Below are 53,715 nucleotides of genomic sequence, written 5' to 3'. Positions count from 1 at the left end.
GCCTACACGGCGGCAAAGACGAGTTCGTCGCATCCCGAGACCTTCGGCAAGGGCGAACCGGCGGGCGTCATTGCTTCCGAGACGAGCAACAACGCGCTGACCGGCGGGGCGCTGGTCCCGCTGTTGTCGCTCGGTATACCGGGCGATTCGACCACCGCGCTGCTGATCGGCGCCTTCGCCCTTCAAGGCATCCAGGTCGGGCCGCTGTTCATCGGGCAGCATCCGGACACGTGGAACTCTATGATCGTCGCGATGCTGCTCGCCAACCTGGTCACCTTCGCGATGATGTATTACGCGATCCGGTGGTTCTCGATGGCGGTGGCGATCCCGAAGGCGATCCTCTATCCCGTCATCCTGATGATGTGCGTTATCGGTGCCTACACGATCAACTACGGCATCATGTTCGACGTCTGGACCCTGCTGTTCTTCGGGGTGGCGGGCTGGGTCGGCGTCAAGCTGGGGCTTGAGGTGGCGCCGTTCATCATCGGCTTCATCCTCGGGCCTTCGGCCGAAATCTACTTCGTCAAGAGCCTGGAGTCGTTCGGTGATCTGACGATCTTCTTCACGAAGAGCTGGATCGCCCTGTTCCTGTGGGGGTTGATCGCGGCATCGATCGCGGTTTCCGTCGTCATCGGCCGTCGGCGGCGCGCAGAGGCGCTGGCCGGCGGGTGAAGCTTGCGTTGGAGGCGACGGAAGAAATAAATCAAGCATGACCGCAGAAGAGATGCCGAGTCGCGCAAGGCGCAAACGCCCGTCGGGAGCGGTGACCATGCAGACCGTGGGGCGCATGGCAGGCGTCTCGCAGGTGACGGTCTCGCGCGCGCTTTCGGAACCTTCGAGGGTTTCCCCAGAAACATTGAAGCGCATCCACGAGGCGATCCGCGTCACCGGCTTCGTGCCCAACGCGCTCGCCGGAGCACTGGCTTCTCAGAAGAGCATGCTGGTCTCGGCACTCGTGCCGTCGATCACGAACATCGTCTACGCCTCGATGATCGCCACGTTCAACGCGCGCATGCGCGCAAGAGGATACCAGATCCTTCTGTCGGAGACTGGCTTCGATGCAGGTGACGAGGAGGTGCTGATCGCCACCCATCTTTCACGCCGGCCCGACGCCGTGCTCCTGACAGGCATCCATCACTCGACACAGGCCCGGCGGATGCTGCTTGCGGCAGGGATTCCGGTTGTTGAAGTCTGGGACATCAGCACGACGCCGATAGACATCTGTGTCGGCTTCTCCCATGTCGATGCCGGTCGCGCGGCGGCCGACTTCGCGATCGACTCGGGATATCGGCGCGCCGCATGCGTGTCGGCCGGAGACGAGCGCGCCCGTCGGCGCCAGCAGGCATTTTCGGAGCGCTTCGAGCAGCGCAGCGGTCACGCGGTTTTCGCTGCCGCCTTCAATGAACCGGCGAGCCTGGCAAACGGCCGGTCCGGACTTTCGCGGCTGCTGGAGGAGCAAGGCTTCGAGGGCGGCGTGGTGTTCTGCAGTTCCGATCTGCTTGCGCACGGGGTTCTGATCGAGGCGCATGCGCGAAGCCTCTCGGTGCCGGGAGACATCGCGGTGATCGGCTTCGGGGACCAGGATTATGCCGCCCATGTGGACCCTGACCTGACCACCGTACGCGTCGACCGCGAAGCCTTGGGAGCCGCCGCCGCCGAGGCCATCCTGTCCCGCTTCCGCGGCGAGGAACAGCCTGAGAATGTCATCAACATCGGATTCAAGATCATCCGGCGAAAATCCGCCTGAGTGCGCGCCGATTGGGTCTGTTACGTTCGGTAGGACGCGAATACCTGGCGCAGCCGAAGCGACGAGGGCTTGCAACCAACAATATTTGCGTTTGGTGGAACACCGCGCGCCGGCTTGCCTAGCCGATGTCGTCGCGAATGCAGGCCTTCAGATGGCCATCGGACGTTGCCCGCAGCGGTGGGACAATGCCAGCACAAGCGTCCAGGGCAACCGGGCAACGGGTTCGGAAAACACACCCGGTTGGCGGATTTGCGGGGCTTGGAATGTCGCCGTTCAGCACCTGCCGGCCCTGCTTGGCCAGTGGGTCGAGCGACGGAATGGCCGAAAGCAGCGCGCGGGTATAGGGATGCTGCGGCCGGGCATAGAGCGCGGCCGCCGGTGCAACTTCCATGATGCGGCCGAGATAGAGAACGATCACCGTGTCGCAGATATATTCGACGACGGCCAGGTCGTGCGAAATGAACAGCATGGTCAGACCGAGCCGGACCTGCAGGTCGCGCAGAAGATTTATGATTTGCGCCTGAATGGAGACATCGAGGGCAGAGACCGGCTCGTCGGCGACGATGAATTCGGGTTCGAGTGTAAGCGCCCGGGCGATGCCGATGCGCTGACGCTGCCCGCCCGAAAATTCGTGGGCGTAGCGGTCATAGGCATCGACTGGCAACTCGACCGCAGCAAGTGCTTTCTCCGCCCTCGCCCGCCGCTCGCGCCTGTTGCCGATGCCCTGAATATCCAGGCCTTCGGTCAGGATCTGCCCGATGGTCATGCGCGGCGACAGGCTGGCGAACGGATCCTGGAAAATATACTGCATCTTTCGGCGCTGGCGAGCCAGCGGCCCGGCGCTCAGCTTGGTGATATCGATGCCGTCAAAGCTTATTTCGCCGGATGTCGGCTCGATGAGACGCAGCACCGATCGGCCGATCGTGGTCTTGCCCGATCCGGATTCACCGACGAGGCCGACCACCTGGCCGCGCGCAATATCGAAGGAAATATCTTCCAGCGCCCTAACGACGGGACCGCGCGAGAACGCCGTCGGCGCAAAATGCTTGGTCAGATTCCTGACCGAAAGGAAGGGGGCATTCATCGTCAGAGATCCTTCCAACGCCAACAACGGCTATGCTGGGTCGACGTCGCCGCGAACAATGGCGGCACCGCGGCGCGGCAGGCGTCGACAGCCATGGCGCAACGCGGCGCGAAGGAGCAGCCCTTAGGCAGCAAGGCCAGCGACGGAACATTGCCGGCGATGGTCGGAAGCGGCGTTCCTGCTGCCTTCAGCGAGGTGGCCTGGCCAAGCCGTGGCACCGAACGCATCAGCCCCGCGGTGTAGGGATGACGCGGACGGGTGAACACCTCGCTCACCGGACCCGATTCCACGATGCGCCCGGCATACATCACCGCGACCCGGTCGGCGATCTCGGCAACGACGCCCAGATTGTGCGTGACGAACAGAATGCCCATGCCGCGCTGCGCCTGCAGCTCGGCCAGCAGGTCGAGAATCTGCGCCTGGATGGTGACGTCGAGCGCGGTAGTCGGCTCGTCGGCGATCAGCAAGGTCGGATTGCAGGATAGGGCCATGGCGATGGTGGCGCGCTGGCGCATCCCTCCCGACAGCTCATGCGGGTATTGCCGCGCCCGCCGATCGGGATCGGGAATGCCGACCTGAGCCAGCAGCCGCACGGCGTCGGCGGCCGCATCGCGATGCGACTTGCCAAGATGGATGCGGATCGGCTCGGCGATCTGTTCGCCGATCGTGTAGACCGGATTGAGGCTGGTCATCGGCTCTTGGAACACCATGCCGATGTCGTTGCCGCGCACCTTGCGCAGCGACTCAGGATCGAGGCCGGTCAGCTCGGTGACCGTGCCATCCCTGCGCCGCAGCGCGATCGATCCCTCGGCGATGTGTCCGATCTTCTTCGGCAGCAGGCCGATGATCGACAGGCTGGTGACGGACTTGCCCGATCCGGACTCGCCGACGAGGGCGACCGTTTCACCCGATCCGATCGTCAGATCGAGGTCCTGCACGGCGGCAATGTCGCGTCCCGCGATACGGAACACCGCCCGCAGACCGGAAATCGAGAGAATCGGAGCGTCCACGGTCAGCGCAGCAACCCGACGTCGCGAAGGATGATTTCGACCTTTGCGGTTTCCTCGTCGTTCAAGCTGCGTTGCGGCCGCGCCATGGTGTTGGAGGCGATGATGCCGAGGCTCTTCATCGCGGTCTTGAAAGCGCCAACGCCGGCCGAGCCGGCGCTTGTCCTGCCGAGCGAGATCCAGACGATCTCGAACAGCTTCAAAAGCCGCTCCTGTTCCACGCGGGCTTCGGCGTGCTGACCCGTCTGCATCAGGGTCCACAGCTTGACGTAGCCGTGCGGGTCGACATTGGCGAGGCCCGGCACGACACCATGCGCGCCCATGGCTAGCACGCTGTCGACCAGGATCTCGGATCCGGTCATGCCGAAGAAATTCGGATCGTCGGCCATATCCTTGAGCACATAACGCAGGTTGCCGTCATCGCCGCTGGAATCCTTGATGCCGGCGATAGCGCCCTCGCTAGCAAGGGCAACGGTGGTCTTACGCTCCAGCTTGACATGGACGCAGACCGGAATGTCGTAGGCGATGATGGGAATGTCGACCGCGTCCTTGATATAGCGGAAGTGGTCGCCGATCTCGGGCTGGCTGGTGCGGGCATAAAACGGCGCGGTGACGACGACCGCGTCGGCACCGGCCAATCTGGCTATCTTGGCATGGTTGATGACACGATCGGTTGTCGGGTCGATGACCCCGGCGAAGATCGGAACGCGGCCGTTGTTGACCTTGACCGCGTGCTCGATGATGGCCCTGCGGCCGGGCTCGTCATGGAAGACCACCTCGCTGGTCGAGCCGAGCACGAAGAGCCCGTGTACCCCGCCGTCGAGCAGGTTCTCAATCGTCCGCGTGAACGACGGAAAGTCGACGCTGAAATCGGCATTGAGCGGGGTGACGACAGGTGGCACGACACCGGTAAACAGGGGCATTTTGAAAAACCTTTGGGTCAGTTGAGATCGGAACGAGGGTCGAATGCATCGCGCAGGCCATCGCCGATGAAGTTGATGGCCAGGACGGTGAGCACAAGCACGGCGCCGGGAAACATCCATTGCCAGGGATATTGTTCGAGCACCACGGTGGAGCGGGCGAGATTGAGCATGTTGCCCCAGCTGGCTTCGGGCGGCGCGATGCCGAGGCCGAGAAAGGAGAGACCGGCTTCGAGCAGAATGGCGTTGGCGATCTGCAGCGTGGCGTAGACGACAAGAATATCGATGCAGTTGGGCAGGCCGTGACGGAACAGGAGATGCGGCAGCCCCGCCCCCATGCCGCGGGCGGCGACGACGAAGTCACGCTCGCGCAGCTCGAGCAGCCGGGCGCGCACCATGCGCGACAGCACCGGCCAGGAGAGCAGCGAGATCACCAGGATGGTCGGCGCAATGCCAGTGCCGGCTATCGAAGCGAGCACGAGCAGGAAGATCACCGGCGGCAGCGTCATTGCGAGGTCGACGAAGCGCATCACCGTGCCGTCGACAAGACGCCCGCCGAAGCTGGCGACGGCGCCGACGAGGAAGCCGATGACGATCGAGATGGCGACGGAGCAGACGGCGACCAGCAGCGAGATCCGGCCGCCTTGCATCAGCCGGGCCATGACGTCGCGGCCGACGCCGTCGCTGCCTAGCCAATGAATGGCGGACGGTCCCTTGTTGATCGCCCTGAGATCGATGGCATTGGGGCTGAACGGCCACCATAAATGATAGGTCGAAACCGCCAGCAGGATGGGGACGACGATAAGCAGACCGGCGCGGGCCGCACGATTCTCAAAGAAACGGTCAAGCGCGCGGCGGAGCGGTCCTTTGGTTTGCGGCACGGCTGTCGGGTCGACTGTCGGATCTGGCGCAGTGATTGTCATCACGACACCTGAATGCGCGGGTCGACGACGGCATAGACGATGTCGGTCAGGAGATTGACCAGAATGACGCAGATGCCGATTACCAGAGTGGCGCCCATGATCACCGGGTAATCCCTCGTGCCTACCGCGTTGACCAGCAGCAGCCCCATACCCGGCCAGTTGAACACGCTTTCGAGGAAGATGGCGCCGCCGATCGCGATGCCGACCGTCGAGCCGATCAGGGTGATAACAGGCAAAAGCGCATTGCGCGTCGCGTGCTTGATGATCACCCAGAATTCGCGCACTCCCTTGGCACGCGCGGTTCGCACATAATCCTGGTTGAGCACTTCCAGCAGCGACGCGCGCATGTAGCGCATGATCAGCGCGGCGTGTCCGATGGACAGCAGGCAGGCGGGCAGGACGAGGTGCGCGAGCACATCCGATACGGAAAAGGGTGCGCCGGCGGTCTGCATGCCGCCTGATGGCGCCCAGCGCAGCAGCACCGAGAAAAAGTACAGCCCGAGAAGTGCCGTCAGAAAAGCCGGGCTGGAGATGCCGACGAAAGCAACCACCGACAGGATGATGTCGGGCAGCGCGTTACGGCGGACGGCGGAGAAAATGCCGGCGGAAATGCCGAGCACGATGGCGATGGCCAGGCCCGTACCCATCAACAGCGCGGTTGGGCCGATGCGCCCTATGACCAGCGGCAGCACGGCAACGCCGCTGCGTTGGATCGAATAGCCGAAGTCGCCGCTGAGTGCTGCGCGAAGCCAGGCGAGGTATTGCACGGGAAGCGGCTGGTCGAGCCCAAGTCGGTCGCGCAGGACTTCGAGGTCGGAAGCAGACATCGGGCTGGACGGGTTGATATATGCGTCGATCGGATCGCCGGGCGCCAGCCGCAGCAGAATGAAGATGAGGATGCTTAAGGCGACCAGCATCAACAGTCCTGTAGCGCTGCGGCGGGCAATGAAACTCAGCATTGGCTGTCCGTAATGATGGTGAGCGGAGCCGGCATCATGCCGGCGCCTTGCACGGCGGGCTGGGAGTGGCCTGCCAAGCGTTGTTACTCGATGTCCCAGCGCTCCGGGTGAGCCGCATAAGGACCGCCGGCCGGCGCCGGCGTCCAGACGAAGTCGCGCAGCTTGTTGGAGGCGACGCCATAGCGGTTGGCCACCCATAATGTCGCCCAGGGCAGATCCTTGTTCATCACCTTGCAGACTTCCTGCCAGGATTTATCGATCTTGGCCGGATCGGTCTGGCCGAGCGCAGCGTCCAATGCAGCGCTCAGATCGTCGAACTCGATGCGCATGGTGTTGAAGCCTGCCGGCGGAATCTGGGATTTGTTGAGACCAGGGCTGATGCCAGCCGGATTCGGACCGTTCTGCAGGCCGGCATAGACCATCGCAAATGCGTTCCAGTCCGGCGTGCCTTCCTTGTAGACGATGCCGTTATAGGTCGGCGTATCGACGACACGCGGCACCACATTGATCCCGACCTCGGCCAGCATCGACTGGATGGCGGCCATCACATTGGCCGCTTGCGGCGAGCCGTAATAGGTCAGCAAGGTGATGGGTTTGTCGCCGTTGATCTTTTCCCAGCCCGCCTCGGCAAGCAGAGCCTTGGCCTTTGCCGGATCGTACGCATAGGGTTCGAGGCCTTCGGGGAGCAGATGCGGCGCGACGTAGCCGCAGTTGGCCGGTTTGGCCGCGCCGCCATAGAGGCTCTCGATGATGGCATTGCGATCGATCGCGTGCATGATCGCCTGGCGGACGCGAACATCCCTAAAGAGCTCGACCTTCTGGTTGAGGCCGATGTAGTTGACCACATAAGAAGCGCCCTCGATCACCTTGAAATTGCTGTCGCTCTTGAAGGATACCGCGTCGTCGGGCTCGACATAGGTGAACTGGATTTCGCCGGCGCGCAGCGCGGCAACGGCCGCCGCCGGGCTCTCGAAATACCGGTTGATGAGCACATCGACCTTCGGCTTGCCGCTGCGATAGTCGTCATCCGCGGCCAGCTCGACATATTGATCGCTGACATAGCGATTGAATTTGAAGGGGCCGGTGCCGACCGGCGTGGTGGACCACCAGGTGCTTGTGGCCAGCGTTTCTGGCGGCATCCCGGCCAGAGCATGCTCCGGCAGGATCATCACCTGCGAGAGAATGGACAGGAAGGAGCCGTTGGGCTTCGACAATTTGACGACCACGGTGCGATCGTCCGGCGCGTCGACCGACGCGATGTCGCCGAGACGCGCGGCAAACAAGCTGCCGGAGGCTTTGTTCCTGGCGAGTTCAAGCGTAAACTTGACATCCTTGGATGTGAACGGCTTGCCGTCGTGCCAGGTCTCTTGGACAAGGTTGAACGTATAGGTCAGTTGGTCGTCGCCGACCGTGTAGTCCTTGGCCAGATCGCCTTCGAGTTCGGTCAGTTCGGCGTTGTAGATCACCAGCGGTTCAAAATAGGTGCTGAGCCAGGTAAAGCCGCCGGTCGCAGCCAGCGGGTTGAAATTCTTGGGAAAGCCGCCGGGGCCGACGTCGAAGCCCCCGGTTATGGTCTTGGCGCCCTGTGCCTGGACGCTGGTGGCCAGGCCGCCGAGCAGCAGTCCGGTGATGGCCAGATGACGAGCGATAGTCTTGATGCGCATGGTTTCCTCCCTTGGCATTTGTCAGGTAGTTCGGCGTTGGGTCAGGTGGTTCGGTTTTTGGCGATGACTTGCTGAATCCCCCTGTAGTGGTCGTCGAGGCGCTGACGCGCCCGGTCGACATCCTTGGCGGCGACGGCCTCGACGATCTCGTGATGGTCGCGCCATGTCGCCAGCGGTGTCGGATTGTCGAGGCTGGTGAAATTCGAGGCCTTGTTGAACGCCACCCAAAAAATGTCGATCAGCGCGCTCAGCATGTGATTGTTCTGGCAGCGGAACAGCAGCTGGTGGAATTGCTGGTCCTCTTCGGCAAAGCTCTCCTGGCGCTCGGCGCGCCGCCGCATGCTTTCGGTCAGCTGGCGCAGCGCGGTGATGTCTTCGGCGCTGATCATCTCGATGGTCTTGGCGATGAGGCCGGTTTCAAGGACGCGGCGGATCTCGCGCAGCTCCTCCACGTCGCGCAACGAATCCTGCAGGCCATATGCCAAATTATCCAGCAAAGGCTTGAACGAGAATTCCTTGACGAACACGCCGATGCCGCGACGCGTCTCCAAAATACCGATCGACTCCAGCGCTTTGATCGCTTCCCGCACCGAGTTGCGGCCGACGCCGAGCCGCTGCGCCAGGAAGGTCTCCGGAGGCAAGGGATCGCCTGCCTTGAGCTTGTTGCTCTGGATATAGTTCCTGAGGCTCTCCTGCACGCTGACGTGAAGCAGCGGCGGTCGGGTCAGCGGTTCGATCGACTCCGACATGGATTTGGGGTCCGAGATCGATTTGGGTTCCGACATTTTGCTCCAAGCGCCGCCGCAATTGCGCCGATGGCGCCCGCAAAGCGGTCGATGCTTGTAGCATAGCGACTTGTAGGATATCCTGCAAGCAGGAGGATACACCACTGAAATGAAGATTATCCTGGCCGGCTCAAGCCATTGGCACGCCGAAATGCATCTCGACGCTGCACACTCATGTGACGCCGAAATAGCCGGCATTTGGGATGAGGACGCGGAGTATGCGCGCGCCTTCGCGACGCGTCATCATCTGCCGTTCATTGCGGATTTTGCGAAAATCCTCTCCAGCCCGCCGGACGTGATCCTGCTGATGGGACATCCTTCGACCGTACCGGCGCGGGCGCGGGCTGTCATCGAAGCCGGCATGCCGCTGATCCTGGAGAAGCCGGCGGCGAGCAGCGCCGCAGCGTTGGCCGCGCTGCGAGACCTGGCGAGGCAGCACCAGGCCTTTGTCAGCGTTCCTCTGCCCAACCGCTTTGGACCGGCCGTCACTGCCTTTGAACGGCTGCGCCGGCAAGGCCGTGCCGGTGCGGTTGCGCATTGCCAGTTCCGGCTGGTCAATGGCCCGCCGCAGCGCTATGCGGCCGAAGGTGTCGCCTGGGTCGTGGATCCGGCAATCGGTGGCGGTGGCGCGCTGAGGAACCTCGGCATACACGGCGTCGACGCCGCGCTCAGCCTGGCAACCGGCGGACTTCAGCTGAAAGCCGTTGCGATCGAGAACCGCATTCACCGCGCCGCGGTCGAGGACCATGCGCTGCTTATGCTGGAAGATGCTGCCGGAGCCTTGTTCGTCGTCGAGGCAGGATACACGTTCGCGTCGATGCGCCCCGGCGGCGATTTCGAATGGCGCATCGTCAGTGAGAATGCCACCCTCATTGACTATGGCGACCGCGCCATCTGTGCGACGCTCGACGATGGCGCTATCGTTGACTTGCCGATCGAATTGCCGGCGACGCGCTACCGCCTGTGCATGGGCGACACGCTCGACCGGCTGGCCCGCAAGGCGCCGCCGGCGACTTCAATCGATGACTATGTTGCGGCGATGTCGCTTATCGACGTCGCGTATGAAAAGGCAGGACGATGACTGGAATAGGCATTATCGGAGCGGGCGATTTCGGTGCGGCCCATGCAAGGGCAATCAAAGAAGTGCACGGCCTGCAGCTCGTCGCATCGTGCCGCGGGAATAACGATGCCCTGGCCGGCTTCACCGGCGAACATGGTGGTCGCGGCTACACCGATTGGCGCAAGCTGCTGGATGACAAGGATGTCGACGCTGTCCTCATCGCCAGCCCTCACCACCTCCATGCCGAGATGGCGATCGGCGCAGCAGAGGCCGGCAAGCACATCATGCTCGAAAAGCCGATGGCGCCGACGGCAGCGGCCTGCGATGCGATCAATGCCGCCGTGGCCGCCGGTGGCGTCAAGCTGATGGTCGCCCATCTCATGCATTTCGCCCTGCCCTGCATGGCAGCCAGGCAGATGCTGGAGGAAGGAGCGCTCGGCCGGCCTCTCATCGGATCGAGCTGGATCATCAAGCTCTGGATGGAGCACAATCGCCGCGACTGGCATCTGCGCAAAGCAACCGGCGGCGGCATGCTGTTGACGGCCGGTATTCATGCGCTCGACCGCCTGGTCTGGCTGATGGATGACGATGTCGTTTCGGTGAGCGCCATGCTTGGCGCCAAATTCCATGAACACGAAGCCGATGACACCGCCCTGCTCGGACTGCGCTTCGCCCGCGGCGGGCTCGGCCAGGTGCAGAGCGTCGGCTATCGCAATGGCGCCACCACCTACGCCATGGACCTGGTCTGCGAGCAGGGAACGCTGCGCATCGACATGGACCGCGGCACGATGCTGGGGCGCGATACGGTCTGGACCGACCTGCCCGGCTCGTTCGAGCCGAACTGGATGCACAACGCGCTGGTGCGCGAATGGACGGCGATGCGCGATGCCATTGCGGACGACAGTTCGGTGCCAATCTCCGGCGCCTATGGGCGCAAGATTATCGGCATCATCGAAGCCGCCTTTGCCTCGAACGAGGCTCGGCGCGAGCACGAGATCGCCGGTGCGCGCTGAACCGGACGACCACTTGACCCACTTGCCCGCACATGCGCCGCGCGGTGTCTGGGGTGCAGTGATGCTGGCCATCGACGATCGCAGAGCGATCGATTGGGAGGCGACGGCAGAAACGATCGCGCGGCTCTGCGCATCGGGAGTCGACGGCATCTATTCCAACGGCACCGCCTGCGAATTCCACTGCCAGACCGAGCCCGAGTTCGACCGGCTTTGCGACCTGGTGGCCACGATAGCCGGCCGCGCGCGCCTGCCTTTCCAGATCGGCATCAGCCAGTCCAATCCGCGCGTCGCGCGCGAGCGGCTGATGCGGATGTCGGCGCTTCGCCCGGCGGCAGTGCAATTCACCTTGCCCGACTGGTGGCCGCCGAGCGACGGCGAGGTCATGCGTTTCGTCGGCGGTCTTGGCGAGACTGCGCCTGACATGCCACTGGTGCTTTACAATCCGCCGCACGCCAAGCGGCGCCTGACGCTCGAAGGTATTGCCAGGCTGCGCGCAGCCGTGCCGTCGCTGGTCGGCGCCAAGCTGCCGGGCGGCGAGACCAGTTGGTACGCCGACATGCACCGCGAACTGCCGGGATTTTCGGTCTTCGTGCCCGGCCATATGCTGGCGACGGGATTTGCCCATGGCGCCCACGGCAGCTATTCGAACATTGCCTGCCTCAGCCCGAAGGGCGCGGTGATGTGGTGGCGTATGATCCGCACCGACGCGGCAGCCGCTGCCGAGGTCGAGAAGCGCATCCAGGCCTTTCTCGCCACGCACGTTCTGCCTTTTCGCGCTCGCTACAATGTCAGCGATGCGGCACTCGACAAAGCGATGGCGGCGGCCGGCGGCTGGGCGCCGCTTGGCCCGCGACTGCTCTGGCCCTACAGCTCGGTTCCCGACGGGGAGATCGCGACGCTGGCCGAAGCTGCCCGCACGGCCTTCCCCGAATGGTGGCAGTGACCGTCGGTTAATCGAATGCGCCTGCCCGCCCTGATCCAAAAGGAACAACCATGGCCTTGTTCCGGATTTGACGCATGGCGGACTCGTGGTCATGCTGGACCGATGACAAGGGGTGTACTGCTGGACCTCGCAGGCGTCATCTATGATAGCGAGACCGCAATACCAGGCGGGATCGACGCCCTCGCGCGTTTGCGCCAGGCCGGTTTGGCCATACGCTTCGTAAGCAATACCACGCGCTCGTCGAAACAGGAGGTTCTCGAACGTCTGGAGGCAATGGGACTCACCGTTACCAAGGCAGATGTTTTCACGCCGGCGCACGCTGCTCGCGAATGGCTGCTTCGCAATGGCTGTGCGCCACACTTGTTGGTTCACCCTGGCCTTGCGCCGGACTTTGACGAACTGCCGGATCGCGACAAGCGCGCCGTCATCGTCGGCGATGCCGGAGACGCCTTCACATATGCGGCGTTGAATGACGCGTTCCGCGAGCTGAGCGCGGGGGCCGAATTGCTGGCCCTTGCCACCAACCGGACGTTTCGAGATGCTGACGGCGGGCTCAGCCTCGATGCAGGGCCATTCGTCGCGGCATTGGAATTTGCCTCCCTGAAACGCGCAACCGTTCTCGGCAAGCCCTCGCCGGCATTCTTTCTGTCGGCGCTGGCAAGCATGGACTGTCCGCCGGATCAGGCGATCATGGTTGGCGACGACGCCGAGGCCGATATAGCTGGCGCCCTGCGCGCCGGACTTTCGGCTGCATTGCTGGTGCGGACAGGCAAATACCGGCAGGGCGATGAGAAACGGTTTGATCCGCGCCCGACCGCAACCGTGGCCGATCTCGCGGCGGCAACCGATTGGATCATTGCGCGTTCTGATTGCGCGGGCTGAACCGGCCGTACAGCGCCCGCTTTGCTAGGTCATCCGGCGCTCCATTTGCACCTCGGCCCCTAGACTTTCGATGTCGCGGAAGATCGAAGCGACAGCCAGCGCGCGCCCTTCGCGCTTGAAGCGGAGCAGGCAATCCTTGGCAATGATGTCTCCATCGACCTCGATCTCGTCCCATTGCGCGGCATGGCCGACGTAGTTGATGGGAACGTCGTAATGCTGGCTCCAGAAGAACGGCACGGCGACGAATTTCTCGCGATGGCCGAGCATGGTGAGGGCCGCGGTTCGCCCCTGCCTCTCTGCGACCACCCAATGCTCGACCCGAATGTTCTCGCCACTGTGCGGATCTGGCCACCGCGCAATGTCGCCGGCCGCGAAGATCCCTGGTGCGCTCGTCTCCAAAAAGGCGTTCACGACGACACCGCGGTCAAGGATGAGCCCCGCCGTTTCGGCAAGCCCTGTCCGCGGTCGCACGCCGATGCCGGCGACGACGAAATCCGCCGCCAACGTATCGCCACTGCTGATTTTCACCTGGTTGCCGTCGATGCTACTTGCGGTGTCCTCGAGATGGAATACGACACCATTCTCCTCATGGAGGGCGCGGATGAAGTCGCCCATTTGCGGACCCAGGACGCGTTCCATAGGCCGTTTTTCCGGCGCCACGACATGAACTTCGATATCGCGCGAGCGCAGGGCCGCGGCAACTTCTAGGCCAATGAAACTGGCGCCAAGCACGACGGCGCGGCGCGCGGTCGTGGCTCGCTCGATGATCGCCCTGCAATCTGCGAACGAGCGCAGCGTGTGAACGTGTGGCAGGTTGGCGCCGGGTATGGTCAGGCGAACCGGTTCGGCTCCGGTCGCAAGGAGTAGCCTATCGTAAGGAGTCCGGGCCCCGTCCGCGAGTACAACTTCGCCAGAACGTGCATCGATGCTGGCGACGTTCGCATTGAGGCGCAGGTCAATATCGTTCCTTGAGTAGAAGCTTTCTCCGCGGAGCGGAATCCAATCCTCCGGTGCTTTGCCGGCGAGGTAGTCCTTGGAAAGATTGGGCCGATCAACGGGCGGCGCTTCGTCGTTGCTGAACATGACAATGCTGCCCTGATAGTGTTCGCGCCGCAGTTTCTCTGCCGCCGCGAAACCGGCCGCGCCGCCACCGACAATGACGATTCTCTGCGGAACCTGGCCGGAGCTTCCATTGCGCTGCTTCGGTGCCGTCCGTTTGCGCTTTTCTCCGACGAATATCCGATCATCGCGTTGTTCCACCGACCAGCAAGCGAGTGGATTAAAAGCAGGGGGGCGCAAGGCCTCGCCTGTACGCAAATCGAAGCACGCGTGATGCCAGGGACACCGGACGGTGTCTTCCACCACAAGACCGTCAGCGAGCGGCCCGCCATAATGTGTGCATGTCGCCCCTATGGCGAAGACCTCCGCCCCGCGGCGCACCAGCAGCACCTGCTCATCGCGGCAATGGCCGAGGATCTTTCCACCATCGAGAAGGTCGGTTAGCGCGATGCCCTCGACCAGATCCGGCCCGTTTGGTTTGACATGACCTTCAGCCATTTTCCTCTCCCCTGGCGCGATCCGGTGACAAAATAGCCTGTACTGCCGAGCGGCGGGAAATCTTCAGGTCACCAGCTCGGAATACCATCTGCCTGGCTAGCGCGCCTTCAGGTTCTCGGACACCGCTTGTGCCCAACGTCCGGCCGCGTCATTCGTTGCCAGTTGGGCAGTACGCGCCGTCGATTTCCTGGCGTTTGGATTCGCTGCTGAAGGAATGACACCGTCGCGTAAACTTTTTCGCCGGACATGCGTTGTCCCTTTTCCAAGCTAAGGAGACAGCCATGCAGATGAAATCGGAAATCGCCGGCGAGGCCGCCAAGCAACGCCACATCCAGCGCGGCATCGACGCCAAGGACAAATCGAAGGACGGCAAGCAGCAAGGCGCCATGCAGGCCGGAGCACGCAAATATCCCGAGCCGCCCTTTCCTGAACAGCACCAGCCGAAGCCGGGGCACGAATGGGCCATTGAGCCGGCGCCGCTCTATGATGCGCCATTCTATATCGGATCAAAAAAACTAGATGGCAAAGTAGCCGTCATCACAGGCGGCGATTCAGGCATCGGCCGAGCCGTGGCCGTGCTCTATGCGCGCGAAGGCGCCGATGTGGCGATCGTCTATCTGTCCGAGGATAAGGACGCCGAAGAGACGAAGAGGGCCGTCGAAGCCGAAGGCCGGCGCTGCATGCTGGTCAAGGCCGACGTCAGCGAACGCGACCACTGCCACAACGCGGTGGCTGAGGTGGTAAAGGAATTTGGCCGGATCGACGTGCTGGTCAACAACGCCGCTTTCCAGATCCATTCCAGCGACTTCAGCGAGCTGACCGAAGAGCATTTCGACACGACGCTGAAGACCAACCTCTACGGTTATTTCCATATGGCGCAGGAGGCCGTGCCGCATATGAAGCCCGGTTCGGCGATCATCAACAGCGGCTCCGTAACCGGCATAGAGGGCTCGAAGCAACTGGTCGACTATTCAATGACCAAGGGCGGCATTCATGCCTTCACGCGCGCGCTCTCGGGCAACCTTATCGAAAAGGGAATTCGGGTGAACTGCGTGGCGCCGGGCCCCGTGTGGACGCCGCTCAACCCGTCTGACAAACAAGCCGGTGACGTTTCGAAGTTCGGCGCAGACACGCCGATGAAACGGCCCGCACAACCGGAGGAGATCGCGCCGGCCTATGTATTCCTCGCCTCACCGCATTGCTCGAGCTACATCACCGGCGAGATATTGCCGATCATCGGCGGCTACTGAGTGCCTGTCGCCCGCTCAGCTCGATCGTCGTGCGACCTCTCGCCTGTGACGATGGTAGCGGCGATCTCAGATATGAAATGGTCGACAGATGTATTTCATTGCCTTGGCGACAGACTATGACGGCACGCTGGCGCACGATGGGATCGTAGCTGAAAAAACGCTTGCTGCTCTCGAACGGGTCAAGAAAAGTGGCCGCAAACTCATCCTCGTTACGGGCCGCGAGCTGCCCGATCTCAAGCGCGTTTTTCCCGAGCTCGGCGTGTTCGACAAGGTCGTCGCCGAAAATGGGGCGTTGATCTACACGCCTGCCAGCGAGGAAGAACGTGCGATCTCACCGGCACCGGCGCCCAAGTTCGTCGACAAGCTGAAGAAACACGGCGTCAAGCCGCTTTCAGTCGGACGGTCGATCGTTGCGACCTGGGAACCACACCAGGCAACAGTTCTTGAGGTCATCAAGGAACTCGGGCTGGAGCTGGAAATCATCTTCAACAAGGGCGCGGTGATGATCCTGCCCAGCGGCATCAACAAAGCAACCGGGCTGGCCGCCGCACTTGAGGACCTCAGGCTGTCGCCACACAATGTGGTCGGTATTGGCGATGCTGAAAACGATCATGCCTTCCTGCAGGCCTGCGGCTGCAGCGTCGCTGTCGACAATGCACTTGAGGCGGTCAAGGATACCGCGGACCTTGTAACGCGCGGCGCGCGTGGAAAAGGCGTCGAGGAGCTGATCGAAAAACTGGTAAAGCGCGATCGGGAATTTGTCCGAAAACGCCGTGACGGCATCCTTCTCGGCTCGGCCGGCGGCGACGAAGTCTATCTGACGCCGACCGACACGGTTCTGATCGCCGGAAGCTCCGGCATCGGCAAATCCACCTTGGCCACCGCGCTGACGGAACGCTTCGTCGAGAACGGCTTTCAGTTCTGCATTTTCGATCCGGAAGGCGACTATAATGGCCTCGAAGGCGCCGTCCGGATAGGCGATGGCTCGAGCGAACCGACAAAGGCACAAGTGCTCGACCTGATCGAGAAGCCGGACACCAGTGTGGTCGTCAATGGGCTGGCGTTGCGGGTCAATGAGCGACCGGACTTCTTTGCCGATCTGCTTCCCGGCCTTGGCAGTTTCCGCTTCCGTACAGCGAGGCCACACTGGCTAGTCATCGACGAGGCGCATCATCTTCTCCCCAAGAAGCGCGACGACACGCGCGCCGTCCTGTCGTTGGAATTACCTGGCACTGTCCTGATCACCGTTCATCCGGAAGCGATTTCGACCGATGCCCTGCGTCTGGTCACCGCCGTCATTGCGCTCGGTCCCAAGGCCAAGAATGTCATCAAGGCCTTTTGTCATGAGACGGATATCAAGCCGCCAAAGGATATTCCCTCGCCAAAAGGCGAGCGCGTGCTGTTCTGGCGGCCGCAAGCCCGCAAGAAAATTGCCATGGTCAAAGCGATCGAGCCGCGCCAGTCGCTCAAGCGTCACAGCCGCAAATATGCGGAAGGTCAACTCGACGAGGCCGGCAGCTTCTATTTCAGAGGTCCCGACAACGCCATGAATCTTCGGGCCCACAACCTGATGATCTTCGCTCAGATTGCAGAAGGCATCGACGACGCGACCTGGGAGCATCACCTGCGTGCCGGCGACTATTCCGAATGGTTTCGCCATCAGATCAGGGACAAGGAGCTGGCGCGCGAAACCGCCGAGGCAGAAAAAGACGAAATGCTCTCGGCGCAGGAAAGCCGCAAGCACGTTCTGGATGCAGTACGTCGCCGTTATACGGCTCCTGCCACCGCCCCGGAGGAATAGGGAGCGAAGGGATCGGCCATGCACATCATTCTCGGCGGCACGGGCCATGTTGGTTCTGCTGCAGCCATGTCGCTTTTACGGGGCGAAGCGGTCACCATCGTAACTCGCGACCCGTCCAAAGGCGCTGACTGGACGCGGCGTGGTGCCGAAATCGCGGTGGCGGATGTCCACGACAGCGAGGCCCTTCGTCAGGTTTTTCGTCAAGGCGAGCGCCTGTTTCTGCTCAATCCGCCGGCTGACCCATCGACCGACACTGACGTTGAAGAGCGCAAGACCGTTGCCGCCATCACCTTTGAGGGCATGGGCTTTTCCAAGGCAGCCGCCAAATCGTATGCGCGCATGACCGCCGTCACCCTGGACGACCTTGAACTGCCCGACAGTCCCGAGCGTGGCACGGTTTCCCTGCAACGCTACATTTCCGATTTGGTGGCCCGACACAATTAGCGTCGCAAATCGACTCGGACAGGTCGGAACGAAACAGTGTTATCTCTGTATTTTCAATCCTTTACCGAAGCAAATTATACTATTAAATCTCTATTCTGATCGGCAGATCGCGGATACGCCTGCCAGTCGCATGATAAACCGCGCTTGCGACTGTTCGCCAAAGACCTTGACGCCGGCCCGGTTGACCTCGTGATCGGGGCTGAGTTCCACAGCCATTTCATCCATGGCGTTTTCGACTGGTCAGGGTTCACTGTATCCACTAGCAAAGAGGCGCAGGTCATAGGCCTCGGGATCTCGACGAAAGATCAACGCGCCATTCCGTTGGGATTCCTGTGGGACATAGTCGAGCGTAGCGCTGCTCTCCTCGACGACCTCATCGCCATTGCGGAGTTCACCTTTGATTTCGACAGCAGCAACTGATTTCCCCGCCCTGTTTGCGGCGGTGAACTCGACCACATAGCCGCCCTCGGTGACCGCGACCGCGAGCGGCAGCACAACGATCCGGGCGGTCCCATCGCGCGTGCTCAAGCCATCGACGACAAGATAGCTGAGCACGGCAAGCAGGGCTACCGAGCTTATCCCCGCCACAACCCACTCCGTGACCGAAGTCCCGGGTTTGCGTGCCATTCCTTTGTTGTCGGACTGCTGCTTCTGTTGCTTGTCGCCTTTTGCGGGATTCTTTGTCACAGAATGAGCCTCGCAACCGCCGCCCCGAGCGCGCCAGGAAACGACAGAACCACGACCGCACTGAGTGTCTCCGAAAAGCCGGCGCCATCGGTCCTGCCGAAGGTCCACAGGATATAAAGGTTCACAAGCATCACCAGGACATAGCCGACGATTGCATAGCGAAAGAAGATGCTGACGAATCCAGCGCCTGGCTCGGGACTGTGCGAGCCGCGGAATTCGAACTCATAGACGAAGGCGTGCATGAGAGCGAGGGTGACCACCACCAGAGCGATTTCCTGCCAGGGGTGCATCTTGTAAGCGATGAGGACGACCTCCTCCGTTGGTGCGATGTTCACCGATAGAAACAGAGCTCCGACCACCATCAAGAACAGCTCTCCGGTGTAGCCGGGCTCGGGAATGTCCTCCTCCTCCAACAGACTCGGGCCAAGCTGGGCGCGTGCCAAAGATGCTCCTAGACTGCCTGGGACAACCTGCACCGCTATTTTGCCAATCACCTCCCGTAGCGGCATTTCGACGGTCACGATGCCGAAAATAAAAAACACCGCAGCAGCCGCCACAGCGGCCACAAGTATGGCCACAAAGGCATCGGCGATGCGGTCGCGAAGCGCCACCGTCTGGCGAAAGCCTCCGTACTTGTGCAGCAGCACCAGCATTGGCAAAGTGACAGCGAGGAACAGGGCGAGCCGCAGTGGGTGAAGGTGAAATCCCAGCGCCCAAGCTTCCATGGTCATCAGCACCGGGACGGCGAAGATCAACGCTCCGGCAAAGGCACGCCCAAGACCAATCCAGAACTCACGCGGCGTTGGCACACGCCTGACGATGATTTCAGTTGGCGCCACGTCCGCTCCCTCAGAGATAGCCTGCGGGGAACAATGTTTCCTGCGCGATCTTGTTCCGGACCACTGCATCTTCGATAGTCAGACGGCGCAGCGATGTTCAAACCCAGACCAAACCTGTTGGGAACTCGCGAGCCAGCTTTCCGTTCGAACTCTCGATCGAAATACAACGCAAAGCCGACATGGTATCTGGAGTGAAATCATGAAATCGCAGCTCGTTGCCGAAAGCGCCGGACAAAGGACTTTCGTGGTGGTGCTTGACCCTGGCGAGGAAGCGTTCGCGGCGCTTACGTCTTTCGCGGTCGGGCAGAACATTGGCGGCGCCTCGCTGACCGCGCTCGGCGCCTTCGAAACGGCGACAGTCGGCTGGTTCGACGTTGGAGAAAAGACCTATCGGAAAATCCCGGTTCGGGAGCAGTGCGAGGTGCTCAGCGCGATCGGCGATATTGCGATCGGCGACGACGGCAAGCCCAGCCTTCACGTCCACGCGGTGCTCGGGTTGCGCGATGGCAGCACGCGGGGCGGGCATCTGCTCGAAGGCATCGTTCGGCCGACTCTTGAAGTCACAGTGGTGGAAGCGCCTGGGCATCTGCGCCGCAGGAAGCGCCCGGAACTCGGCATCGCCTTGATCGATCTGGATACTTGAAACCGAACTCGGATCAGGCGATCCGGGCGCGTTTATCCTTTTTGTTTGATTTGTTTGACGTCCGCGGGCGCCTCGGGTGCCGCCTCCCAGCCGAACACACTGCGACCGCCGAGCAGATGCGACTGATCGAACTCTCCGGCAACGATTTCCTTCAGGCTGGGGCCTGTGGCATAGCGTTCGACCTGCCGTGACTGGTCGTCGAGCCGTTTCAAGGCACCGATTTCTTCGTCGCGGCCGAGCCTGGCCTTGTGGACCGCTGACTTCAGCACGCCGATCGTCTCGTCATAGACTTTCAGCGGCACGGGGAATGGATGTCTGTCCTTGCCGCCATGCGCCAGCGAGAAGCGCCCCGGATCGGAAAACCGGCATGGCGCGCCATGCAGAACCTCGGCAACCAGCGCCAGCGCCCGCACCGTGCGCGCACCGACGCCGGGGACCAGAAGAAGATCGGAAAAATCGGCGGGGCCACGCTCGGCAGCCGCCGCCATGTTCCCATGAAGGCGGCGCATGACGACATCGCTTTCGCGAACGTCGTGGTGCGCCGGCATGACCAGGTGTGGCAGCATCGGCTGCTGTTCAGGCGCCTGCTCTGGAGCCGGGGCCGTGCCACGTTCCAGCGCGGCGAATTCCCTCAGAATGCGATCCGGTCCGAGGTCCTGCAGGAGCTCCAGCTGTCCCTTGCGCGAAGCGTCGGCGCGGCGGTCGGTCAGGTTGACGATTTCGCCCTGGTTGGCGCCTTCGATGGCGGCATGCGGCTGGTCGACGAAGCTCTTCAGGCCTTCGGACAGCCAGTGATAGCGGCGCGCCACCTTGCTGTCGCCGTTCATGCCCTGCTGTACCACGACCCAGTCGCCATCATTGGTAACGATAAAGCCATGCAGATAGAGGTCGAAGCCGTCCTGAACGGCGGCGCTGTCAACCTTGGCGACGAGCCGGCTGGCAGTTGCCAGGCCTGTTCCGTCGAAGCCGACGCGCTCGCCGATGACGGCAAGCTCGTGCGGGGTCTTGCGTGAATGCGCGCCGCGGCCGCCGCACACGTGAATACCAAGTTCACCGGAGAGCGGAGCCAACCCGCGTTTCAAGGCGCCGATGACGCTGGTCGTGATGCCGGATGAATGCCAGTCCATTCCCATAACGGCGCCAAACGACTGGAACCAGAAGGGATGCGCCAACCGGCGCAGCAGCTCCTCGCGACCGTAATGGTGAATGATCGCCTCGCACATGACCGCGCCAAGGCGCGTCATCCGGTCGCCGAGCCATTTCGGCACGCGTCCGCCATGAAGTGGCAGGTCTGCGCTTCCCGATCGTTGTGCCAAATCTTGCTGCCTGTTGCCGAACTATGCCTTGCGCTCAACAGATAGGTATCGAAAGCGGCGTGAAGAAGCGATGATACCCGCTTCAAGCTGCCGATGCCCGTTCCGAATTCCATTGCCGGCCTTGGTGCCCGGCCGCTTGGCGATCACTGTAGCGGTTATCGCTTCGCTGAGGAGATCAAACTTCTCGATGTCACAATGCTCACCCGTCAATAGATCCGTCGGCCGCGGTGACTCGTCAGGTCGCCGCCAATTGATCTCGAACGACATCACGGGTCCGGGATCTGGGCGCCGCTCCGTTCCAACCAGGCGTGCTCGATAACCGGAAGGCCCGATGATCGTCTCAAGGTCTTCATGGTCCGCCGCCTTCCAGGTGAGCGCCAACACAGCGTGGTGGTCGCGGGGTATCACCAGATCGACCATTGGCGGCGTTTTGCCGGGTTACCGATCGGCGGGATTTCCGACCGCCGGATCGCGCCGCCTTGAATATCTTCCCACACGTGGCAGATCGTCACGAAATTCCACCCACGGCAGCTTCATGTCCCAATAGGCATGAGCCTGCGGCGGAAAACGTTCGGGGTGGTCGAAGAAGCCGATCGTCACATAGAGTTCTTCGGGAAGCCCCTGGTCGAGATAGGCTATGGATGTCCCGCAATCGGCGCAGAAGGTGCGGAGCACGCCTCGGGTCCTTGAGAACGTCTTCGGCGTGCCGGTCAGCAATCTGAACTGGGCCGGTCGATAGCCGACCCAGACGGTCAGCGGGCTCCCTATGGCCTTGCGGCAATCGTCGTCGTGATCGGAGCAAATCCAGAACGGGTCGCCATGCATCTCAGCCGTTATCGAACCGCAAAAACAGGAGCCGGTCTCGATCCTGGTCATCGAACTATCGCTTCTGATCGAGGCGACCGTTGCGGGTGCAGAGTCCGCAGGGTGATGGAGTAGCGGTGCTCGGAAAGCGGCGGGATGCTGTGCTGCCATTCGGTGCGCGCCGGTCCCGTCATCAGGTAAGCCGACCTTGGCTCGAGGATGATGGTCTGGCGATCCCATCCAGCGCCGTTCTTCCGGCGGAGCCGAAAGCTGCATGGCGCAAGAAGAGAAACGCCGGCTACGGCATCGAAATGCGGCTTGTCGCGATGCCAGCCGATACCCGCGCCGGGCCGGTACTCGTTGATCAAGACCTGCACGAAAGCATCGGCGGGCAGCCGCGCAAATGCCGCCACCTTGTCCCTGATCGGCATCAGAAAAGCAGGGATAGGAGGCGCCTCGACGACTTTGCGTTGGTCAAAATCGTATCGCAGGCCAAAACCGGCGACGCGCCGGTTTGCGAGATGGCCATGAAAGTCGAAAGGCTGGAAGGCGAGACTTTCGAGGTGCCGCGCCAGCTCGGCCTCTTCCTGCGCGGTGATCAGCTCCGGCTGATAGTGAAATCCTTCCGGCAGATCGTTGGGCGCACGAAACAGGTCGCCTTGGCCAGCGAATTCCGGCTGCTTGGTTTTGAGCGATGGCATCAACCCTAATTGGTGAAGCCGGCCGGCGGCGGCAAGACCTTGGAGGCGTCGAGCCGGCCGGATCACCGCCTCCATATCTTCGGCGAGACGGAACCTGGCTTGCCGAGGCGGGTTATTGCCCAGACGCGTCGAGTGTTTGGAAATGCCTTCAACTGCTATTCAAAGCATCAATTACGATCCGGCGACGAGGACCCTCTCCGTATGGTTCGTCCCAAGCGGAAATCGCTACGATTACGACGACGTGCCGCCGCAGACCTACGCTGCATTCCGCAAGGCCTCGTCAAAAGGTCGGTTCTTCAACGCGTTCATTCGAGACCGGTATAGCTACCATTTGGTCGAGCAGAGCCAGTCGGGGTGAGATCTTTTGCCCTTGTCGCGCGTAATGCATCCGGGAGAATCCGGTCGGCCGGCCGATCCCTCATTGCGCCGGCGGCGTACCGGGTTGATCGCCGCCCGTGGTCGTCTTCGGCGTCGGGTCCTTGTCGACTTCGGGATTCTGGTCGACGGTGTTGGTATTGCTCTGTGTCGGTTCTGTGGTGTTGCCCTGTATCGGTCCGGCCTCGTTGCTGCAACTCGCCAAAGCCAGAGCCGCCACCAGGGCCGACAAAAATGATAGCCTCGTCATTGATAGTCTCATCATGGCCAACCGCTCCACTTTCTGCTCACAACGGCGGGTCGTGAATTTGGTTGCAGCGGAATGGTTTGTCTGTAGGTCCAACACCTTCTGATCGTCGCCGCGTAGGCGCCAAAGGAACAAATCTCCGCGCCGCCACGTTGCATTTCCAGTGCAATGCATGTGACAGAGAGGCTAACGTCTTGGCGCCGAGAGCAAATTGGAAGGGTTTTCTGAAAATTGGAGAACTCAGCTGCCCGGTGGCGCTCTATACGGCTGCCTCAACCTCAGAGCGGATCGCTTTCCACACAATAAACCGCGCCACGGGCCATAGGGTGCATCGCGCCTTCGTCGACAGCGATAGCGGCAAGCCGGTCGAGAAGGACGACCAGGTCAAAGGCTTTGAGATCGGCTCGGGTGAGTACGTCGTGCTCGAACCCGATGAGGTCGCAGCCGCTGTTCCCGAGAGCGACAAGACGCTGTCGGTCTCGGCCTTCATCGGCTGTTCCGATGTCGACGACGTGTATTTCGACAAGCCGTATTACCTCGCCCCGCCGGATAAACACGCCGAGGAAGCTTTTGGGCTGATCCGCGAGGGCATGCGCAGGAAGAAAGTCGCTGCCATCGCCCAGACCGTCCTGTTTCGGCGCATCCGGACCCTGCTCATCCGGGCCTATGACGAAGGCCTGGTCGCAACGACGCTGAACTTCGACTACGAGGTGCGCTCGGCGGAGGAGGCCTTCGACAACATTCCCGATATGAAGATCGAGGGCGAGATGCTCGAACTGGCCGAACACATCATCAAGACCAAGAAGGGCAAATTCGATCCGACCAAATTCGACGACCGATATGAGGCGGCGCTTGCCGAGCTGGTGAAAGCAAAGCTCGAAGGCAAGAAGATCGCCGTTCCGAAGCCGGCCAAGCGGGAGAAGGTCGTCGATCTTATGGATGCGCTGCGCCAGAGTGCCGGCGTTGGCGGCAAGCAGCCCTCGACAAGAAAGCCCGCGGCAAAGTCAAAGCCGGCGCGCCACGCAAAGGCGAAGCAGACAGCACCGCGTCGGAAGGCCGGCTGATCGATGGCGCTCGAGACCTACCGCAAGAAGCGCAATTTTTCCGTTACCCCGGAGCCGCAGGGGCGCAGGGCGCCCGGGACCGGCAACAGCTTCGTCATACAGAAGCATGATGCCACCCGGCTCCATTACGATTTTCGTCTCGAAATGGACGGCGTGCTCAAGAGCTGGGCCGTCACAAAAGGGCCGAGCCTGATCCCCGGCGAGAAGCGCCTTGCCGTCCATGTCGAGGATCATCCTTTGGAATATGGCGGTTTCGAAGGCACCATCCCTAAAGGCGAATATGGCGGCGGCACCGTTATTTTGTGGGACAGAGGCACTTGGTCGCCGATCGGCGACGCGCATCGCGGCTATGCGAAAGGCCATCTCGATTTCGAACTTCACGGCGAGAAGCTTGGCGGCCGCTGGCATCTTGTGCGGATGGCCGGAAAGCCGCGGGAGAAGCGCGAGAACTGGCTGCTGATCAAAGGCGACGATGACGCCGCGCGCACGGAAGGTGATCCCGACATTCTGGACGAGCGGCCGGAATCCGTCGCGACCGGCCGCAAGATCGAGGACGTCGCCGGCGAAGAGCCCGGCTGGTCGTCCAAGACGGGGCGCATTCGGAAGCGCCGCGGCGGCCGCACGGGGGTAACTCAACCAGAAGAGCGGCCTGCAACCGTAAGCGTTCCCCAACCGTCAAAGATCAAGGGTGCCAAGAAGGCAGCACTTCCCGATTTCGTCGAACCGACGCTGGCGACCCTGGTCTCGTCCGCGCCGTCCGGCGAACGCTGGCTGCACGAGATAAAATTCGACGGCTACCGGCTGCAGGCCAGGATCGAAGCCGGTCGCGTCAAACTGTTGACGCGGAGCGGTCTCGACTGGACAAAGAAATTCGGAAAGGCGGTCGTTTCGGCGCTGGCCGATATCCCTGTCGGGACGGCGCTGATCGATGGTGAACTCGTGGTCGAGACCTCCGCCGGCGCATCGGATTTTTCCGCGCTGCAAGCCGATCTCAGCGAGGGCCGCAGTGATCGCTTTCGCTTCTACGTCTTCGACCTGCTTCATCTTGACGGGTACGATCTGCGTGACGTTGCGTTGATCACCCGCAAGGAATTGCTGGAAAAGATCATCGGCGGTGATAACGCCATCATCAGCTACAGCGGACATTTTGAGGAGAATGGCGCTCTGGTCCTGCAACACGCCTGCCGGCTGAGCCTGGAAGGCGTTGTCTCCAAGCTTCGCGATGCGCCTTACCGCTCTGGCCGCAGCAAGAACTGGGTGAAGTCGAAATGCTCTGCGCGGCAGGAATTTGTCGTGGCCGGCTATGTCCCCTCGACAACCTCGCGCAATGCGATCGGTTCGCTCATCCTGGGTGTCTATGATGACGGCAAGCTCCATCATGTCGGACGCGTCGGCACCGGCTACACGGCGGCGGTTGCCGAGAGCCTCTTCAAGAAGCTCGAGCGAATACGCATTCCGTCAACCCCGTTCGACGAACGGCTGACCGCCGAGGAGGCTCGGCAAGTCCGCTATGTCAGGCCGGAACTCGTCGCCGAAATCGAGTTCCGGGCGTGGACCGCCGACGGCAATCTGCGCCACGCCTCATTCCGCGGATTACGCGAAGACAAGCCGGCGAAGGAGATCGTCCGCGAAACGCCGAAGACGAGCAAGGCAGCACCCAAACCTCAGCGTCGGAGCGTCAAGCTCACCCATCCCGATCGCCTCTACTGGCCGGACAAGGGCGTGACCAAGGAAGGTCTCGCCGATTATTATGCCGAGGTGTGGCGCTATGCGTCGCCCTACATCGTCGGCCGCGCGTTAGCGCTGGTGCGATGTCCCAACGGGATTTCGGGCGAGCAGTTCTTCCAGAAGCATGCCTGGAAGGGGCTCAACCCCAACATTGTCCTGGTTCACGACCCCAAGGATCCGCCCGACGAGCGGCTGATCAGCATCAATGATCTCGATGGGCTGATCGGTCTCGTCCAATCGGCGGCGCTGGAGATCCACCCCTGGGGTTCGATGGTAAGCGATTGGGAGCGTCCGGACACGATCATCATGGATCTCGACCCCGGCGAGGACGTGAGCTGGGAGGCGGTGATCGAAGCCGCCGTCGAGACCCGCGACCGGCTGAAGAATGCAGGGCTTGTCCCCTTCATCAAGACCTCCGGCGGCAAGGGTCTGCACGTTGTGGCGCCGTTGAAACCGAAAGCGGAATGGCCAGCTGTGAAAGCCTTCACCAAGGCGATTGCCGACTCCATGGCCGCCGACAGTCCCAACCGCTACGTCTCGACCATCACAAAATCCAAACGGCGCGGAAAAATCCTCGTCGACTATCTGCGAAACCAGCGCGGTGCGACCGCAGTCGCACCCTATTCGACAAGAGCACGACCGGGTGCGGCGGTGTCTATGCCGCTTGCCTGGGACGAGCTCGGACCCGGCATCGGACCGGCCTATTTTACCGTCGAGAACACACCGACCCGGCTTGCCTCGCTATCGTCGGATCCCTGGCAGGATTTCCGAGCTGCCGCAGCGCCGATCGAAGATCGTGCAAACCGACGCAAGAAAGCGGCTTGAGGAGGGCATTGCGAAGGTGCATGCATCCGAACAAATCAGGCGATCTGCTCAAACGTGCATTGTTCCGGAGCCTTGTCCGGCCGCCAGCGCAGGAACTTGGTGCCATGCCGGAAACGGTCGCCGGTGACGTGATCGAAGCGTACTTCGACCACCAGTTCGGGCCGGACCGGCTCCCATTCACCGCTGCGCTCGGTGCTCCAGCGGCTCGGCCCGCCCGGCGCCTTTCCGGTGAAGCCGGGGGGCTCGCGCATGGCTTCGAGCTTGCGGGTAAGCTCTGCCCTGTCGTCCTTGGCAATGGTCGAGGTGAAACCGACGTGATCGAGCTTGCCGGCCTCATTGTAGAGACCCAGCAACAGAGAGCCGACCTGCGGGCTGTTGCTGAGATAGCGGAAGCCGCCGACCACGCAATCGGCCGACCGCAACCGCTTTACCTTCACCATCGCGCGCACCCCCGGTTGGTACGGACCGTCCAGCCGCTTGGCGACCACGCCGTCTGTCGCCCCATGTCCGGCAGCCCCTAACCAGGAGCGGGCTTCCGTCACATCGCGCGTGCAGTGCGAAAGCAGGATGTTCCTGCGGTTTGCCGAAGCGACGAAAGCCTCAAGGATCGCTCGCCGTTTTTTCAGGGTCCGCGCCAACCAGACGGTTCCGTGCTCATCGCAGAGCATGTCGAACAGGACGATGCGAGCCGGGGTTTCGGCGGACAGCTTGCGGATCCTGCTCTCGGCGGGATGAAGCCGCATCTGGAGCGCGTCGAACGAAAACTTGCCGTCGACCGAGATGACGATTTCACCGTCGACGACAAAACGGCGCGACGGTAGTTCCTTCAATGTCGCGACGAGTTCGGGAAAATAGCGTCCGAGCGGCTTGCCTGACTTTGCGCGCAACTCCACCGCATCATCCTGCCGAAATGCCAGGCAGCGAAAACCATCCCATTTGCGCTCGTATTGCCATCCGTCTCCTTCGGGAATCGCATCGGCCGCCTTGGCCTCCATCGGAGGCGTATCGAGCGGCAGGAGGAAATCGCGGGTCATCGGCGGGTGCTGTCGAAAGCAGGATCGCAGGGTATGACCTTCATTGTGCTGCCTTTGTCCCCCCAGCCCAGCCTGCTCCCAGGCGCCTATTTTCGCTTTCCGGCCTCCGAGCCGATGCTCTTGCGCAGCGCATCCATGATGTTGATCACGTTGCTGGGCGGTTGCTCGGCTTTGGCCTTCGCCTTGGCTGGACGCTTCTTGCCCTTCTTCTTCGAGGCAATGATCTCCAGCAGCCGCGCCTGGACGGGATCTCCGGTCATGGCGGGATCCCACTGCCTGGTTCGCCCATCGATCAAGGTCGAGACCATATCCATCAGTTTCGGGTCGGGTTTGGCGTCTTCGATCTTGCCGAAATAATCCTCGGGATCGCGAACCTCGTCGCCATAGCGCAGTGTCCACAGCACGATGCCCTTGCCTCGTGGTTCAAGCATGACGGCGCGCTCGCGGCGGTACATGACCAGTCGCGATATTCCGACTGTCCCTGTCGACTGCATCGCGTCGCGAATGACCGAGAATGCTTCCTCCCCGACCGGATCGTCAGGGGTGAGATAGTGGGGCTTGTCGTACCAGATCCAGCCGATGCTGTCGGCATCGACAAACATGTCGATGTCGATGGTGCGCGTGCTCTCCAGCGCGACCGCGTCGATCTCATCGTCCTCGAGCAGGACGTATTCGTCCTCGCCGCGCTGATAGCCTTTGACCTCGTCGTCTTCAGCAACTGGTTTGCCGCTGACGGCATCGACATATTGGCTGACGACGCGATGCCCGCTCTTGCGATTGAGCGTATGGAACCGGACCTTTTCGCTCTCGGTGGTAGCGGGCGTCATCGCCACCGGACAGGTCACCAGCGAAAGCTTCAGATAGCCTTTCCAGAAAGGACGCGGCGCCATCGAGGATCCTCGGCAGGTGTAAAACAGTCGAACGCATCAAGGTGATCGATTGTTCCAGCATCGTTTCGTCGCGCTCCCAAGGCTCGCCAGCAAGAACCCATCATTTTTCCGGTTCGAGAAGGAACCGATGGGCGCAAGCGCAGTTCGGGACAAACAGACAGCCCGGCTGCAGCAAAGGACAATTTCAATGTCGGAAGCGATCCGGATCGCAATCGGCGCTCCATTGTCGGGAAATGCGGCGGCGCTTGGCGCCGAGATGAAGCAGGCGATCGAACTCGCGGTCGAGGAGCAGAACGCGGATGGTGGCATTGCGGGCTTTCCCATCATGGTTGAGGGTGCGGACGATCAGGGAAAGGTCGAGACCGGACGGCAAGTCGCGGACGACTTTTGCAACCGGCCGGATCTGCTTGGCATCGTTGGCCACTACAACAGCAATGTCACCATCGCTGCGGCGGAAATCTATGCCGCCCACGACCTCCCGATGATCACGCCGATCGCTTCCGACACAGCGCTCACCGAGCGCTCTCTGCCGAATGTCTTTCGCTTCACCAACCGGGATGATCAGACCGGAGCAGCCATTTCCCGTCATCTCTACGACACCATGGGCAAGCGCCGCGCCGTCCTGGTCGAAACCGAAACGATGTACGGCCACAGCATGGGCATCGCGTTCTCGCGGGCCTTTCTGTCGCTCGGAGGACGCATCGCGGAGCGGCGAACGGTTCGCGAAGGGAGCCGCGATTTTGACCCGCTGGTCGCATCTCTGCGGGCCGATTTCGATCTGCTGTTCTACGGCGGCAGTTTCGAGGGTGCTTTCATCCTGCGGGCGATGCGCCGTGCAGGTCTCCACCAGCTCTTTGCCAGCGGTGACGGCTGTTGGGACGCGGTGAATTTCCTTGAGCCTGCGGGAGAAACCGCAACATTGGGCGAAGGCGTTCTCGTGCTGTCCGCCACGCCCGAAGTGGGTAGAGTCGCTGGTTCAAGCGATTTCGCTGCGCGCTATGCGGCGCTGTTCGGACCGATCGGCAACTATGCGGTGAATTCCTACGATTCAGTCCGCGTGCTGATCGCCGCAATCAGGGACGCGATCACTGAAACCAAGGGGAATCCGAGCCGGCGCGACGTTCTGACTGCGATGCGGAAGCTCCGCTTCAAAGGCATTGCCTATAGCGATCCCGTGCAGTGGGACGAAAAAGGCGACAACCTGGCCGTCGTCACGGCGCTCAATGTCGTGGAAAATGGCCGATTCCGACAGGTTGCGGAAATCCCGCGGACGCAAGGGGGCCTGATAGATGCGGCCTCGCGACGACCGCGGCAATTTTTATCAAGGTGAAACGAAACAATTGCCTCCGATCGCCGTTTCGCCAGCAAGGTGAATTTTGGGCGAGGAGGCGACGATGAGTGCAACCGGCCCGGAGGTTTTCGGCAAGACGCTGCAGACCGCGAACATCTTGGCACGAGTAGCGACCCAGCGATGCCAGGTCTCGCCCTTGCAAAGGTGAAGCCAATGATTTTTGACGCGCCGAAATTCAGGGATCGAACGGAGGCGGGCCGCCAGCTTGCCGCCGCTTTGACCGGGTTCGCGACAACCGATCCACTGGTGCTGGCGCTGCCACGCGGCGGAGTGCCGGTTGGCTTCGAAGTGGCGAAGGCACTCCGTGCCCGGCTCGACGTGCTGCTTGTACGCAAGATCGGCGCGCCGGGCCATTCCGAATATGGCATCGGCGCGGTCGTCGACGGGGAGAATCCGCAGCTCGTCCTCAACGAGGAGGCGATGGCTTTGGTCCAACCGTCAGACGATTACGTCGAGGCAGAGAAACGGCGGCAACTGCTCGAAATCGAACGCCGCAGGAACCTCTATCTCGGCAGCAGGCCTGCAGCTTCAGTCCTTGGCCGGACCGTCATCGTCGTCGACGACGGCATAGCGACCGGAGGCACGGTCAGAGTGGCGCTCAAAGCGTTAAGGAAGGATCGGGCCGCGCATGTTGTCTTGGCTGTTCCGGTAGCACCCAGGGATACGCTCGACCTGATAAAACCCGATGTGGACGAAGTGGTCTGTCTCGCCACGCCCGAGCCGTTTGTTGCGGTGGGCCGGTATTATGGGGACTTCGCGCAGACCACGGACGCGGAGGTGATCCGGCTGCTGCGTGAGGCAGAACAGTTCGAGAGCAGATCGTCGATGCGATCTGCCGGTTAACCCATCGCCGACAGCCGAAGGAGCACGCTATCGCTAAGGACCGACGGATGCAGATCGTCGAGCGGGCGATATCTTTCTCTACCAGCCAGACCGCGCCCCAACGGCGGGCGAGCCGTCAGTCCCGCAAACGATTGGCAGCGTGATCCTGGCGCTGCTCGGTCGCGACCTGCTTGGAATCCAGACCGCGTTTCTTCGTATGCTGAGCCTTGTCGCGGTTGGACAGGATTTGGTTTTCTTCGAGCTTATCCTTTGGGGTCGTGGTCATGGCACCTGTACCAGAACCCTTTCCCCGTGCACCCGCTCCGACATGCTTCTTGCTACCTTTTGCCATAGGCTTGCTCCAATTCTTAGTCGTCGGGACGCTTCTTGTGGTGAACGCTCTCCTGATTTTCTCCGCGAAGGATGTTGCGATCGTCAGGATCAACAAGGTCGGGTGTCTTGGACCTGATTTCCGATCCCTTGCGCAGCGCTTCACGTTCCGCTGCGGATCGCTTCAGGTCGGCCTCTGCGTCGAAATCCTTGCCGGCGCCCTTCGTGTTCTCCCGCTTTTCAATGATGCGCAATTGCTGCTCATGGGTCCTGCGTCCAGCCATTGGTTCCTCCTTGCGTTCGATTTGAGGCCCAGATTGCTGGCGGCATCGTCGACTTCCCGGTGAGGGGCCACGGTCCTTGCCGAAGCGGGAATCGTGGGCACCACGATCTGAGCCTGTCCTTATGGCGATAATGGCAGGGCGGCGGGATCGTTCCGAAATGGCGGTCGAATAAACCGTCCATCGCTCATCGACTCCGGACTGCCCATCCGCATCTGCCACGATCCGTCAGTCTTTCTCCTCGCGATACAAGCGCTCGGTCGCCCGCGCGCTCTCCCTGCGTTCTGCGGGACCGCGACGGCGTCGCGTAAGGAGTGCGTAGGCGATCAGGATTGCGAGTATCAGGGGACCGCCTGCAACGACGAGCAACCACATGCTGTTCTCAAACATGGACCATCTCCTTTCCCTCACAACCGAGAAGGCGCCGTAACCGTTCCTGGGCTCTGCGAAATGGAACCCTGTTCGCTGCGGACGGCGCCCGACCCCAAGCGATTGCCTGTCTGCGAGCTCGCGATCCGTTGCTTTGACGGCAATTATGCTACTGATTTGGCTGTGGTGCTGATTTGCGCCGACGACCCGCCGCCGAGGCGGGTTTTTTGTTTGAGTTTCGGCCATCCCTCAGAGCTGCATGTCACGCTTAAGGCGCGACTTGACCTCGCCGAGCCATTTCCGAGAAACCGAGACCTGGCTGAAGTCCAAACGCGGTCCTGCGGTTTTGCCAGGCAAAGTCCGAGGCCCGCCTCTCAGGCGGCGCTGCCCGCCTGCCGTTCCGATGGAACATCCCGGCATCTCCGTCGTTCGGCGACTGATCGCCGATGTCCACGTCTGACGCCTATCGCCGCAGCGAGGGCGTAAAGCTGCAGATACCAGATACAGAGGAGGCAACCATGCCCAACACTGCCGAGATCCTTGTCGACACATTGATCGCCTGGGACGTTCGCGTGATCTTCGGCCTGCCGGGAGACGGCATAAACGGCATCATGGAGGCGCTGCGAACAAGGCAGGACAAGATCCGCTTCGTACAAGTGCGGCATGAGGAATCCGCGGCTTTCATGGCGACGGCCTATGCCAAATGGACGGGCAAACTCGGCGTCTGCCTCGCCACCTCAGGGCCAGGAGGCACTCACTTGCTCACCGGCCTCTACGACGCAAAGCTCGACCAGGCGCCGGTCCTTGCCATAACCGGCATGCAATTTCACGACCTGATCGAGACGTTCACGCAGCAGGATGTCGATCTCACCCGTGTTTTCAACGACGTCGCCATCTTCAACACGCAAGTGACCGACGCAGCGCATATGGAAAACGTTGCCGGCCTGGCCTGTCGTTCCGCGCTTGCGGGACGCGGCGTCTCCCATCTCTCGATAGCCAGCGACGTGCAGGAACAGACGTCGGCAAAGCGCTCGCCCCGCAACCTTCCAAGACACACGCCCGAACGGTGGTTCGAAGGGGACAAGCGACCCGACGAAGCCCAGCTTGCTCTTGCGGCCGATATCCTCAACACAGCCTCAAAGGTGGCGATACTCGCCGGGCGCGGTGCGCTGCATGCCCAGGCCGAACTCGAGAGGACGGCGGAACTCCTCGCCGCACCCGTTGCCAAGGCTTTGCTCGGCAAAGCCGTCTTGCCGGACAATCACCCGCACGTCATGGGCGGAATCGGAATATTAGGCTCGCTGACCTCGCAGGAGATCATGGAGGAATGCGAGGCGCTGCTGATCGTAGGCTCGACCTTCCCCTACATCGAATACTATCCCAAGCCCGGCAAGGCGCGCGGCGTGCAGATCGACCGCAACGCGCAGCGGATCGGCCTTCGCCATCCTGTCGAGGCCGGTCTCGTCGGCGATGCGGCCATCACGCTGCAATTGCTGAATGAAAGGCTGAAGCCTAAGCAGGACAGATCGTTTCTCGAGAACGCGCAGCAGAGCTTACAGCGCTGGCGCAAGATGATGGCCGAGGCGGAAAGCAGGGACGACGTGCCGCTCAAGCCGCAACGCGTCGTCAAGGCATTCGGCGACCGAATGCCGGCCAACGCGATCCTGGCTAGCGATTCCGGTCAGAACACCGAACTTGCCGCCCGTCATATCGATATCAAGGCAGGCCAGGATTTCGCCGTCTCCGGCTCGCTGGCATCGATGGCCTGCGGGCTGCCCTATGCGATTGCCGGCGGGATCGCCTTTCCGGGCCGGCCGGTTTTTGCGGTGGTGGGCGATGGCGGGCTGGCGATGCAGCTTGGCGAATTCTCGACGGCCGTGCGTTACAAGATTCCGCTCAAGCTTCTGGTGATCAAGAACAACATGCTCAACCAGATCGCCTGGGAGCAGATGATGTTCCTCGGCAACCCGCAATTTGCCTGCGAACTCCAGCCGATCGATTTCGCTTTGGCTGCTGAGGCTATGGGGGGCATCGGCTACAGCGTCACCCGGCCTGAGGACGTCGACGGGGTCCTTGATGCCGCTTTTGCCGCGGAAGGCCCGGTGATCATAGAGGCGGTCGTCGACGCGTATGAACCTATGCTGCCGCCGCGCATGCCGGACGAATATCGCAAGAACATGCGCGCAGCGCTGCGGGATACGCCAGGCCGTAAGGAGATCGAAGCAAACCTCGCTCGGGAGCCGCTGAAGACAATGATGGGCTGACTGCAGGTCCCCTGGCCGATCACTCCTTGACGTAGGCGTCTGGCTGGCGGCCGCCCTTCGGAGCCTTGGCATCCTTGGAACGCTCGGCGATCGACGGACCGGCGCCGGATGTCTTTTTGGTCGCGGCACTGGGCGTGGACTGACTGGGCGGGTTCTGCCCTTCGGACTGATGGGTTTTGTCCTCCACCTCGTCCTTCGACCGTGTCAGGCCCATCCCGCCGGCAGGCTTCTTGTTGCCGGCCGCCTCTTGGGAGAATTGATCCGACGCGTCCGCATCTTTCTTGGCCGGGTACTTGGTAGCACCATGTTCGTAGCGGGTCTCGTTTTCAGTCATGGCGTGTCTCCTTGGAGATCCGGGCTCCAGTTGGGCTAGAGCGGCGGACTTTCAAATCGAGTCCTACCGCCGCTCTGTCTTTTGTTGAGCATCGGATTCCCCCAAAACCGGTACCCACTTGGGGTCCGATGCTCTAGCGCTCCTGGCGGCCGCCATATGCGGCGCGTGCAGCACCCCGTTCTCAAATTCATCCGGCTGGGCAATCCTCAGACGTCTGCGCCAGTCAGGCCTCTTGCCATGGCGTGTGCAGGATATCGGCGCCCGGCTGCTCGTCGAACAGTACCGCGCAGCCGCGCTCCCACGCCACCGGCGACAGGGCGTTGGCCACGATTTCGTCCGGCGAGATGAAATCCCCGGTCAGCACCCGCAACTCTTCCACGGCTTTGGCCATTGACACCAATCGCCCGGCGGCGCGGCCGGTCGTGCAAGCGTTGATGACGGAAACGAGATCGATCATTTCGAAGTGGCCCATCCTAGGCCTCCCGCAAACAGCGTCCCTTTCCGGCTATGAACGTCGCAGCGATCGACAATGTTCCCGGCCTGCTCGAACGAAGTCAGCTTTCCGAACTTGCCGTCAACCATTCGGCTTCAATCGCGGTGCGTGCTCTAGGCCTGGTCTACCCTGTCCTTGAGCTTGCTTAGGAATGCCACCAGAGCATCCTCCGGCCGATTGGCCTCCTCGGTCAGCATGTCGATGCCCCAGCATCCGAGGACCGCTTCCTGGACGACGCTCGGTTGCGGCATGAAGACGAACGATTTCGGACGGTTCTTTTCGTAGCCGGACCGGCGCCAGGTTTCCCAAAGCCGATACAGCAACAGACGGATGTTCATATCGGACATGCTGTAGCCGATGAACAGGATGGTGCGCCCCAGTGCGTCGGCGCGAAACTTCACGTCCAATGGCGACTCGAACGAGAGCCGCTCGAAATAGTCGGACTCCGCCAGGACCAGAGATGCATCGTCGTCGAAATCGCCGTGGTATTTGATGATCTGGGCAACCTCGCCTTTCACCTTGGCAATATCCTTGGCATTGGCCACTTTTACGAATGGGCGGTCGTGGACTTCGAACGCAACCTCAAGGTTCCGATCATAGTTGGTGGTGTAGATGATCGGGAAATCGAGTGACACGATCAGCTTGTGGATCGCCGATCCCTTTACTTTTTCCCGCGAGACGCTCCATTCGCGATCCATCCAACTGCGCAAGGGACCGAGACCCCCATTCTTCAGCCGGTAATATTCGGCAAGAGCCTGGTAGCTGGGTTCAGGCATGTCTACCATGTCGCGGTCGAGGCCGAGTTCATCCTCCATATGCTCGATGAGCTTCTGCCATGATGGCAGGCCGACGCTCATCGATACCCCCGCTCCAACGAACAGGATCGCTCGTCGCTCTTTTACGGACTGAGCCAGTTGCTCGAGTGCAGACGGCATGGCCAACTCACCAGGCAATGATCCAACACAACTGCGAGAGGCGTCCTCTGTTCCGGAGAAGCCCGGACCACTGCCAAATGTGTCCAGCAAATGGGGTGTGTTCAGAAAATCGGGTGTGTTCAGCAAATCGGGCGCAGACTGGAACCGGTTGAGGCAGATTGAAGTTTGGTTGTCAGGGAGACGATGATGGCCGCACGACGAGATCAGACGACTGCCAAAGCGAGAGGCGATATTCAGGCCGGGGCGACGCAGGACAAGACCCCGGGGTTCGACCCTGCCGCCGCACCTGAAGCGACCGACGCCGAAGCGGCAGATGTGCCGAGCACCGTCGCCGAGGCTCGCCCACGCCGACAGCCAGAGTTCACGAATGAAGCAAGCTTCGGCGATGCGATGCGGCGGCCGGTAGGAAGCGAGCCTGATCTTCAGCCTCGCAGCAACTGGCCGGTGCTGGTGATTGCCGCAGTCGTTCTCGTAGCGGCCGCGGTCTTCGTGATAGCAGCCATGCTGCGCTAGCGAGAGGTACGTTTCGAGAGCTATTCGTACCCGAGGCAAAGGTCATTGTGAGCATCTGTCGCGGCTATCGCAGCCTGGCCAAAAGCGACTGCGATCTGGTTCAGCGCTTTGACCAGGTCGCCGATGGCATACACTCCATCGACCGAAGTCCGCTGATGCTTGTCGACGACAACATAGCCCTCGTCGCAGCATTCGATGCCCATTGCCAGGGCGAGTTCGGAACGCACCCGGCATCCCATCGCCGGATAGATGACGTCGAAATGTCGCACCTCGCCGTCCTTGAGGATGGCCTCGTAACCATTGTCGGACGGAACAAACTTTTTGAACGTGTCGCAAATGGCAATGTTCTCTTCCATGGCCACGCGCCGTGTGCTGGCGGAAAAATCGGGAAGATAGCGTGCGAGCAGTGTGACGTGCTGCGTGTACTGCTTGAGGAACAAGGCCTCTCGCAGCGCCTTCGCCTCGTGTCCGATAACCGCGACCCGACGATCTATGACTTCATAGCCGTCGCAAACCGGGCAAAGGCGTACGCTGCCTCTGGCGATGGCCTCGCCCAGACGCGGAATTGCAGGCACGACATCGACGATACCTGTCGCCAGGAATATCTTGCGGGCGACGATCCGCCCCGCGTTTGTCTCGGCACCAAATCCGCCTACGGTCGGCTCGATCGATGACGCCTGATCCTGCACCAGTGTCGCTCCGTATTCGGCGGCCTGCGCGCGAAGGCGTTGCAGAAGATCGGGGCCGCTGATCCCTTCCGGAAATCCGGGGCAATTACGGCTTTGTGCAATCAGCATCGCGCGCGATTCACCCGCGTCGACCACGACGACCCGATGACGAAACCTGCCGAGATAGATAGCGGCGGCCAGCCCCGCAGGTCCGCCGCCAACAATGAGAACATCCGCTTCAGTCGCGGATGAGGCTGAATGTCGGCGTTTGCGCACGGATTGATCCATCCGCGCCGAACGCACTCATGGGAAAGATGTTCCAGCGCCGAAATCGAAAGGCGCGACCGCGGCAAGGCGTTCCCACTCGATCGCCGGCCGCGCGATCATCAGCCAGAAAATCCCGAGGACGGCAGCAAAGGCGGGAAAGCCAAAGGCGAACCACAGCCAGAAAAGCCTGATATACCGGGCCGGCAGCGGGGCCCCCGCTTTGGCGGCTTCGGACGCCAGATTGCGCATCTCCATCTGCATCCATACCACCGGCAGCCAGAACACACCGGTGACGATATAAAGCGCGATGGAAAGCACGATCCAGCCTTCGGAGAGCGAGTAACCCGCCAGCCAGGCAAGCGCGACGCCGGTTATCGGCTGCGCTACGACGGCCGTTGCCGTGAAGAGAAAGTCGGCGACCACTACGATGCGCGCCACTGCCGCAATTGTTGCTGCATTACCGGTCCTGTGGGCGAGAAGCATGAAGAAGGCAATGCCGGCGCCGGTGCCAAGCAGCACGCTGGCACCGATGACATGCAGGTACTTCAGCACGAAATAGAGCATCAGCGCTCCTCCAGGATTGCCAAGGCAACGAAGTGAAGGACGATGATCGGCAAGACCTTCAGGAACGGCCCAAGCGGTTCGTTCCACAGGTCCGGGCGCAGGAAAGTGCCAACGATTAGATAGAACAGCGAGAGCGCGATGCCGGCGTAGACGCCTTTTCGCGCCGTTGGCCGCCAGGCTATGAGTGCGCCGACGACGACGTCGGCAAGAGCGCCGGCGATCACGGCAGGCGCCGACAACATGCCAGCCCCCGTGCTTTGCATGAGGCCGATACCGTTGCCGTAGCCAGTGGTCAGCGAAACAATCCCCGTCATGATCCAGAAGAACGGCAGGACGACGAAGATTGCAGGCTTGGCGAAATAAAGCCCGGCGAACCATTTCTCCTGCACCGTTGCCGGATTGAGCGCGAGGAACTGCGCCAAGCTTTGTGGGTGTATGCCGGTCAGGGAAATCCAGTTCGATGGATCTCCGACCGCCCCTCGCGTGATCTCCCTGGCGGCATTGGTGCGCATCGGAGGTCGCCAGCCGAGCATCGCGGCAAGATCGCCGAGGCGGTAGAGAAATCGGGCAACCCATCCCGGCAAGACAAGCCTGGCTGCGGAACCCCAGCCGAGCCAGCGGCGCAAAGTGCCGACAATCTCGTCCATGGTCAGCTGTTCGGGACCTGCAAGTTCCAGCGCCATACGAGACGGACTGCCGGGATTGAGAAAGAAGAGCACCGTCGAGACCACATCCTCGAGCTGCACGACCTGTAGCCGGCCGGTATCTGGCATTGACGGCAGCACCGGCAGCGAGGCCAGACCGCGAAACAATGCACTGGCCCCAAACACAGGCCGGCCGAGCACCACGGAAGGGCGAAGGATTATCCAGTCCAGATCAAGTGCCATGAGGGCCTGATCGCCAGCATATTTCGTCGCCGAGAACGACGAAGGCTGTGCCCGATCGACACCCATTGCCGAGAAGTGGATCACCTTGGCAACGCCGGCCCGCGCGCAGGCGAGAAAAAGAGCCGTCGCAGCATCGCGATGAACTTGCCCGGTTTTTTCGCGAGGGCTGTCCTGCAGAACGCCGGCACAGTTCACGACGGCATCGATGCCGGCCAAATGCGGCAGCCAATCTTCAGGGCGTAGCGCGGTCGCCATGTCCAGCACCAGCAATTCGTAGTCGCGGGCTGCATTTGCCCGAGGGCTACGGACGATGCCGACCACCTCATGTCCTTCGGAAACGAGGCGGGAACAGACCGAAGCGCCGATCAGGCCGGTGGCGCCAACAACGAGAATCCTCATCGGACCCCGGTCTCCGGTAGCGGTAACCACGAGACCATCGCCGTCCTATTCGGCGCGTGTCTCCTCGATGGCGTCGATGTTGTTCCGGCGCTCCGAAAACACACGTCTCCCAGGCAGTTGTTCAAGGGTGATGGTGACCACAGGCAGTCAAGTCGAAGACCGCGACGTTTACTGGTATTTACAGTGCGCGCTTGTAGCGTTGCTTCCACACATTGTCCTCCCAGCGCCGAACGGACCACAAGACTGGTGTGCAACTTGAAATAGAGCACATCATGGTTGCGTCAACTGAACCGCTGACGGACCTGCGCGATCATTTGGGCAGTCCAGGTGGGGCATTAGCTGCGCGAGAGACGATCGCGGCCACTGTCCGGCAACGCGGAACAAACCATCGATGACGGGATTAGGAATGCACCAGGAGACCTATTATGGACAGGGAAGCGCGTATCAGGCGGCGAGCCCATGAGATCTGGGAGCGTGAAGGCCGTCCGGAAGGGCGGGAGCGCGAGCGTTGGGAACAGGCCATACAAGAGATCGAGGCAGAGGGTTCCGAGGCAGAACGTGGACCGGTCGTGCCTAACCCGACCGTTGGCGCCGACTCCGAACCCGATACGGGCGGCGCCCGAGCTAACGGCAAGCCGATCTCTTGACCGGCTGTTCGGCACGGAAAGGAAAATGCCATGCCTCGTATCATCGCCTGGGTCGTGATTCAACTTGCGGTACTCTTCATCATTTGGCTGTCGTTCGACCAGACCGGCCGGACCAGCGACGGGACTCAGCCTGCGCCCCATGCAATAGACCAGGACGGGTGACGACGGCGGTTGACCTCGATTCCGGGCAGGACCGGCAAAGTTCGAAGTTGAGGCGATCCTCGCCTAACTCGATGGGGCGGACTCCTCATTCCTATACTCGTGAATGAGGCCGAGGATTTGCGATCGGACCAGTTCGCGAGCCTCGGCCTGAACGAATGGCATCAACAGTTCGACCCGTTCCTCGACGCTCTCGGGAAGATCCGCAGCAGGATCGATGAGGTCGTTACCGTGCGCGTAGAGATTTTCCGTCAGTTTTTTGTCGAGGTCGGAAAAAATGCCCATTGATCTGCTCCAAGCCAGCTTCTCTGCTTAAATTGAATGCTGACGAAAATGTTCCCCGGATGATCGATCACAACAGCTGCTTCTCCGGCCGAACGCGGGCTAGTCCAGCTCTAGTGGTAGCTTTTGACGTGATGCGGATTACCTGTTCCGACCCCAACTAGGACGCTCATTGTTTGGCGCTGAGCGTCGGCAGTTTAGTGAAAAGCGATCCGTCAAAAGCGGCACTCAGGGAGGAGCGCAGGACGAATGGCACGACAATCCTGATCGTTGAGCAGAACCTGCCCTTCGCCGTCGGCATCGCGGACAGCTGGGCAGTGCTGAAGCTCGGCCGGATCGACGATGCCGGCGATGTGACGGCGGGCACAGCGGCCCGCGTTCTTCAGCACCTGAAGATCTAAGACACGCGCATCCGGAAGCGAGGTCGCGGCACGAGCATTGTCCGCGTTGTGAACGGCAGCAATGCGCCGCATCTCGGCCGTCGAGAACAGCTTTGCCACCTCCTGAAAGCAGACGTTGACGGCGACGGCGCTGGATGTTGCGATGCGCCATGTTCAGACATTCGCGGTGCTTCTCCAGAGCGGACGTTAGCTCATCGGTAGGAGTCGACCTGCGAACCATGCCTGATGGTAGGTGTAAGGGAACGGCGTGACCCCCATGCGATGAAAGCGGCGGTAGGCCGCCGCTCCGAATTTGAGCGGCCCGTCCGGCAACGCTATAATTGACCGGCAGGGGACGTTATCGATGACGCAAATCAGAGCCATGACTGAGCAGGACGTGCCGTCGGTATCGCTGCTCATTGGAGAGTCTTGGCGCAGGACGTACTCGCCAATCATGGGTGCCAAGACCGCGGCCCGGATTTCGGATGAAGATCACACGCTGCAGCGGATTGCGGCGGAACTGACAGACACCAACAAAATGTCGTTCGTGGCAGAACGGCCAGACGGCTCGATTGCCGGCTACGCGATGGCTAAGATGAATGAAGCCGGCGACGTCATGCTTGACCGGCTCCACATCGATCAAAGCGAGTACGGCACCGGGCTAGCCGCTAATATATTGCACGCTGTCTTTGCCGCCCATTCCGGCATCCCGAGCATCGCACTCGAAGTGCTCGAGGCAAACGACCGGGCAATGGCCTTTTACCGCAAACATGGTTCGAAGTGGTCGATCGCAGGGCCGCGTCGCACGGTGCAGAAGGCCATGCATCGTTGATTATGCGCAAACTGCTATCGCGCGCCTAGTCGGAACTCGCGCATCGAACAGTACATCACGTCTTCCGTCCCCAGCGCACCGGCGGCCTCCCCGCTCGCAATCCAAATAGACGTCTTTCAGCTGTTTGATTGGCATGTCAGCGTGAGCGAACGCGAGGTCCTGAGCGTCAGAAGCCGACAATGAAGCCGGACTGATTGCGATCAGCACGGTGCCGAGCGTCACAGGCGCGAGGGACTTTACAACTGACATGATCATTTTGAGATCCTCCCCAGCTCCCGTCGGTCAACATTCAGTCCTTGGGGTCGCAGGTGTAGTGCCGTTCGAAGGTCCCGTCCGCGCGCCGCTGCTTGTCGAAGCCGCGATGTAAGGCTCGATCGCGCGCTCGTGGACCAGCCAAAGGGGATCTCGGCCGAGGCGTAGCCACTGCCGGCGGCCAACCGTTTCGGGATCGAGGCCGAAGCGATCCTGGTGCGCTCGATCGTCGTGCCGGCCGCGCAAGCCTCCGCATGACGGATGGCGCGGCTTCGCAAAGCGCACATGATTTCGTCACGTGAGATGCCGATGTCACCAAGAACGTCATCGGGTAAACGGCTCAACTGGTCCGTTGCCGACAAGAGAGCTTTTCGCTCGGCGCGGAGGCGTAACCACCTGCGAAATGGACCAATGGCGGCAGCATGAATTATAACCATGATCAGATCGTCCCTTCATTGATCTGAATTGACCGGTACGGAACGGCGCGAACGGCACTCCGGGCGAGAGCGTCAGCCGTCCGCGAGGCAAGTTAGGCGTAGTGGTCGATGGATTGGTTTTGCCGCGGCGTGCCCATACGGCGGGCGGTGGCTGGCCCCGGGCCACGCATGTAATAAAGCTCCGGGCGGTAGCGCGGCGCGACGAATTTGCGAAACCCCGCAGCAAGTTTTGTGACGGGAGCCAAGAATTTCATGACTGTTCCCTTTCCCTTCGCCGGCTTGCACACGAGCCGGCGGCCTGACGTTGCAACAAGGATATGACAGTCGAACCAGGCTCGGCTGTGGGAATTCCCACACCGGGGAAAACATTGGCGAAATCCGCTCCCAGTTTGCATCCCGGGAAGCGGGGCCTGCGGCCATCAAATTTCCTTGGATAGGGAGTAAGGTGAAGTACACTTGATTGAACAAGAGACCGTTGTGACAGGCTCTCTGCCCTTCATCTCAAGACTTTGCGATGCCGACCTCGCCGCGCTGACCAAACGGTGGCACGAGCGCAGCTATCGACACAACGAGCTAATCATTTCCCACGGCGACACTGGTCGCGATGTCTTCTTCCTGCTGGAAGGACGGGCTCGCGTGACACTGGTTTCAGCGGACGGCAGGGAGATAGCGTATCGCGATGTCGAACCGGGTGACATTTTCGGGGAGCTCGGAGGCATTGACGGGATTGCACGCTCTGCCAGCGTAGTCGCGCTGGAGGCAACCCGCGCTGCACGGCTGTCCGGCACAGCATTCCGGGATATCGTGATGACCCACCCGACTTTTGCCTGGATGCTGCTTGAGCATCTGTCTGCCCAGCTCCGGCGCATGACCGAGCGGGTATTCGAATACAGCACTCTGGTCGTGCGAAAACGGCTGATCGTCGAGCTCCTGCATCGGGCGGAGAAAGCCGCACTCGTGGACGGCGAGGTGTCCATAAGCCCGGCACCGACGCATTCCGAGCTGGCGGCAACGATGAGCACGCACAGGGAAGCGGTCTCGCGCGAAATGAGCGACCTCGCCAAGAGAGGCCTGATCGAAAAGCGCGGCAGCAGGTTATTGCTGCATGACGTCTCGGCACTACGGGCGCTGGTCGACAAGAAGGAATAGCGAAGGCTGTCGCTGCGGCGGGGGGCACCGCACGTTTCATACTCCTCGGCCGCAAGTGATTATTCCTTCCGGCAAACCGGGCAACCTAGCGTGCCAGCGCGCGGGTCGGGCTTTGATCGCTTCACCCCTTGCAAGAATCATGACTCGGCTTCTTGATGCGGGCACGGAACGTTATCCCCAGCCTGCTTGCAGACTTACAAGGGCGGATCGAAAGGTGAAGCCGCATGGACGTTAAATACCAAATCTTCGTCAGCTCGACCTACGCCGATTTGGTGGACGAAAGACGGTCGGTCATCGAGGCCGTTCTTAACCTCGGGCATATTCCTGTGGGGATGGAGGCATTCCAAGCCAGCGACGACACTCAATGGGATTACATTAAGCGGCGCATCGATGACAGCGACTACTACGTACTCATCGTAGCAGAGCGGTACGGCTCAGAGTTGAAGGGTAAGAGCTACACCCAGATGGAATACGAGTACGCCGTCGCCCAAGGCGTGCCTACCGTGGCGTTTTTGCTCGAAGGCGGTGCTCGCACGACGTGGGCCGCGGAAAAGGTCGAGTTCGAGAAAAAGGCCAAACTCGAGAGATTCCGAAAGCTGTATGAAAAGAAGCTCGTCAAATATTGGCGCAACAAGGACGATTTGGCGGGTAAGGTTCGATGGCTATTAGACGTTATGACCGTGGTCTGAGCGGCGGCCCGCCCTTAGTCTTTGCAGCTGCAAACGGGGGTTGCTCGGGAGTGCGGAGGCGAGCCCCAAGCGAAGAAAGGACGGGCCATGGAGCAAGATAACGTTTTTTACGTCGGTGTCGATGTGTCGAAAGCCAAGCATGCTGTCGCGATTGCCGAGGGCGGACGCGGTGGAGAGGTCCGGTATTTCGGCGAGGCGTTCCCCGCGCGTCGTCACCGGAACGTCGTAGCCGTGAAGCCGAACCGTGACGGTCCCGTCATCGTGAAGAAGCGTCACCTCGCCAGTCATCGTGATCGTGTCGCCTTCGGACAGTTTCGCTATCGGCATCGCCCTCGCAAAGGCCGCCGCTGAACTGGACGTGGAAAGCGCCATCATCGACGGTGAGATCGTCGTATTGAACGAGACTGGCCTGTCTGACTTCGGAGCCTTGCGGAAAGCCATCACCCGACGCCAGCACGACCTCTATTCGTCGCCTTCGATCTTCTGCATCTCAATGGTCACGACCTGCGCGACATGGCGCTGGAGGACCGCCGCGAGATCCTTGCCGAGATGATCCCGGACGGTGGCCGTATCCAATTCAGCCAGGCGCTTCCCGGCGAGGCTAAGGCGATCTTCCCACCTGATAGACCAGGCGGGGCTCGAAGGCATGGTGTCGAGGCGCAAGGACAGCAAATACCGGAGCGGCAATTCGACGGCTTGGCTCAAGACCAAGGCTTACAGCATCGATGAATAGGAGTTGCTCGGCGTCGAGCGTGAACCCGGCGCTGTTGGCACTGGCGCTCGCGCTGGCGATCATCGTGCCGGTGTTGCTCGGTGCCTTCGTCGGCTGGTTGTCATTCGGCCACGGCTCGACTCCGCTCTATGCGACGGTGATTTCGCTCGTCGTGCCGATCGTGGTCACGCAGCTGGTGTTTTCGGGTGGCGTGTGGACCGGATCGAGCAGCGGGCTGGTCGGCTATTCCGGCCTGCCGCTCGGCTTGCCGGGCTATTTCCGGCTTACCGGCATCTGCCTCATCGTCACCACCGTTGTCGCCCTGGTCTTCACCCGCTCGGATGCAGGCAAGCTGCTCGTCGCCATTCGCGACAATGAAGCGCGCTGCGCCTATCTTGGCCTCGATCCGCAGCGGTTGAAGATGGTGCTGACAACGATCCTCGCCGGCGTCGCCGGCATTGCCGGCTTCCTCTATGCCAACGCGTCGGGTGTGGTGGCACCTGAGAACACCGGCTTCGTCTTCGGCACCGAGATCGTCATCTGGACGGCGCTGGGCGGCCGCGGCACGATCATCGGGCCGGTGATCGGCGCGATCGGCATCGATTACCTCAGCGCCCAGCTTTCCGGCGACCTGCCCTTCCTGTGGAACCTAGTGGTCGGCGCGCTGTTCGTCGTGATGATCATCCTGTTGCCGAACGGGCTGGCGCAACTGCCCAGGATGGTCCTGCCGCGCCGCAATGAAGAGCAAACCAGCCAATCGGGTAGCCCTACCCTCGCCGCCGAACCGGCCGGCAACGGATCGGAGGCCGGCAACCGCGCGCTCGCCGTCAGCGGCCTCGGCAAATCCTTCGGCAGCCTGCAGGTGCTGCAAGGGATCGATCTCGACGTTCACCCCGGCGAGTTGGTCAGCCTCGTCGGTCCGAATGGCGCAGGCAAGACGACGCTGATGCGCTGCCTGAGCCTACGGGCGGGCTGACCAAGGTCGAGCGCACCACCATTGGCGCGACGCTGCAGAAGCTGACCGGCGAGCTTGGCTTTGCCGCCATACTGGTGGAGCACGACCTCGATTTCGTCCGTGAGATCGCGACCAGGATCGTCGTTCTTCACCAGGGCAAGCTCGTCCTCGACGGCAGCGTCGATCAGGTCGTCAATTCCGAAATGGTCAGGACGATCTATTCGGGAGGCGCCCATGCTTGAGGCAAGACAGGCAGAGGCCAAAACCATCGCGCCGAAACTGTCGCTGTCGAATGTGTCGAGCGGCTACGGGCCGGTTGCCATCATCGAGGCGCTGTCGTTGGCCATCGCGCCCGGACAGATCTTTGCGCTGATGGGCAAGAACGGCATGGGCAAGACCACCGTGCTGAAAACCATCCTCGGCTTCGTGGCGCTGCGTTCGGGCGACATCCGCCTCGACGGCACTTCGATCGGTGGTGTTTCGCAGGCCTCGCTGATTGCGTCGGGAGTCGGCTATGCGCCGCAGGAGCAGGCGCTGTTCCAGGATCTCAGCGTGCGCGACAATCTGCGCCTCGTCTTGCGCTCGGATCGCGGTTTTGCACAAGCCTGGAACGGGTTTACGGGCATTTTCCGTTCCTCAGGGAGCGCTTGTCGCAACGGGCCGGAACGCTGTCCGGCGGCGAGCAGAAGATGCTCATTCTCGGCCGCGCGCTGATGCTGCGGCCGAAGCTGTTGCTGATCGACGAGATTTCCGAGGGCCTGCAGCCCTCAGTCGTCGAACGCATCGCCGCGGCACTCAGGGAGGAGCGCAGGACGAACGACACGACAATCCTGATCGTTGAGCAGAACCTGCCCTTCGCCCTCGGCATCGCGCACAGCTGGGCATTGCTGAAGCTCGGCCGGATCGACGATGCCGGCGATGTGACGGCGGGCACAGTCTTCAGCACCTGAAGATCTAAGACACGCGCATCCGGAAGCGAGGTCGCGGCACGAGCATTACGCGCAATCCAACTGAACTCCATCGGAACGTCGGAGCAATGGCTTCCGGCCGGACCTAGCGGTATTGGATCAGGTATGAAACAGTGCATCCGCTTCCGGCAACCCTGATGCGCTCGGATACACATTAGCCATTGCTTGCCGGGAAACACCCAAGTGTTGTGTTAACAAGGCTTTCACGACCGATCGCAAATCGGTAGTTGCTGCCAGATCAGTCCCGCCGTGAAGCCGATTGGGAGCAAGTCCGGGCCAGCGATCGCCGACTCGCGCCCCAGCGACGCTGCCGCCCATCAGAAATGTAACGCTCCCAGTGCCGTGATCGGTGCCGCCCTGAGAGTTAGGCGATACCGAGCGCCCGAACTCGGTGATTACGAGGACAGCTGTTTTGCGCCAGGCCGGCCCTGATGCTGCGGCAAACGAAACGAGACCCCGCGCCAGCGCATCTAGAGTGCAGGCCAGCCGTCCGGACGCTCCGCCTTGGGCGACATGTGAATCGACGCCGCTCAGCTGCAGCATTGCGATCCGGGGGCCATCCGGCGCGGATAGGGCCAGCGCCGCGTTAATGGCCGCCTCGATGAATTGGGCGGTATTCGACTCGGCTCGTCTTCCAAGCAGGCCCGCAAGATCGTCTTCTCCGGGCGGGCATGCGCCTTCGGAACAAAGCGGCGCGATGTCGAGCCCTGGGCTCGTCAACGCCAGGTCGAACAGCAGGTCCATCGAGAGCTCGGCAGATCCAGCCCGCCATACCGGATGCCGTCCATGCGACAACTGGCGCGAAGCCCGGCCGAGCCACCCGTAGTCGCCTCTGTCGATATCGCCTTCGAACAAAGCTGCCTGTGCCGCCGCATGGGATTTGCCCGCCTCCGGGACGGCAGTGGCGGGCAAAATGTGCAGTTCGCCGGCCCAATAGTGGGGGAGAAGCGGTTCGAGCGCGGGATGCAGCGCGAACAAGGAGTCAAGCTTCGGCGCGCCGAAAACATTAGCCCAACCCGGGCAAGCGAGTGGGCCTCGTAACGGCGCAAAATGCGGGTCGCCATGTGCGGGCACTGCGGCCAGCGCATCGAGCCCGCCGCGGAGATAGACGACTAGGAGCCGCGGATCATTGTCGATATCCAAAGATGCCGCCGGGCTCACGCTGCTTGGAAGCAGCGATGTGAGTGCCAGACCCTTCAGGGCAGTCCTGCGCGTCAGTTTGTGCATTTCGGTTCGTCCGACGTTACGTCAGCCTTCCCCGGCGTTATGAAACCAACCTCGTCCGCGTCCTGAATCAACCCGTCGAGGACGGGAGCCTTGGGGAAAAAGGGAGATCGCGCCAGGAGTCCGGCCAACACCGGTGCCGCGAGAGACGTCCCGGAACAGACATTCCGCCTTAAAGCGCCATTTTTTGTACTCTTCCACAGAATGGGAACGTCGACGCCCGGTTCGGCCATGGACGCACCGTAGGATCCCCCACGCCACAGGCGATCGCACCAGGCATTGGTGAGGGTGCCGCAACCTTGAAGCTGGTTTGCACCGACGTACTGGCTGTCGGATGCTGAGACGCTCTGTATCGACCCTCCCGTAGTGACCGGCGATATGTATTCCGACGCATTCGCCGGGAAGAATGACTGCACCCAGGATCCATTCTCCTCGTCCCGAGCATTCCCCGCCGCGATGACAATACGAACTCCCTTGTCCGCGATCTGGTGCACCAAGTTGTCTATTTCCGCCAGCTTTTCGAATTGGCCTCCGCTTCTAGGGGCTTCCAGAAATTCTGCGCCCCAGCTCAGATTCAAGATCTCACCCGGGACAATACGACCGGCGATTGCCTCATCCCGAATATAGCGAAGGGCGAGGCGGGGGGGGCCAAAAATATTCGTCGATTTGCCCCTGAAGGCCTTTATGACCTTGAGCGTCGCACCGGGGCTGACGCCAACCAGACCCAAATGTCCGTTCGTAACCGGAACCCGCCTTCCTCCGACGATGCCCGCGACCATCGTACCATGGCCTTGGGTGTCCGTGAGGCTCGACGTAGTACTGCATGGACTTGTGGTGCAGTCGATCCTCTCTGCGATGTTTAGCAGGCCGGTGGAGACTACGGTTGGATCCACACCGCTATCGATGATCCAGACGACAGGAGTTACCACTTCCTGTGGCGAGCCGATCACTCTGCAGACGTTCGGAGGCACGACATCGGCGGTCGCCATAGGCTCAAGTCGGTCGGCACTGTCACATGAACCTCCGTGAAACAAACTCACTTCGAACGGAGCCGGCTCTTGGTATCCTTTCGAGAGAAGCAGTTCTGCCTCTGCGTTGGTAAACTCTCCAGTGACGAGACTGATTCCCAAGTCTTCCATTTCGACTGGCGCCATCTGAGTCCCTGAGAACTGAGACTTCTTCAGCTCTGAAATGTCCGCCTTGAACGCTTCCTTTTCGCTAATTGGGGCGGTGAATGTGCGCTCCGTCATACCGTCGTTGCTGGGGTCGTCTTGAGCAGACACCGCCTCCACTGCGACGGCTGCCAATACACTTGCGAAGAGCACTGTCCCGAACCGGCCAAGTCCCATGTTCGTCCCTCCTTAAGTGTACTCCTCCAGTTGCTACAGCATGCTCCCAATGCATTCGCCTGTCCATGAAAACCATCGTCGGTACAGCCACAAAGATTTCGCTCTGCTTGCAGCAAAAGAAAAACCAGCTTACGCTTTGAACGCGCCTAAGAGCGAGGAGTACCACCGGTGCCCAAAGCGAAACTCAAACCGGGTCGGCAAGCCCAGGAGATCGGTGCATCGATCGTGGGGACGTGGCTAAAGGCTTTGCCACACGTGATCACTGCAAACATCACGACTATGAACGCGCGAAACCCTCTGCGGATCACGGTTGATCGAAATGTGTTCGCATCAGGAAATACAATTGCTCTTCGGAGCGTAGGCAAAGCTGGCTTAAGAAGCGTCAAGGTCGGCATGATCACGGGCTCAACACCTTCAAGTCAAACGTTCCGAATTGTTGACTTAAGTGGCGGTGGCATTGACTACCCCGCGGACCAACCAACGCTGCAGGGGGGAGCTGTCGCGATCGTCAAGGATATTGAAGAACTGCACGACGATCTGAAGGCAGTACTCGAGCAGATCGTTGAAGAGAATGTAAACGTCGTCTTTGACGCTCCTGGCGAAATAACTGTCGTAGTGCCCGCACTTCCGGAGGCTGTTCTTACTCGCGGCGACCTGATTGAGTATCTACGCGAGTATCACAAGCACGCGCAAGGGCGGCACTATCACGACGAGCTTGCCACCGCCGTGCTCTTCGGCTGCAGATAGAATCTAATTGCCTATTCCGGAAGCCCTGCTTCCCTCAAACCCTTGAGCAAAGTGTTGCGATCCTCCTGCAACCGATAAGGTTCCTTGGTGGCAAAACGCAGCGCGGAAAAAGCCGGCGCGCCTTGGAGAACGAGGGAGGCATACGTCTTCGCCTCCGCGCTTCGCCCGAGCAGGGCGCTGGCGGCCGCCAGATAGGCCATTACCCAAACCGGCATGGTGGACGAGCGGCTCAGCGCCACGATGGCTGCCTCCAGCCGGTGGGCGATGAAGAGAGCGAGGCCACGAAATGGCCAGTACCAAGATGGCTCGTAAAGTGGATCAAGCACCTGCGCCCGTTCAAACCATTGCAGGGCGTGTTCCGGCTCGCCGGAGAAAGTGTGGAAAGTGCCGAGATAGGAGACTTGCTCAGGATCGTTCGGATTGAGGTCGAGGGCTCGTGAGTAGAGCTGGGCCGCCACCTCGAAATCCCGCAGGTGGATAAGCACCCAACCCAGAATGTTCAGGCAGACCGGATCATTGGGGGACAGCGCAACAGCCTTCTTGGCGATCGAGAGCGCCTCCTCCAGAAGCTCGTCCGACGGGCCCATGTCGCGGAACCACTCGAGTTGCTTGACATGGGCGAGCTTGGCGTGCGCTCGCCCATATGCCGGATCGAGCTCGATCGCTCGTCGGTACCATCGGCTTGCCTCCGCCTCGGCTGAGACATCTCCCAACGGCAAGGCGTTTCCGCGAAGCACGCATTCGTAGGCGGCGAGGTTCGCTGGTGGCTTGCGCCGCGCCTTCTCGGCGCCCGCTGCCTTCAAGCGACCGACGACGGTTCCGACGATCTTTCTAATGAGTTCGTCCTGCACGTCGAAGATGTCCTGCTCGTCGCTGTCGTAGTGTTCGGCCCACAGTCCGTCGCCGGAGGCTGCGTCGACAAGCTCGCAGGAAATGCGCATACGCTTCCCCATTCGACGGATTCGCCCTGCGATGACGAAATCCACCCGGAGGTCAGCAGCGAGCGTGGTGTGGTCGACGTCTCCGAGCCGCGTCGAGGAGTAAAGCGACGCCACCGAAAGCTGGGTGAATCGTGTCAGTTCGGTAATGAGGTCTTCGGTGAAGCCGTCACTGAAATAGGGCTGCACATCGCCAGCGCTCGCGAATGCGCGTACTAGGATCGATGGTTTGTTCGATCGTGGTGATTCGGAGCCTGATCGAGGTGAAGCCCCGCTAGGCTTATTGAAGAGCGAGTAGACCGCAACGGGATGAGGAATGTTCTTAAGGTGGAATTCGCCCGAATATTCAAACGGCAGTTGCAGCTTGTCGCGGACTTCTTCACATACTTTGGCGGAAAGACAGATCCCGCCAGGAGCTGAGATCTGTTCCAGTCGTGCGGCTACATTCACACCGTCGCCGAACACATCGCCGTCGCTATCGACAATGATGTCGCCGAAATTGACGCCGATCCGGAGCGACATGTCCGGCGGCCGCCCCAAAGACCGGTTGACGAGAAGCTCCTGGACTTCGACCGCACTTCGCACCGCCTCGACGGCGCTGGAGAACTCCGCGATGATTCCGTCGCCAGCCGTCCTCACCACCCTGCCGTCATGTTGGATGATTCTCGGCGCGATGTCGTCGCGCAGGAGATCCCTTACACGCGCGAATGTACCTTCCTCGTCCTTGGCCATCAAAGCTGAGTAGCCGACCACGTCGGCGGCGAATATGGCCGAAAGGCGACGCTTGAGATTATTGTTGCCCGCGTTCACCCCACTACCTCGGCGGTCTGACGTCCGGCGTTTGCTCAACATCTTGAAGTATTCCGCGGCAGTTTGCATCAAGCAATCGCGCGTGTCAGCATGTAAGCGCAAACACTGACCGGGAGCTTAACAGACCGGGCGGCGTCGCTCTTGTTGAGAAGGTCGGTGATGGCGGACCACCAGGAGATTGAGCGATCTTCCAGCAGGTCAAGCCTGCTCTACGGCCCGGTGATGATTTCCGATCCGGCGCTAGGATGTCCACTCACGGTCGCGGCCGGACGCGTGCGAGCCGCGCGCGAGGGCGACGAGACTTCGCGCTTCGTCTCGGGCTGGGGCGCCACCTTCGAAGAGGCGGCACAAGGATGTCTCCGGGAGGCCGACGAAACCTATTTTGCCCAGGTGGCCCCCGAGGAACGAATCCTGCGGGCGAGCGCCGATGAAACGGTTGGCCGACTAATCGAGCCTCCGACACTCACGCTCTTCAGTGAGGCCCAATATCGTGGGCGACTCGGCTGGAACCGGCATGTCGACGATCGTCACAGGGTTCCAAATCGATGGACGAGATCAAGGCCACTCGGCTGGATCAAGAGCGACGGCTGGCTTGGCGCAGGTGAAGCATGGCTACCGGCAGGATTATGTTTTCTCGGATATCCACATGACAAGGAAGAGGCAGGCTTGCCTGTTTCGGACTCGAATGGCCTGGCAATCGGCACCAGTCTGGAGGACGCTGTCGTTCGAGCTTTCGGCGAAGTTGTGGAGCGCGATGCAACCGCCATCTGGTGGTACAATCGATTGATTCTACCCCGGATAGATTTGCCCTCGTTGGCAGATGAGCTCGTGTCTCGATACGCCGAATGGCTGCGGAAGAGGGACCGGGAACTGCGGCTTCTACACCTGACACTTGATCTGCCCATCCCAGTAGTCGCCGCGATTTCCAATCACGTGCGGGGCGACGCTCCGGCTGTGGGTTTTGCGGCCGGGGCGTCATGGTCGCAGGCTGCCCGGCGGGCCGTCGGAGAACTCGCGCAATGTGAGGCGAACCTCGCCTTGCTCGATGAGCGTGCCAGGCGATTTGGCATTTCGGACTTTACCGTCCGAGCGTTGCACCTCTACCGGTGGCATTGCGAAGCGAATATCCGCCATCTTCCGCACCTGTTAGGCGGTCCCGTAACTTCTGTCTTACCAAACATATCGGAATTAGATTGCAATACGTGTGTAGAAATGTGCCGCGAGCGAAAGCTGGAGCTTTTTGTGGTCATCTTGAGACAGCACGACGAGTGGCCACTTGTCCGTGTCTTTGTACCCGGCCTCCGGCCAACTAAACCCAGATTCGCTAGCGGCAGGCTCTATGATGTCCCGACCAGGCTTGAATTGATGCATGCGTGCCACCTCTATGAGGCTCCCTTTCCGGTTTGATTTGCCTGAGATTGCGATGCGTGTCATGCAACCGAACGGGCGCTAGAGCGGGATGAGATTTGTAAGAGTCGTGGGATTCCCAAATCATCGCAGTTCTGATTCAACATTC

Annotated in this window: 60 protein-coding genes and 1 pseudogene (1 of these 61 only partly in view); 29 read left to right on the top strand and 32 right to left on the bottom strand. The window is 61.2% G+C overall.

The annotated features are described in order from the left end of the window. Together ACWUKX_RS23455 and ACWUKX_RS23450 are read left to right on the top strand one after the other, a co-directional pair. Positions 1–672, top strand: partial view of a tripartite tricarboxylate transporter permease gene (locus ACWUKX_RS23455; RefSeq protein WP_456009260.1) — the final stretch only. Its footprint begins 831 nt before the window's first position; only the last 672 of its 1,503 coding nucleotides appear in the window; its start codon lies off the left edge, out of view; its stop codon occupies positions 670–672. A 97-nt stretch (positions 673–769) separates the two neighbouring features. Then, a complete protein-coding gene (locus tag ACWUKX_RS23450) occupies positions 770–1,747 on the top strand; it encodes a LacI family DNA-binding transcriptional regulator (RefSeq protein WP_456009258.1) in 978 nt (325 codons plus the stop codon). A gap of 118 nt (positions 1,748–1,865) precedes the next feature. Here the strand turns inward: ACWUKX_RS23450 and ACWUKX_RS23445 are convergent, their stop codons facing one another. The 7 genes from ACWUKX_RS23445 to ACWUKX_RS23415 all read right to left on the bottom strand — a co-directional run bounded on the left by ACWUKX_RS23445 (position 1,866) and on the right by ACWUKX_RS23415 (position 9,053). Then, entirely contained in the window at positions 1,866–2,831 is a 966-nt protein-coding gene (locus tag ACWUKX_RS23445) for an ABC transporter ATP-binding protein (RefSeq protein ID WP_456009256.1), read from the bottom strand. A 2-nt stretch (positions 2,832–2,833) separates the two neighbouring features. After that, positions 2,834–3,841 (bottom strand): ABC transporter ATP-binding protein, encoded by a 1,008-nt coding sequence (locus ACWUKX_RS23440; RefSeq protein ID WP_456009255.1) that lies wholly within the window; start codon positions 3,839–3,841, stop codon positions 2,834–2,836. A 2-nt stretch (positions 3,842–3,843) separates the two neighbouring features. After that, on the bottom strand, positions 3,844–4,761 hold the full coding sequence (locus ACWUKX_RS23435; protein ID WP_456009253.1) for a dihydrodipicolinate synthase family protein: 918 nt from the start codon (positions 4,759–4,761) through the stop codon (positions 3,844–3,846). A 17-nt stretch (positions 4,762–4,778) separates the two neighbouring features. Beyond that, positions 4,779–5,681, bottom strand: coding sequence for an ABC transporter permease (locus ACWUKX_RS23430; protein WP_456009251.1), 903 nt, complete (start codon positions 5,679–5,681; stop codon positions 4,779–4,781). Then, positions 5,681–6,640 (bottom strand): ABC transporter permease, encoded by a 960-nt coding sequence (locus ACWUKX_RS23425; protein ID WP_456009249.1) that lies wholly within the window; start codon positions 6,638–6,640, stop codon positions 5,681–5,683. The genes ACWUKX_RS23430 and ACWUKX_RS23425 overlap by 1 nt, the downstream gene beginning before the upstream one ends. Before the next feature lie 83 nt (positions 6,641–6,723). After that, a complete protein-coding gene (locus tag ACWUKX_RS23420; RefSeq protein ID WP_456009248.1) occupies positions 6,724–8,304 on the bottom strand; it encodes an ABC transporter substrate-binding protein in 1,581 nt (526 codons plus the stop codon). A 41-nt stretch (positions 8,305–8,345) separates the two neighbouring features. Beyond that, positions 8,346–9,053, bottom strand: a complete 708-nt coding sequence (locus ACWUKX_RS23415; RefSeq protein ID WP_456009312.1) for a FadR/GntR family transcriptional regulator — start codon at positions 9,051–9,053, stop codon at positions 8,346–8,348. 145 nt (positions 9,054–9,198) lie between these two features. Between ACWUKX_RS23415 and ACWUKX_RS23410 the strand changes: the two genes are divergently transcribed. The 4 genes from ACWUKX_RS23410 (at position 9,199) to ACWUKX_RS23395 (ending at position 12,987) form a co-directional block, all read left to right on the top strand. Then, positions 9,199–10,170, top strand: coding sequence for a Gfo/Idh/MocA family protein (locus tag ACWUKX_RS23410; RefSeq protein ID WP_456009246.1), 972 nt, complete (start codon positions 9,199–9,201; stop codon positions 10,168–10,170). Then, positions 10,167–11,162: a Gfo/Idh/MocA family protein gene (locus ACWUKX_RS23405; RefSeq protein ID WP_456009245.1), complete on the top strand. Its 996-nt coding sequence runs from the start codon at positions 10,167–10,169 to the stop codon at positions 11,160–11,162. Before ACWUKX_RS23410 ends, ACWUKX_RS23405 begins: the two co-directional genes overlap by 4 nt. Positions 11,163–11,175: 13 nt before the next feature. Further along, entirely contained in the window at positions 11,176–12,105 is a 930-nt protein-coding gene (locus ACWUKX_RS23400; RefSeq protein ID WP_456009243.1) for a dihydrodipicolinate synthase family protein, read from the top strand. Between the two features lie 102 nt (positions 12,106–12,207). After that, a complete protein-coding gene (locus tag ACWUKX_RS23395) occupies positions 12,208–12,987 on the top strand; it encodes a TIGR01458 family HAD-type hydrolase (RefSeq protein WP_456009310.1) in 780 nt (259 codons plus the stop codon). A gap of 24 nt (positions 12,988–13,011) precedes the next feature. Here ACWUKX_RS23395 and ACWUKX_RS23390 read toward each other — a convergent pair whose 3' ends face one another. Beyond that, entirely contained in the window at positions 13,012–14,544 is a 1,533-nt protein-coding gene (locus ACWUKX_RS23390) for an FAD-dependent oxidoreductase (RefSeq protein WP_456009241.1), read from the bottom strand. A 281-nt stretch (positions 14,545–14,825) separates the two neighbouring features. Between ACWUKX_RS23390 and ACWUKX_RS23385 the strand changes: the two genes are divergently transcribed. The 3 genes from ACWUKX_RS23385 (at position 14,826) to ACWUKX_RS23375 (ending at position 18,039) form a co-directional block, all read left to right on the top strand. Continuing rightward, entirely contained in the window at positions 14,826–15,794 is a 969-nt protein-coding gene (locus ACWUKX_RS23385; protein WP_029356336.1) for an SDR family oxidoreductase, read from the top strand. Between the two features lie 88 nt (positions 15,795–15,882). Beyond that, positions 15,883–17,595, top strand: a complete 1,713-nt coding sequence (locus tag ACWUKX_RS23380; RefSeq protein ID WP_456009239.1) for an HAD-IIB family hydrolase — start codon at positions 15,883–15,885, stop codon at positions 17,593–17,595. Positions 17,596–17,613: 18 nt separating this feature from the next. Next, the gene (locus tag ACWUKX_RS23375; protein WP_456009237.1) at positions 17,614–18,039 is read left to right on the top strand and encodes an NAD(P)H-binding protein; all 426 of its coding nucleotides are present in this window, start codon (positions 17,614–17,616) and stop codon (positions 18,037–18,039) included. A 90-nt stretch (positions 18,040–18,129) separates the two neighbouring features. Here ACWUKX_RS23375 and ACWUKX_RS23370 read toward each other — a convergent pair whose 3' ends face one another. From ACWUKX_RS23370 to ACWUKX_RS23360, 3 genes are read right to left on the bottom strand one after another with little or no spacing between them, the layout of a single operon-like run. Then, complete coding sequence (locus ACWUKX_RS23370; protein WP_287095747.1) at positions 18,130–18,264, bottom strand: hypothetical protein; 135 nt, start codon at positions 18,262–18,264, stop codon at positions 18,130–18,132. A 15-nt stretch (positions 18,265–18,279) separates the two neighbouring features. Beyond that, complete coding sequence (locus tag ACWUKX_RS23365; RefSeq protein ID WP_456009235.1) at positions 18,280–18,726, bottom strand: TIGR02588 family protein; 447 nt, start codon at positions 18,724–18,726, stop codon at positions 18,280–18,282. Continuing rightward, entirely contained in the window at positions 18,723–19,481 is a 759-nt protein-coding gene (locus ACWUKX_RS23360) for a TIGR02587 family membrane protein (protein ID WP_455837392.1), read from the bottom strand. Before ACWUKX_RS23360 ends, ACWUKX_RS23365 begins: the two co-directional genes overlap by 4 nt. Before the next feature lie 283 nt (positions 19,482–19,764). Here ACWUKX_RS23360 and ACWUKX_RS23355 point away from each other — a divergent pair, with 283 nt between their 5' ends. After that, positions 19,765–20,208 carry a PPC domain-containing DNA-binding protein gene (locus tag ACWUKX_RS23355; protein ID WP_128342819.1) on the top strand — a complete coding sequence of 148 codons (444 nt, stop codon included), beginning with the start codon at positions 19,765–19,767 and terminating at the stop codon, positions 20,206–20,208. Positions 20,209–20,240: 32 nt separating this feature from the next. Here ACWUKX_RS23355 and ACWUKX_RS23350 read toward each other — a convergent pair whose 3' ends face one another. Genes ACWUKX_RS23350 through ACWUKX_RS23335 form a run of 4 tightly spaced genes read right to left on the bottom strand, consistent with a single transcriptional unit; the run spans position 20,241 to position 23,029 of the window. Continuing rightward, positions 20,241–21,524: a DUF763 domain-containing protein gene (locus tag ACWUKX_RS23350; RefSeq protein ID WP_456009232.1), complete on the bottom strand. Its 1,284-nt coding sequence runs from the start codon at positions 21,522–21,524 to the stop codon at positions 20,241–20,243. Between the two features lie 21 nt (positions 21,525–21,545). Continuing rightward, entirely contained in the window at positions 21,546–21,944 is a 399-nt protein-coding gene (locus ACWUKX_RS23345; RefSeq protein WP_456009231.1) for a hypothetical protein, read from the bottom strand. Between the two features lie 18 nt (positions 21,945–21,962). After that, a complete protein-coding gene (locus ACWUKX_RS23340; protein WP_095519735.1) occupies positions 21,963–22,400 on the bottom strand; it encodes a GFA family protein in 438 nt (145 codons plus the stop codon). After that, positions 22,397–23,029 carry an alpha-ketoglutarate-dependent dioxygenase AlkB gene (locus tag ACWUKX_RS23335; RefSeq protein ID WP_456009229.1) on the bottom strand — a complete coding sequence of 211 codons (633 nt, stop codon included), beginning with the start codon at positions 23,027–23,029 and terminating at the stop codon, positions 22,397–22,399. Before ACWUKX_RS23335 ends, ACWUKX_RS23340 begins: the two co-directional genes overlap by 4 nt. 142 nt (positions 23,030–23,171) lie before the next feature. Between ACWUKX_RS23335 and ACWUKX_RS23330 the strand changes: the two genes are divergently transcribed. Then, complete coding sequence (locus tag ACWUKX_RS23330; RefSeq protein WP_456009227.1) at positions 23,172–23,387, top strand: KTSC domain-containing protein; 216 nt, start codon at positions 23,172–23,174, stop codon at positions 23,385–23,387. Positions 23,388–23,447: 60 nt separating this feature from the next. Here ACWUKX_RS23330 and ACWUKX_RS23325 read toward each other — a convergent pair whose 3' ends face one another. Beyond that, complete coding sequence (locus ACWUKX_RS23325; protein WP_456009226.1) at positions 23,448–23,654, bottom strand: hypothetical protein; 207 nt, start codon at positions 23,652–23,654, stop codon at positions 23,448–23,450. Between the two features lie 191 nt (positions 23,655–23,845). Between ACWUKX_RS23325 and ku (ACWUKX_RS23320) the strand changes: the two genes are divergently transcribed. Beyond that, on the top strand, positions 23,846–24,715 hold the full coding sequence (gene ku / locus ACWUKX_RS23320; protein WP_029356317.1) for a non-homologous end joining protein Ku: 870 nt from the start codon (positions 23,846–23,848) through the stop codon (positions 24,713–24,715). 3 nt (positions 24,716–24,718) lie between these two features. After that, the gene (gene ligD / locus ACWUKX_RS23315; protein ID WP_456009224.1) at positions 24,719–27,268 is read left to right on the top strand and encodes a DNA ligase D; all 2,550 of its coding nucleotides are present in this window, start codon (positions 24,719–24,721) and stop codon (positions 27,266–27,268) included. 35 nt (positions 27,269–27,303) lie between these two features. Here ligD and ACWUKX_RS23310 read toward each other — a convergent pair whose 3' ends face one another. Both ACWUKX_RS23310 and ku (ACWUKX_RS23305) read right to left on the bottom strand, forming a co-directional pair. Beyond that, positions 27,304–28,302, bottom strand: coding sequence for an ATP-dependent DNA ligase (locus tag ACWUKX_RS23310; RefSeq protein WP_456009222.1), 999 nt, complete (start codon positions 28,300–28,302; stop codon positions 27,304–27,306). Positions 28,303–28,388: 86 nt separating this feature from the next. After that, complete coding sequence (ku, locus tag ACWUKX_RS23305) at positions 28,389–29,192, bottom strand: non-homologous end joining protein Ku (protein WP_456009221.1); 804 nt, start codon at positions 29,190–29,192, stop codon at positions 28,389–28,391. Between the two features lie 187 nt (positions 29,193–29,379). Here ku (ACWUKX_RS23305) and ACWUKX_RS23300 point away from each other — a divergent pair, with 187 nt between their 5' ends. Next, positions 29,380–30,522 carry a branched-chain amino acid ABC transporter substrate-binding protein gene (locus ACWUKX_RS23300; RefSeq protein WP_456009220.1) on the top strand — a complete coding sequence of 381 codons (1,143 nt, stop codon included), beginning with the start codon at positions 29,380–29,382 and terminating at the stop codon, positions 30,520–30,522. 174 nt (positions 30,523–30,696) lie between these two features. Continuing rightward, on the top strand, positions 30,697–31,386 hold the full coding sequence (locus ACWUKX_RS23295) for a phosphoribosyltransferase (RefSeq protein WP_456009218.1): 690 nt from the start codon (positions 30,697–30,699) through the stop codon (positions 31,384–31,386). Between the two features lie 115 nt (positions 31,387–31,501). Here the strand turns inward: ACWUKX_RS23295 and ACWUKX_RS23290 are convergent, their stop codons facing one another. Together ACWUKX_RS23290 and ACWUKX_RS23285 are read right to left on the bottom strand one after the other, a co-directional pair. After that, entirely contained in the window at positions 31,502–31,717 is a 216-nt protein-coding gene (locus ACWUKX_RS23290) for a hypothetical protein (protein WP_456009216.1), read from the bottom strand. 16 nt (positions 31,718–31,733) lie between these two features. Next, positions 31,734–31,979: a hypothetical protein gene (locus ACWUKX_RS23285; RefSeq protein ID WP_292398841.1), complete on the bottom strand. Its 246-nt coding sequence runs from the start codon at positions 31,977–31,979 to the stop codon at positions 31,734–31,736. An 884-nt stretch (positions 31,980–32,863) separates the two neighbouring features. Here ACWUKX_RS23285 and ACWUKX_RS23280 point away from each other — a divergent pair. Further along, on the top strand, positions 32,864–34,609 hold the full coding sequence (locus ACWUKX_RS23280; protein WP_456009214.1) for a thiamine pyrophosphate-dependent enzyme: 1,746 nt from the start codon (positions 32,864–32,866) through the stop codon (positions 34,607–34,609). Between the two features lie 19 nt (positions 34,610–34,628). On the opposite strand, the gene ACWUKX_RS23275 is transcribed toward ACWUKX_RS23280, so the two are convergent. From ACWUKX_RS23275 to ACWUKX_RS23265, 3 genes are all read right to left on the bottom strand, one after another. Continuing rightward, a complete protein-coding gene (locus tag ACWUKX_RS23275; RefSeq protein ID WP_456009213.1) occupies positions 34,629–34,943 on the bottom strand; it encodes a hypothetical protein in 315 nt (104 codons plus the stop codon). Positions 34,944–35,166: 223 nt separating this feature from the next. Beyond that, entirely contained in the window at positions 35,167–35,415 is a 249-nt protein-coding gene (locus ACWUKX_RS23270) for a hypothetical protein (RefSeq protein ID WP_065010363.1), read from the bottom strand. 134 nt (positions 35,416–35,549) lie between these two features. Next, positions 35,550–36,371 carry an SIR2 family NAD-dependent protein deacylase gene (locus ACWUKX_RS23265; protein WP_135936247.1) on the bottom strand — a complete coding sequence of 274 codons (822 nt, stop codon included), beginning with the start codon at positions 36,369–36,371 and terminating at the stop codon, positions 35,550–35,552. 186 nt (positions 36,372–36,557) lie between these two features. On the opposite strand from ACWUKX_RS23265, the gene ACWUKX_RS23260 reads away from it, so the two are divergent. Further along, positions 36,558–36,884: a hypothetical protein gene (locus tag ACWUKX_RS23260; protein ID WP_456009211.1), complete on the top strand. Its 327-nt coding sequence runs from the start codon at positions 36,558–36,560 to the stop codon at positions 36,882–36,884. Between the two features lie 20 nt (positions 36,885–36,904). On the opposite strand, the gene ACWUKX_RS23255 is transcribed toward ACWUKX_RS23260, so the two are convergent. Genes ACWUKX_RS23255 through ACWUKX_RS23245 form a run of 3 tightly spaced genes read right to left on the bottom strand, consistent with a single transcriptional unit; the run spans position 36,905 to position 39,669 of the window. Then, entirely contained in the window at positions 36,905–37,855 is a 951-nt protein-coding gene (locus ACWUKX_RS23255) for an NAD(P)/FAD-dependent oxidoreductase (protein WP_456009209.1), read from the bottom strand. Continuing rightward, positions 37,856–38,383 (bottom strand): DUF2269 family protein, encoded by a 528-nt coding sequence (locus ACWUKX_RS23250; RefSeq protein ID WP_456009208.1) that lies wholly within the window; start codon positions 38,381–38,383, stop codon positions 37,856–37,858. It lies immediately after the preceding gene. Then, positions 38,383–39,669 carry an SDR family oxidoreductase gene (locus tag ACWUKX_RS23245; protein ID WP_456009207.1) on the bottom strand — a complete coding sequence of 429 codons (1,287 nt, stop codon included), beginning with the start codon at positions 39,667–39,669 and terminating at the stop codon, positions 38,383–38,385. Before ACWUKX_RS23245 ends, ACWUKX_RS23250 begins: the two co-directional genes overlap by 1 nt. 425 nt (positions 39,670–40,094) lie before the next feature. Here ACWUKX_RS23245 and ACWUKX_RS23240 point away from each other — a divergent pair, with 425 nt between their 5' ends. Beyond that, entirely contained in the window at positions 40,095–40,316 is a 222-nt protein-coding gene (locus ACWUKX_RS23240; protein WP_456009205.1) for a DUF2934 domain-containing protein, read from the top strand. Between the two features lie 30 nt (positions 40,317–40,346). Next, entirely contained in the window at positions 40,347–40,478 is a 132-nt protein-coding gene (locus ACWUKX_RS23235; RefSeq protein WP_456009204.1) for a hypothetical protein, read from the top strand. Positions 40,479–40,541: 63 nt separating this feature from the next. Here the strand turns inward: ACWUKX_RS23235 and ACWUKX_RS23230 are convergent, their stop codons facing one another. Further along, positions 40,542–40,760 (bottom strand): hypothetical protein, encoded by a 219-nt coding sequence (locus ACWUKX_RS23230; protein ID WP_095519749.1) that lies wholly within the window; start codon positions 40,758–40,760, stop codon positions 40,542–40,544. Positions 40,761–40,933: 173 nt separating this feature from the next. Between ACWUKX_RS23230 and ACWUKX_RS23225 the strand changes: the two genes are divergently transcribed. Both ACWUKX_RS23225 and ACWUKX_RS23220 read left to right on the top strand, forming a co-directional pair. Then, a complete protein-coding gene (locus ACWUKX_RS23225) occupies positions 40,934–41,158 on the top strand; it encodes a hypothetical protein (RefSeq protein ID WP_456009203.1) in 225 nt (74 codons plus the stop codon). Positions 41,159–41,501: 343 nt separating this feature from the next. Beyond that, complete coding sequence (locus tag ACWUKX_RS23220; RefSeq protein ID WP_456009201.1) at positions 41,502–41,969, top strand: GNAT family N-acetyltransferase; 468 nt, start codon at positions 41,502–41,504, stop codon at positions 41,967–41,969. Between the two features lie 781 nt (positions 41,970–42,750). Here ACWUKX_RS23220 and ACWUKX_RS23215 read toward each other — a convergent pair. After that, positions 42,751–42,912, bottom strand: a complete 162-nt coding sequence (locus tag ACWUKX_RS23215; RefSeq protein WP_167522729.1) for a hypothetical protein — start codon at positions 42,910–42,912, stop codon at positions 42,751–42,753. A gap of 223 nt (positions 42,913–43,135) precedes the next feature. On the opposite strand from ACWUKX_RS23215, the gene ACWUKX_RS23210 reads away from it, so the two are divergent. Further along, positions 43,136–43,807 (top strand): Crp/Fnr family transcriptional regulator, encoded by a 672-nt coding sequence (locus ACWUKX_RS23210; protein WP_456009200.1) that lies wholly within the window; start codon positions 43,136–43,138, stop codon positions 43,805–43,807. A 224-nt stretch (positions 43,808–44,031) separates the two neighbouring features. After that, complete coding sequence (locus ACWUKX_RS23205; protein ID WP_456009198.1) at positions 44,032–44,496, top strand: DUF4062 domain-containing protein; 465 nt, start codon at positions 44,032–44,034, stop codon at positions 44,494–44,496. Here the strand turns inward: ACWUKX_RS23205 and ACWUKX_RS23200 are convergent. Further along, positions 44,473–44,937, bottom strand: coding sequence for a hypothetical protein (locus tag ACWUKX_RS23200; protein ID WP_456009316.1), 465 nt, complete (start codon positions 44,935–44,937; stop codon positions 44,473–44,475). The genes ACWUKX_RS23205 and ACWUKX_RS23200 overlap by 24 nt on opposite strands. Before the next feature lie 72 nt (positions 44,938–45,009). Between ACWUKX_RS23200 and ACWUKX_RS23195 the strand changes: the two genes are divergently transcribed. The 4 genes and pseudogenes from ACWUKX_RS23195 (at position 45,010) to ACWUKX_RS23180 (ending at position 47,113) form a co-directional block, all read left to right on the top strand. After that, on the top strand, positions 45,010–45,225 hold the full coding sequence (locus ACWUKX_RS23195) for a hypothetical protein (protein ID WP_352473169.1): 216 nt from the start codon (positions 45,010–45,012) through the stop codon (positions 45,223–45,225). 26 nt (positions 45,226–45,251) lie between these two features. Then, positions 45,252–46,405, top strand: a pseudogene (locus tag ACWUKX_RS23190) (ABC transporter permease subunit); the annotation flags it as partial. Further along, complete coding sequence (locus tag ACWUKX_RS23185; RefSeq protein WP_456009197.1) at positions 46,398–46,877, top strand: ATP-binding cassette domain-containing protein; 480 nt, start codon at positions 46,398–46,400, stop codon at positions 46,875–46,877. The pseudogene ACWUKX_RS23190 and the gene ACWUKX_RS23185, both read left to right, overlap by 8 nt. Continuing rightward, complete coding sequence (locus tag ACWUKX_RS23180; RefSeq protein ID WP_456009195.1) at positions 46,811–47,113, top strand: ATP-binding cassette domain-containing protein; 303 nt, start codon at positions 46,811–46,813, stop codon at positions 47,111–47,113. The genes ACWUKX_RS23185 and ACWUKX_RS23180 overlap by 67 nt, the downstream gene beginning before the upstream one ends. Before the next feature lie 117 nt (positions 47,114–47,230). Here the strand turns inward: ACWUKX_RS23180 and ACWUKX_RS23175 are convergent, their stop codons facing one another. Both ACWUKX_RS23175 and ACWUKX_RS23170 read right to left on the bottom strand, forming a co-directional pair. Next, a complete protein-coding gene (locus tag ACWUKX_RS23175; RefSeq protein WP_456009193.1) occupies positions 47,231–48,358 on the bottom strand; it encodes a DUF1501 domain-containing protein in 1,128 nt (375 codons plus the stop codon). Next, on the bottom strand, positions 48,346–49,704 hold the full coding sequence (locus ACWUKX_RS23170) for a S8 family peptidase (protein ID WP_456009192.1): 1,359 nt from the start codon (positions 49,702–49,704) through the stop codon (positions 48,346–48,348). Before ACWUKX_RS23170 ends, ACWUKX_RS23175 begins: the two co-directional genes overlap by 13 nt. A 168-nt stretch (positions 49,705–49,872) precedes the next feature. Between ACWUKX_RS23170 and ACWUKX_RS23165 the strand changes: the two genes are divergently transcribed. Further along, positions 49,873–50,451 (top strand): hypothetical protein, encoded by a 579-nt coding sequence (locus tag ACWUKX_RS23165; protein ID WP_456009191.1) that lies wholly within the window; start codon positions 49,873–49,875, stop codon positions 50,449–50,451. An 11-nt stretch (positions 50,452–50,462) separates the two neighbouring features. Here the strand turns inward: ACWUKX_RS23165 and ACWUKX_RS23160 are convergent, their stop codons facing one another. Further along, the gene (locus tag ACWUKX_RS23160) at positions 50,463–52,199 is read right to left on the bottom strand and encodes an adenylate/guanylate cyclase domain-containing protein (RefSeq protein ID WP_456009190.1); all 1,737 of its coding nucleotides are present in this window, start codon (positions 52,197–52,199) and stop codon (positions 50,463–50,465) included. A gap of 159 nt (positions 52,200–52,358) precedes the next feature. Here ACWUKX_RS23160 and ACWUKX_RS23155 point away from each other — a divergent pair, with 159 nt between their 5' ends. Beyond that, positions 52,359–53,606: a YcaO-like family protein gene (locus tag ACWUKX_RS23155; RefSeq protein ID WP_456009189.1), complete on the top strand. Its 1,248-nt coding sequence runs from the start codon at positions 52,359–52,361 to the stop codon at positions 53,604–53,606. The last annotated feature ends 109 nt before the right edge of the window (positions 53,607–53,715 follow it).

The sequence above is a fragment of the Mesorhizobium sp. f-mel genome, assembly GCF_053850215.1.
This window is presented reverse-complemented; position numbering and strand designations above follow the sequence as displayed.

What these genes read in the sequence shown, in the direction of transcription:
- ACWUKX_RS23375 (WP_456009237.1), top strand. Translation starts at nt 17,614, where the DNA reads ATGCACATCATTCTCGGCGGCACGGGCCATGTTGGTTCTGCTGCAGCC.
- ACWUKX_RS23370 (WP_287095747.1), bottom strand. Translation starts at nt 18,264, where the DNA reads ATGGATGAAATGGCTGTGGAACTCAGCCCCGATCACGAGGTCAACCGG.
- ACWUKX_RS23205 (WP_456009198.1), top strand. Translation starts at nt 44,032, where the DNA reads ATGGACGTTAAATACCAAATCTTCGTCAGCTCGACCTACGCCGATTTG.
- ACWUKX_RS23185 (WP_456009197.1), top strand. Translation starts at nt 46,398, where the DNA reads ATGCTTGAGGCAAGACAGGCAGAGGCCAAAACCATCGCGCCGAAACTG.
- ACWUKX_RS23195 (WP_352473169.1), top strand. Translation starts at nt 45,010, where the DNA reads ATGGCGCTGGAGGACCGCCGCGAGATCCTTGCCGAGATGATCCCGGAC.
- ACWUKX_RS23395 (WP_456009310.1), top strand. Translation starts at nt 12,208, where the DNA reads ATGACAAGGGGTGTACTGCTGGACCTCGCAGGCGTCATCTATGATAGC.
- ACWUKX_RS23345 (WP_456009231.1), bottom strand. Translation starts at nt 21,944, where the DNA reads ATGGTCGATCTGGTGATACCCCGCGACCACCACGCTGTGTTGGCGCTC.
- ACWUKX_RS23445 (WP_456009256.1), bottom strand. Translation starts at nt 2,831, where the DNA reads ATGAATGCCCCCTTCCTTTCGGTCAGGAATCTGACCAAGCATTTTGCG.
- ACWUKX_RS23390 (WP_456009241.1), bottom strand. Translation starts at nt 14,544, where the DNA reads ATGGCTGAAGGTCATGTCAAACCAAACGGGCCGGATCTGGTCGAGGGC.
- ACWUKX_RS23170 (WP_456009192.1), bottom strand. Translation starts at nt 49,704, where the DNA reads ATGGGACTTGGCCGGTTCGGGACAGTGCTCTTCGCAAGTGTATTGGCA.
- ACWUKX_RS23450 (WP_456009258.1), top strand. Translation starts at nt 770, where the DNA reads ATGCAGACCGTGGGGCGCATGGCAGGCGTCTCGCAGGTGACGGTCTCG.
- ACWUKX_RS23415 (WP_456009312.1), bottom strand. Translation starts at nt 9,053, where the DNA reads ATGTCGGAGTCGATCGAACCGCTGACCCGACCGCCGCTGCTTCACGTC.
- ACWUKX_RS23380 (WP_456009239.1), top strand. Translation starts at nt 15,883, where the DNA reads ATGTATTTCATTGCCTTGGCGACAGACTATGACGGCACGCTGGCGCAC.
- ACWUKX_RS23310 (WP_456009222.1), bottom strand. Translation starts at nt 28,302, where the DNA reads ATGACCCGCGATTTCCTCCTGCCGCTCGATACGCCTCCGATGGAGGCC.
- ACWUKX_RS23410 (WP_456009246.1), top strand. Translation starts at nt 9,199, where the DNA reads ATGAAGATTATCCTGGCCGGCTCAAGCCATTGGCACGCCGAAATGCAT.
- ACWUKX_RS23270 (WP_065010363.1), bottom strand. Translation starts at nt 35,415, where the DNA reads ATGGGCCACTTCGAAATGATCGATCTCGTTTCCGTCATCAACGCTTGC.
- ACWUKX_RS23300 (WP_456009220.1), top strand. Translation starts at nt 29,380, where the DNA reads ATGTCGGAAGCGATCCGGATCGCAATCGGCGCTCCATTGTCGGGAAAT.
- ACWUKX_RS23200 (WP_456009316.1), bottom strand. Translation starts at nt 44,937, where the DNA reads ATGGCTTTCCGCAAGGCTCCGAAGTCAGACAGGCCAGTCTCGTTCAAT.
- ACWUKX_RS23240 (WP_456009205.1), top strand. Translation starts at nt 40,095, where the DNA reads ATGGACAGGGAAGCGCGTATCAGGCGGCGAGCCCATGAGATCTGGGAG.
- ACWUKX_RS23425 (WP_456009249.1), bottom strand. Translation starts at nt 6,640, where the DNA reads ATGCTGAGTTTCATTGCCCGCCGCAGCGCTACAGGACTGTTGATGCTG.
- ACWUKX_RS23405 (WP_456009245.1), top strand. Translation starts at nt 10,167, where the DNA reads ATGACTGGAATAGGCATTATCGGAGCGGGCGATTTCGGTGCGGCCCAT.
- ACWUKX_RS23325 (WP_456009226.1), bottom strand. Translation starts at nt 23,654, where the DNA reads ATGACGAGGCTATCATTTTTGTCGGCCCTGGTGGCGGCTCTGGCTTTG.
- ACWUKX_RS23290 (WP_456009216.1), bottom strand. Translation starts at nt 31,717, where the DNA reads ATGGCAAAAGGTAGCAAGAAGCATGTCGGAGCGGGTGCACGGGGAAAG.
- ACWUKX_RS23420 (WP_456009248.1), bottom strand. Translation starts at nt 8,304, where the DNA reads ATGCGCATCAAGACTATCGCTCGTCATCTGGCCATCACCGGACTGCTG.
- ACWUKX_RS23330 (WP_456009227.1), top strand. Translation starts at nt 23,172, where the DNA reads ATGCCTTCAACTGCTATTCAAAGCATCAATTACGATCCGGCGACGAGG.
- ACWUKX_RS23220 (WP_456009201.1), top strand. Translation starts at nt 41,502, where the DNA reads ATGACGCAAATCAGAGCCATGACTGAGCAGGACGTGCCGTCGGTATCG.
- ACWUKX_RS23430 (WP_456009251.1), bottom strand. Translation starts at nt 5,681, where the DNA reads ATGACAATCACTGCGCCAGATCCGACAGTCGACCCGACAGCCGTGCCG.
- ACWUKX_RS23435 (WP_456009253.1), bottom strand. Translation starts at nt 4,761, where the DNA reads ATGCCCCTGTTTACCGGTGTCGTGCCACCTGTCGTCACCCCGCTCAAT.
- ACWUKX_RS23335 (WP_456009229.1), bottom strand. Translation starts at nt 23,029, where the DNA reads ATGCCATCGCTCAAAACCAAGCAGCCGGAATTCGCTGGCCAAGGCGAC.
- ACWUKX_RS23155 (WP_456009189.1), top strand. Translation starts at nt 52,359, where the DNA reads ATGGCGGACCACCAGGAGATTGAGCGATCTTCCAGCAGGTCAAGCCTG.
- ACWUKX_RS23260 (WP_456009211.1), top strand. Translation starts at nt 36,558, where the DNA reads ATGGCCGCACGACGAGATCAGACGACTGCCAAAGCGAGAGGCGATATT.
- ACWUKX_RS23245 (WP_456009207.1), bottom strand. Translation starts at nt 39,669, where the DNA reads ATGAGGATTCTCGTTGTTGGCGCCACCGGCCTGATCGGCGCTTCGGTC.
- ligD (WP_456009224.1), top strand. Translation starts at nt 24,719, where the DNA reads ATGGCGCTCGAGACCTACCGCAAGAAGCGCAATTTTTCCGTTACCCCG.
- ACWUKX_RS23235 (WP_456009204.1), top strand. Translation starts at nt 40,347, where the DNA reads ATGCCTCGTATCATCGCCTGGGTCGTGATTCAACTTGCGGTACTCTTC.
- ACWUKX_RS23275 (WP_456009213.1), bottom strand. Translation starts at nt 34,943, where the DNA reads ATGACTGAAAACGAGACCCGCTACGAACATGGTGCTACCAAGTACCCG.
- ACWUKX_RS23285 (WP_292398841.1), bottom strand. Translation starts at nt 31,979, where the DNA reads ATGGCTGGACGCAGGACCCATGAGCAGCAATTGCGCATCATTGAAAAG.
- ACWUKX_RS23175 (WP_456009193.1), bottom strand. Translation starts at nt 48,358, where the DNA reads ATGCACAAACTGACGCGCAGGACTGCCCTGAAGGGTCTGGCACTCACA.
- ACWUKX_RS23230 (WP_095519749.1), bottom strand. Translation starts at nt 40,760, where the DNA reads ATGGGCATTTTTTCCGACCTCGACAAAAAACTGACGGAAAATCTCTAC.
- ACWUKX_RS23250 (WP_456009208.1), bottom strand. Translation starts at nt 38,383, where the DNA reads ATGCTCTATTTCGTGCTGAAGTACCTGCATGTCATCGGTGCCAGCGTG.
- ACWUKX_RS23385 (WP_029356336.1), top strand. Translation starts at nt 14,826, where the DNA reads ATGCAGATGAAATCGGAAATCGCCGGCGAGGCCGCCAAGCAACGCCAC.
- ACWUKX_RS23265 (WP_135936247.1), bottom strand. Translation starts at nt 36,371, where the DNA reads ATGCCGTCTGCACTCGAGCAACTGGCTCAGTCCGTAAAAGAGCGACGA.
- ACWUKX_RS23340 (WP_095519735.1), bottom strand. Translation starts at nt 22,400, where the DNA reads ATGACCAGGATCGAGACCGGCTCCTGTTTTTGCGGTTCGATAACGGCT.
- ACWUKX_RS23280 (WP_456009214.1), top strand. Translation starts at nt 32,864, where the DNA reads ATGCCCAACACTGCCGAGATCCTTGTCGACACATTGATCGCCTGGGAC.
- ACWUKX_RS23215 (WP_167522729.1), bottom strand. Translation starts at nt 42,912, where the DNA reads ATGAAATTCTTGGCTCCCGTCACAAAACTTGCTGCGGGGTTTCGCAAA.
- ACWUKX_RS23355 (WP_128342819.1), top strand. Translation starts at nt 19,765, where the DNA reads ATGAAATCGCAGCTCGTTGCCGAAAGCGCCGGACAAAGGACTTTCGTG.
- ACWUKX_RS23295 (WP_456009218.1), top strand. Translation starts at nt 30,697, where the DNA reads ATGATTTTTGACGCGCCGAAATTCAGGGATCGAACGGAGGCGGGCCGC.
- ku (WP_456009221.1), bottom strand. Translation starts at nt 29,192, where the DNA reads ATGGCGCCGCGTCCTTTCTGGAAAGGCTATCTGAAGCTTTCGCTGGTG.